Genomic DNA, 55,767 nt, shown 5'->3' on the forward strand with positions numbered 1-55,767 from the left:
GGCCTGGGCATCTACTCACTGGGCCGCAAGAGACTGCCGGCCGAAGCGCACCACGTGGCAAATCCCCTGCCGGCTGCGGACCGCAAGCGTTACGGCCTGATTTTCGTGGGAATCATCGCCGTCATCATGCTTCTTCTGGTCACGGGGATCGTCCATGCAGAGAACCTCGCCCGCACCATGGCTTATGCGGCAATCGGCGCCTCGGTCATCTACTTCACGCTGATCTTCCGCAGCCGGGAAGTAACCGCAGTGGAACGGAGCCGGGTGCTCGCCTTCATCCCCCTCTACATCGCCTCGGCGGGTTTCTGGGCACTGTTCCAGCAGCAGTTCACGTTCATCGCCGTGTACTCGGAGGAGAAGCTGGACCGGAACCTCTTCGGCTGGGAGATGCCGGCAGCATGGGTGCAGTCAATTAATCCGGTCTTCATCATTATCTTCGCCGGTGTCATGGCAGCCCTGTGGACCAAGCTGGGCCAGAAGCAGCCCAGCTCACCCGTTAAGTTCGCCGCAGGCCTGCTCGTGATGGGCCTGGCCTTCCTGGCGTTCATCCCACTGTCGGGGGCCGGAAAGACGCCGCTGCTGGCGCTGGTGGGAATCCTGTTCCTCTTTACGCTCGCGGAACTGTTCCTTTCGCCCATCGGCCTGTCGGTGAGCACGAAGCTTGCCCCCAAGGCCTTCCACACACAGATGGTGGCCTTGTTCTTCCTCTCGGTCTCCCTGGGCACCACGCTCGCCGGGATTCTGGCTGGCCTGTACAACCCTGACAACGAACTTCCGTATTTCCTTGGCATAGGCGGAGCGGCCGTGGTGCTCGCCGCTGCCTTGGCAGCCGGAGCACCGGCCATCCGGAAGCTCATGGCAGGAGTCCGCTAAGCCCAAAGCCCTCAGGTACCAGCCGCGCACCGCCGGCCGTCGGTCGTTGGTCGGTCGTCGACAGCTGCATGCTGGACCCGCGGACACGCTAGGCTTCCCCATGACCGATATCCACGACATGCCGGCCGTACGGCTAAGGGACGCGCTTCGGACGGGTGAGCTGTCCGCCCGCGAGGCAACAGCGCATTTCCTCACCCGGATCGATAAGCAGAATCCTCTGCTGGGTGCCTTCGTGACCGTTACGGCGGAGCAGGCGATGGCGGATGCTGCGGCAGCGGATGCCCGGCTTGCCAGGAGCGGCAGGGACGGCCTGCCGCTCCTGCACGGCATGCCGGTAGCCTTCAAGGATCTAACGGACGTCGCAGGAGTTGTAACCACTCACGGCAGCGCTGCGCTGGATCACAAACCCGCTCCTGCCGACGGGGCGCTGCCTGCAGCCCTGAAAGCCGCGGGGGTTCTCTCCCTTGGCAAAACCCAGGTTCCGGAGTTCGGACTGACTGCCTACAGCGAAAACCGGATAGCCCCGCCGTCGCGCAATCCCTATTCCCCTGCCCGCAGCTCCGGCGGTTCCTCAGGAGGCAGTGCTGCCGCCGTGGCTGCGGGACTCCTTCCGTTCGCACCCGGGACCGACGGCGGCGGGTCCATCCGCATTCCGGCTGCCGCCTGCGGGCTGGTGGGCCTGAAGCCAGGCCGGGGCGTGGTGGCAGCCGGCGAGAGTCCCGGCGACGCCGCCCGCCTGGTGGTGGCCGGTCCGTTGGCCCGGAGTGCAGCGGACGCCGCCTTGATGATGGGTGCGCTGGTGCTGTCCCGGCCGGGCAGCAACGGCAGTTTCCTGGACGCCGTGGACCACGGACCGGCACCACTGCGGATCGGGGTGACCCTGGACAGTCCGTGGGCCGGCTCGTTCCCGTTCGAGACCGGGCCGGAGGCGCTCGCCGCGCTCCGGAAGGGCAGCGAAATGCTCGAGCACGCCGGACACACAGTTACCGAAACCTCCATCCGCTATGACAACCGCTATCCGGATGCTTTCACCACGGCTTGGACCGCTGGCGTCGGAGATGCCCGGATCAGCCCGCACCGGGAGGCGCTGCTGACCCCGCTGACCCGGACCTTCCGGCGTCGTGCCCAGCAACGCAGCAGCGCCAAGCTCAATGAATCACTGGCGTTCCTGCGGAAGTTCGAGCGGGATACCGTCACGCAATACAACGCCTGGGATTTGATGCTGATGCCTTCCCTGGCCCAGACCCCGCGCCCGGTGGGCTGGTTCACCGGGGCAACACACAGCAGCGCTCCCTGGCCGGCCGCTGCGTGGCCCCACGACGCCGACGGCGACTACCGCAGGCAGTGCGAATTCGCGCCGTGGTCCTCCATGGTGAACGTCTGCGGCCTGCCGGCAATCACACTGCCGGTGTACTGGACCGGCGGCTCCCGCGGTGTTGGGCTGCCGATGGGAATCCAGCTTGTTGGACCGGCGGGATCGGAGTTGCTGCTGCTTCAGGTGGCATTCCAGCTCGGGTTTTAGGAACAAGCAGGGGGTGACGTCACAGGAGCGGGAATTGGTGCCGATCGTTTTTCCTCCGCGCCCGGTCTGGCATGCTGGTTCAATGGCTAGCCGAGCGGGCACAGTTGCCCAACCCCAGGACCTTGTTGACATCACTGCTCTTCTTGACGCGTACTACGACGTCAGCCCTGACCTGTCCGATCCCGGCCAGCGGGTGGTCTTCGGAACCTCCGGGCACCGCGGATCGAGCCTGAAGGCATCGTTCAACGAATTGCACATCCTCGCGATCACCCAGGCGATTGTGGAATACCGGGCGGGGCAGGGCATCACCGGGCCGCTGTTCCTGGCCAAGGACACCCACGCGCTCAGCGAGCCCGCGCAGAACTCCGCCCTGGAGGTCCTGGCGGCCAACAACGTCCAGGTACTCATCGACGCCCGGCACGGCTACACGCCCACGCCCGCCCTGAGCCACGCCATTCTCAGCTACAACAACAAGGCAGCCGCAGGAGCCCCGCAGGCTGACGGCATTGTGGTCACGCCCAGCCACAATCCGCCCGGCGATGGTGGCTTCAAGTACAACCCGCCGCACGGCGGCCCCGCCGATTCTGATGCCACCGGCTGGATCGCCAACCGCGCCAACGAGCTCCTGGAGAACGACCTCCGCGGTGTGAAGCGGGTTCCGGTTGCCGAGGCACTGAACGCGGACAGCACCGGAAAGTTCGATTTCCTCAGCAGCTATGTGGATGACCTGCCGTCCGTGCTGGACCTGGATGCCATCCGCGACGCCGGAGTACGGATCGGTGCCGATCCCATGGGCGGCGCCGCTGTGGATTACTGGGGTGAGATCGGTGAGCGCCACCACCTCAACCTGACGGTGGTCAACCCGGCTGTGGATCCGCAGTGGGCGTTCATGACCCTGGACTGGGACGAAAAAATCCGTATGGACTGCTCGTCACCGTCGGCGATGGCCTCACTGATCAACCGGATGGCTGCTTCGCCGGACGGACAGTCGGCGTTCGACATCGCCACCGGTAACGACGCAGACGCGGACCGCCATGGCATCGTCACCCCTGTCATTGATGGCGTGGGCGGGCTGATGAATCCGAACCACTACCTGGCCGTCGCCATCGACTACCTCTACCGGAACCGCAGCGGCTGGAACCCCGGGTCCGTGGTCGGCAAGACCCTGGTCTCCTCCTCGATGATCGACCGGGTGGCGGAGAGCCTGGGCCGCAAGCTTGTTGAAGTGCCTGTCGGTTTCAAGTGGTTCGTCCCGGGCCTGCTCTCCGGCGAAGGCGCATTCGGCGGCGAGGAATCCGCCGGCGCTTCCTTCAACAAGAAAGACGGCAGCGTCTGGACCACCGACAAGGACGGCATCCTGTTGGCCCTGCTGGCCTCGGAAATCACCGCTGTCACCGGCAAGTCGCCGTCCCAGCTGTACAAGGGCCTCACCGATCAGTTCGGCGCACCCGTCTATGCACGGATCGACGCTGCCGCGACGCGGGAGCAGAAGTCGGCACTCGGCAAGCTGTCGGCGTCGGATGTCACTGCCACTGAGCTGGCAGGCGAGGCGATCCTGGCGAAACTGACGGAAGCACCGGGCAACGGCGCGGCGATCGGCGGGCTCAAGGTGGTGACGGAGAACGCCTGGTTCGCGGCCCGGCCTTCCGGCACTGAAGACGTCTACAAGATCTACGCCGAGTCCTTCAAGGGCGAGGAGCACCTCAAGCAGGTCCAGGCGGAAGCCAAGAAGCTGGTGGACGGCGTGATCGGCTAGTCGTCTTCGGTTAGACGGTGCGCACAACGTCCTCGTAGGCGAACTTGGGCTTGGCCTCGCCGAAGGCGTCCGGGCCCGGCTGGCCGATGTTAACCACGAGGAAACTCTTCTGCTCGCCCGCAGGGAAGAAGGCTGCGTCGATGGCGGAGAAGTCCGCGCCGGTCATGGGGCCGGCGGCAAAGCCCAGCGAGCGCACGGCGAGGATGAAGTAGCCGGCCTGCAAATGGGCGTTGTTGTTGCCGGTCTGGGCGGCAACGTCGGGGGCGGCGTCGTACATGGCCTTGGGGGCGTTGTAGCCGGGGAGGAAAGTGTCCCACCGTTCGGTCCAGGCGGTGTCGTAACTGAGGATGGCAACCAGTGGAGCGGCAGCGGTCTTGGCCTTGTTGCCGGACATCATGGCGTCGACCAGCTTGGCCCGGGCTTCCTCAGACCGCACGTAAGTGATGCGCAGCGGCTGGGAGTTGAACGCGGTGGGGCCAAATTTGGTGAGCTCGTAGATGGCACGGGCCTGGTCCTCGGTCACCTCGCCGGTGAAGGAACTGGCAGTGCGGGCCTGGGCAAAGATTGCGTCTACGGCGGCGGAATCGATGATGGCTTCTTCGTGGGCAATGGTCATGAGGGTCCCTTTCGTGGGGCCGAGTATTGAGCTGGCCGGATGATTCGCTGTCCCCGGCTTCAACTCGGTATCACCGCCGCCGCTTCCCTTCCGCGCAGTGAGATTGAGCACACGCCACAGCACCGCGCCCACTGGCGGTAAAGTTGCACCGAAGCTAAAGCCCCTCGGCTGCACTCCCCACTTTGAAAGGCCTCCGCCCATGAGCATGCTCGGAACCACATGGAAGCTGCACGGCAACGGCAAATCCATCCGGCCCGGCCACGTGGTGGCACCCAATGAACGCCTCTCCTGGCCGCTGACCATCGGCGTCGGCATGCAGCACGTGGTGGCGATGTTCGGCGCGACGTTCCTGGTCCCCATCATCACCGGCATGCCGCCGGCCACCACCCTGCTGTTCTCCGGCATCGGCACCCTGCTGTTCCTGGTGATCACCCGCGGCCGGGTGCCCAGCTACCTGGGTTCCAGCTTCGCGTTCATCGCACCCATCGCGGCGTCCCAGCAGCAGTACGGCGTTGCCGGTGCGCTGGGCGGAGTGGTGCTTGCCGGCGTCGTACTGGCCCTGATTGGTGCGGTAGTGCACAAGTTCGGCGCCGGCTGGATTAACCGGCTGATGCCGCCAATCGTTACCGGTGCGATCGTGGCGCTGATCGGCCTCAACCTGGCGCCGGCCGCGAAGAACAATTTTGACCTGGCCCCTGTCACCGCCTTGGTCACGCTGGCTACGATCATCCTGGTGAGCGTCCTGTTCCGGGGAATTTTGGGCCGCCTGAGCATCCTGGTGGGCGTGGTGGTGGGCTACATTGTGGCCATGCTGCGCGGTGAAGTCAGCTACGAAAAGATGGACGCCGCCGCGTGGATCGGACTGCCGCAGTTTCAGACGCCGGAGTTCCATCTTGGCGTGGTGGGCCTCTTCGTGCCGGTGGTGCTGGTGCTGGTGGCTGAGAACATCGGACATGTGAAGTCGGTGGCGGCAATGACCGGTCAGAACCTCGACGACGTCTCCGGGCGCGCGCTGATGGCAGACGGCGCCGCCACCGTACTCGCAGGCTTCGGCGGCGGCTCAGGCACCACCACCTACGCGGAAAATATCGGCGTTATGGCTGCCACCAAGGTGTATTCAACGGCGGCCTACTGGGTTGCGGGCATCTTCGCCATCCTGCTGAGCTTCTCGCCCAAATTCGGCGAACTGATTGCTACCGTCCCGGCGGGCGTCCTGGGCGGTGCCGCCACCATGCTGTATGGCATGATCGGCATCCTTGGCGTGAAGATCTGGGTGCAGAACCGGGTGAACTTCGCCAACCCGATCAACCTTACGACGGCGGCAGTCGCCTTGATCATTGGCATTGCCGATTACACGTGGACCATGGGCGAGCTGACGTTCACCGGAATCGCCCTGGGTTCCGCGGCGGCCCTGGTGATCTACCACGGCATGAAGGCCATAGCGAAGGCGCGAGGAACCGTAGCCGAGCCGGAAACCGAAGCGGAATCCGGAACCAAGGGCCGTTCACCGGCGGTTGAGTCGGCCGTGAACGCAGCGGCCAAGCGGGCCGGGAAGAAGCGCTAGCAGCAGGCCGGCCGCTGTTTCGTCACCGCTAAGATAAACCTGTTTGAAGTGCGGCAATAGTCGGGGGAGCTATGGGCGAGTGGGTCTGGCCAGCGTACGTAGGCGTCGTTGGCGGAGCGATGCTGTTCCTTGCGTTTATGGTGCCGCTCGTTGCCATCCAGTACCGGATGTACGGCCGCTTCACCCTGCTTCGTTTCCTCGGCGCCGCAAGCCTCAGCATCTACGGGGTAGGGCTGGTTGCCTACACCCTGCTCCCGTTACCTGACCCGGCCTCATTGGTGTGCCCGCCGGGCGGCAGCGTGTTCCAAGGCGTTCCTTTCGCCTTTGTCGCGGACATCCGCCGGGAAACGGCGGGACTGGACGTCACCGGAACACTGACCAGCCACGCCACCTTGCAGGTGGCGTTCAACGTCATTTTGTTTATTCCTTGGGGCGTCATTGCCCGGCGGTACTTGTCATGGGGCATGCCGGTTTCAGTGCTCTCCGGCGCTGCTGCGTCCTTGGTGATCGAACTGACGCAGTACACCGGGCTGTGGGGCCTCTACGACTGCGCCTACCGGGTAGGCGACGTGGACGACCTCATGGCCAACACCCTCGGGGCGTTGATCGGCGCAGTGCTCGCACCATTCCTGCTCTGGTTCATGCCTCAGCGGAAAGAACTCCTCGTCACCCGGCGCCAGAGCCGGCCGGTCACAGTGTGGCGGCGGTGGCTGGGTATGGTGATCGATTACGCCGCGCTCAGCCTGCTGGGATTCACGTTTGTGGTGCTGTACCGCATAGCGCTGATCGTCTTGGGCTTGGAGCTTCCCGCCACAGAGGATCCAGCCACGCAGGTCCTCGCCCTCCTGGTTCCCGGGTTCCTGGTGTTCTACCTGCCCGCATTCTTTGCAACCGGAGCATCCTTGGGCCAGCGTGCGGTGTGGTTGACGCCTCAGTGGCAGGCGGGCACGCCACCCCGGCGGCTCCTCCGGGCAAGCGCCACTGGAGGTCTTTACACGCTGCTGGCGTTCCTCGCCGCGGTGCTCCCGCTGCCGGTCCTCGATACCCTCTCCGGGCTGGTGCTGTTTACCGCATTCGTTGCCGTTCCTTTGAGCAGGAAGCGTGGGCTCTCGGGCGTGGCCAGCGGGGCGCAGATGGTTGATGCCCGTGCGGTACGGGAACCGGCCCGGTCACAGGCTTAGTCCGGAACGGCACCCACCACACGCCAGCGATACTTGCAACAAAGTCGCTTGAGCATTAGCGCTGCTGTTACTTACCACGCGCCAGCCCATCCCAACGATGAGCGTTTTTGGCCAATGTGGTCCACGTCTCACGCGGCGCTCCGTGCGTGCTAACTTGATCATCGCGTGTGGTCCGGACGGGAACTCCCCGAGTACCCTGAAGGCCGGAATCCGGCATCAGCCAAGCGATTCCGCGCGCCCGATTTTTGCCCGACGTACCAACCTCACGGAGGATCCATGAGCGCTGCCCCGCTCCAAGAAGTAGACCCAATCGGCGGCTCGGCTCGTCCGCAGGAACCGGGTCTCCGGCGGTCCATGGAGGCCCGTCACCTGGTGATGATCGGACTTGGGGGCGTGATCGGTTCAGGCCTGTTCGTCAGCTCCGGATACACGATTTCCCAGGCAGGTCCGCTGGGCGCGGTGATCGCCTACCTGATTGGCGCCGTCGTGGTTTACCTGGTGATGTCCTGCCTCAGCGAGCTGGCCATCGCCTACCCCGTGTCGGGCGCTTTCCACATCTACGCGGCCCGCTCAATTGGCCCGGCCACCGGCTTCACCACGGCGTGGCTTTACTGGCTGACCTGGGTGGTTGCGCTGGGCTCGGAATTTACGGCCGCCGGCCTGCTGATGCAGCGCTGGTTCCCGGAGGTTCCCGTCTGGATCTGGTGCCTGCTCTTTGCCTCCGTGCTTTTCGGGATGAATGCCATTTCCTCACGCGTCTTCGGCGAAAGCGAATTCTGGTTCGCCATGATCAAGGTTGCCGCCGTCGTCGGCCTGATCATTCTGGGCGGCGCGGCCCTTCTCGGCTTCCACCCGATGGCAGAGAAGAACTACCCCCACCTGTTTGAGAACTTCACCACCAGCGAGGGGCTCTTCCCGAACGGATTCACCGGAGTGCTGGTCACGGTACTGGTGGTGTTCTTTGCGTTCTCCGGATCCGAGCTCATCGGCGTCGCCGCCGGCGAGACTACCGATCCGGCCAAGAATATCCCCAAGGCCATGAGGACCACAGTCCTGCGCCTGGTCATCTTTTTCATCGGCGCCATCACGGTTATCGCGGCCACCATCCCCTATGAGCAGGCCGGGCTCGATGAAAGCCCCTTTGTGACGGTCTTTTCCACCATCGGGGTCCCCTATGCGGCGGACATTATGAACTTCGTTGTCATCACGGCGCTGCTCTCCGCGGGCAACAGCGGCCTGTACTCCTGCGCAAGGATGCTCTTCTCGCTCTCCAGCGAAGGCCATGCGCCCAAGGCGTTCCGCAAGCTCACCAAACGCGGCATCCCCATGCTTGCCCTGGTCGTCAGCATCTTTGGCGGCCTTGCGTCGCTGATCAGCAGCGTGGTGGCGCCCACCACCGTGTACCTGATACTCACGTCGGTAGCCGGGTTCGCCACCGTGGCCGTGTGGATGTCCATCGTGGCGTCGCACTTCTTCCACCGCCGTGCCTTCGTCCGCAACGGCGGGGATCTCTCCGCCCTCCCCTACAAGGCGCCGCTTTTCCCGCTGGTCCCGATCCTGGCCTTCGTGGCCTGCCTGGGCTCGATGATCGGCATCGGCTTCGATCCCACCCAGGCCCCGGCGCTGTACTTCGGCGCCCTCTTCACCATTGCCTGCTACGTGTTCTTCCACTTCAGGTACGGCAAGGGACGCCGCGACCGCACGCCGGATGCACTGCCGGGCGCTGCGGCCGTGCCCGGCGAAGAAACGAAGTCCGGCGAAGAAGCAGAGAAGGTTCCCGTTTAGGGGTTAACCGATTCCTGGGTAGCCACTTCGATCAAAGCGAGGAGCCTCAGCACGGCTGGATTGGCCGTCTGCTCATTCCATGCCAGTTCTAGGTCTGCGCGATTCAGTTCCTTCATGCCGTGCCGTCCATCTATCTCATGGAACTCGACGCCCGGCGGAGCAAATGCCATGGCGGAGGCGGGCACCAGAGTCACGCCGAGTCCGGCCTGCACGAATGCGAGAAGAGCCGGCACCTGGCTTGCATATTGGGTGATATTTGCATGGGCGCCTGCCGTGGCAAACAACCGCAGCACGAGGTCGTGGAAGTACCGGGCCTCCTTGGTCGAATACATCAGCAACGGCCGCCTGTCCAAGGACCCCAAGGGCAGGGGCTCACCCGGCGGTACTCCCGTATTGCCCAGCATTGAACTGCCTTCAGGCAAGGCCACCACCAGCCGGTCCTGCATGAGGGGCCTGGACACCACGCCCGGCCGGGCCACAATTGGCCTCAGCAGGCCTATGTCAACCGTCCCTTTCACAAGCCCGTCCATCTGATCCGTGGTAACCAGTTCACGGAGGACGAAAGATACTCCAGGCATGCCCTCCGCAGCCTTTCGCAGCATGACCGGGAGGGCACTTTGCCCGGCAATGGCTGTATACCCCACAGTGATTGTTCCCGACTGGCCCGCCGAGACCTTCCGCACGTCCAGGTCCGTCTTGATGCACATGTCTAGGATCTGCCGGGCCCTGGGCAGCAACGTAGCCCCGGCAGCGGTGAGCTCCACCTTGCGGCTGGTCCTGCTGAAGAGCATAGTGTTGAGCTTCTTTTCCAGGATCTGGATCTGCCGGCTAAGGGGTGGCTGCGTCATATTGAGCCGCTCAGCGGCCGCGCCGAAGTGCAGTTCCTCGGCCACGGCTACAAAGGCCTCCAACTGGAGCAAAGAAAACATTCATACCCTAACTGGATAGTTGAGTGCACAAATTAGCTTGGACCTGCATGGACGACTTCCCCTATCGTCGGTGGTCAGGACCACTTAGGCAAGACCGACCACCCAGGAGCACAACGCCGTGACGAAGGAATATCTTCCGGACCATTACCTCAACCAGGCACAGATCACAGCGGTCTCTATCACCCCAGCGGCCCTCAAGGATCCGCCACTCCTTAATACTGTGGGCGTCCACGAGCCATTCGCCCTGCGGGCCATCGTTGAAGTCAAGACCGACTCAGGAATTTCGGGGTTGGGTGACACCGGCTACATGAAAAAAATTCACCCGTCCTGCGAGTTGCAGAGCCCGCGGTGGTAACGGCATCTTCGGCTGAGGGCCATACCGTGGAATCCCTTCGGATAGTAGTCACTGATGCCATCATCAGCCGATTTGAAGACAATTTGCGGACCGGCGGCGGCGCACACCATTGGGACATGGCCGCAGACTGGACTTCCCAGCGCCAGCTTGAAGCGCTGGCGAGTGCCGACGTCGTAGTTTGTTCCTCCCTCAACGCCGAGGAAGCGGAGGTGGCGCGCAACGCCCGCCTGGTCCACGTTACCGGGGCAGGCTACGACAAAATCTATCTGCAGGGCCTCGCTCCGGGAACTGAGGTTGCGAACACCTTTCATCACGCACGCCCTATCGCGGAGCATGTCGTCATGGTTACTTTGATGCTGTTGCGGAACGTGGCCGCAGCGGACCGTGCCGTACGGCGAGGACAATGGCGAACCATCGCCACCGCTGATGACGTGCCGTTCCATCCCGTCCTCACGGACCTGACAATGGGACTGGTAGGGCTGGGTTCCATCGGGGCGGAAACGGCCCGGCTGGCCGGAGCATTGGGGATGAAGGTGCAGACAGTGCGGCAAAACCCCCAAGCGCCTCTCCCGGCCGGGCTGCAGCTGGACTGGGTCGGAGGGGAACATGACCTCCACACGTTGCTGGCAACGTCCGACGTCGTGGTGGTGACAGTCCCGCTGAACGCCCGGACGGAGGGGATGATCGGAATAGCCGAACTGTCGGCGATGAAGACCAGTGCCCTGCTGATCAACGTGGCCCGAGGGCCTGTCGTCGAGCAGTCTGCCCTGTACACCGCGTTAAAGGAGCAGCGGATTGCAGGTGCGGGTGTTGACGTCTGGTGGGGCTCTCCAAAAGATGACGCAGCCCCTTCGTCGGCATTGCCGTTTGCATCACTTGATAACACGGTCCTTACCCCGCACCACTCCGGCCACGCACGGGTAACCATCGAACGCCGGGCAAACGACATTGCCACCAACATCGCACGGCTTGCCCGGGGCGCGAAGCTGATGAACGTGGTGGACCGTGACGTTCCAGCTATCAGGGAATCAAAGTCAGCTGAATAATCAGCAGGGCACTGCCCAGCGCCGAGGCCGAGAGAGCAAGCGCCTTCAGTCGTTTTGCCGTGAGGTGGCGGTTGGCAAAACGGGAAGCGATGTAGCCGGCCAGAACGGCGGGGACCATCCACATGGCCAGCGTCAGTATTTCTTCGGTCACCGCCCCTGCAATCCAGAGCATCACCATTGAAATGGATGAGCCAACCATGAAGAAGGCACTCATGGTTCCTCTTAGCCTGGGCCCGTTGTGCCCCTGCCACATCAGGGCCATGGGCGGACCGCCAATCGAAGTGGCTGTCCCCATAATGCCCGACGCTGCTCCCGCGACTACGAGGTTGACCGGGAGTGGACGGGGAGCCCAGCCCAGGCCCGCAAGCAGGAGGCCTGTCAGCACCACGGCGACAACCACCCATGCGAGCCCCTCCTTGGACATCGTCGCCACCAGCCACGCACCGAGGAAACTGCCCGGAACCCGGCCTGCCAGGGCCCACCCTGTGCCACGAAGGTCCAGGCTTTGGCGCTCCCGGACCGTCACTAAAATCGTCACGAGCAAGGCAAGGAGGATCAGCGAAGCCGGCAGCATAGCCGGATTCACCATTGCGATCACCGGTGCGGCCAGCATGCCCATGCCGAAGCCGCTGGATGCTTGCAGGCATGCGGCCAGGAAGATCACGCCCGCAATGACTGCGTACTCGCTGCCCGTCACAAGGCTGTGGCCGCGACGCCGGCAAGGCCCTTGATAGAACTAAGCGGGAAATGGCACTCGGCGCCGTGCCGCCTGCCGTCAGGGGCTGTGACGACGTGTGGTTCCGGCGCCGTGGTGGCGCAGATGTCCTGGGCCTGCCAGCACCGGGTGCGGAAGCGGCAGCCGGATGGCGGGTCCAGCGGTGAGGGGAGTTCGCCTTTGAGGACGATCCGGTCCCGCTTGGCCCTGCTGACATCGAGTTTCGGCGACGCTGACATCAGGGCTGCAGTATATGGGTGGCGGGGATGGTCAAAGACCTCCTCAGTTTCCCCTGTCTCGATGATCCTGCCCAGGTACATCACAGCCACTCTGTCGGCCACGTGCCGGACCACCGTCAGATCATGCGAAATGAAGATGTAGGAGACGTTCAGCTCCCGCTGCAGCTCGTTGAGCAGGTTGAGCACCTGCGCCTGGACCGAAAGGTCCAACGCGGACACAGGCTCGTCCAGGATGATAACGTCCGGGTTCAGGGCCAGGGCGCGGGCGATGCCGATGCGCTGGCGCTGACCGCCGGAGAACTCCTGCGGTGACTTTCGGGCGTCGGAGGGGCGTAGTCCCACCATATGCAGCAGTTCGCGGACACGGGCTTCCCGTTCCCGGGACGTCGGGTAAAGGCTGCGGTGGGTGGCCCAGGGCTCAGCGATGATGTCGCCTGCGTTCATGCGGGCGTTGAGGGAGGCGAAAGGATCCTGGAAAACCATCTGCACCCGCCGCCGCCAGTTCAACAGTTCCTTGCCGCGAAGCCCGAACGGGTTTGTTCCCTCAAAGGTGACAGTTCCGTCATCGGGCGTTTCCAGCATCATCAGGGTGCGCGCGAGGGTGGATTTGCCGCAGCCGGATTCACCTACCAGCCCGAGGGTTTCACCCCGGCCCACCGTGAGGCTGATACCGTCCAGCGCTTTGAGTCGCGTATTACCACTGGCGCTCTTGGCCACATGGAACGTTTTGGAGAGGCCATCGATCTTCAGGAGCGGCTCAGACATTGGTGATCTCCTCACTAAAGTGGCAGGCGGCGACTCGGGCGGGCTGCCCGTCACTCCCGGGAGGAACACTCGCGGGAATGCTGGTCTTGGGTGCGCCTTTGCCCGGTCCAACGACGGGACGCAGCACTGGCCGCTCAGCTCTGCAAATTTCCTGCGCCATGGGGCAGCGGGACTGGTACACGCAGCCGGCGGGAATGTCGTGAAGTTCCGGCGGGCTGCCCGGAATGGACTTCAGCTGGGCGCCACGTTCCAAATGCACGGGCACTGATTCAAGGAGCCCTTTGGTGTAGGGGTGGCGGGGATCCGCGAACACTTCCGCCACCGGCCCGCTTTCCACGACGTTTCCTGCGTACATTACGGCCACAGAATCTGCCTCCTCGGCCACCACCGCAAGGTCATGGGTGATGAGGATGACAGCCATCTGGCCCTCCTCACGGAGCGTCCTCAAGAGCTGCATGATCTGCGCCTGAACGGTGACGTCCAAGGCGGTGGTGGGCTCATCGGCGATCAAGAGGCGGGGGTTGAGCGCTACCGCCATTGCGATGAGGATGCGCTGGCGCATGCCACCGGAAAACTGGTGCGGATAAGAATTGATCCGTAATTCGGGTTCTGGAATGCCCACCCGTTTCATCAGGTCAATGGCCTCTGCCCGTGCCTGTTTGGCGTTCAGTCCCCGGTGGATCCGGAAGGCCTCACCAAGTTGTGTTCCGACTGTATAGACCGGGTTCAAAGCTGTGAGGGCGTCCTGGAAGACAATACCCAGCTCAGGGCCGGCGAACTTCAGCCGTTCCTTGGGACTGAGGGCCGCCAGGTCCGTGCCGTTGAGGACGATCCGGCCGCCGGCCAGGTCGCAGACGGGGTCCATAATGCCTGCCAACGCCTTCGCCGTCATGGATTTGCCACAACCCGATTCTCCAAGCAACGCCAGCGTCTCGCCGGCACGGGCCTCAAAACCCACGCTGTTCACGGCGCGAACGGTCCCCCGGTGGGTTCGGATATCCACCGCCAGGTCGCGGACCGTGAGGACCACGTCATGGGCTTTCGTTCGCAGGTGCGCTGCTCCTGCGTCGGTACGGGAACTTGCAGTGGGTGCTTGTTCGGCAGCTGCTTTCACGGCTGTGCCTCCTTGACTGGAATGCGGGCAATGAGCCGCTTGCGGGGAAGGGCAAGCCGCCAGCGCTGGGCAGGGTCCGTGGCGATACGGAGCCAGGCGGCGAGGACGTTGGCAGCAATTGTGGTGATCACAATGGCGACACCGGGGAAGATGGACAGCCACCAGGCCGTTTGGAGGTACTGCCTGCCCTGGGACACCATCAGCCCCCAACTGACGTCCGGGGGCTGGATGCCGATGCCCAGGAAGCTCAATGACGACTCTGCAAGCATGACGTAGCAGAACTCAAGAGTGGCCAGCGTCAACAGAGTGGGCAGCACCACAGGAATGACGTGCCGGACAATGATTGCGTTCGGCTTGGCGCCGAATGTACGGGCAGCATCCACGAACGTCCTGCTTTGCAATTCGGACGACTCCGCCCGCGCAGTGCGCAAGTAGATTGGTATGCGGGTGAGTGCCAGAATCAAAACGATGTTCGCGGCGCTGGGACTGAACACGTAGAGGACCACTACGGCCAGCAGCAGCGACGGGAAGCTCATGATGACATCCGCGATGCGCATGGAGACGTTCTCCCGCCAGCCGCGGTGGTATCCGGCCCAGACGCCCCACAGGGAACCTACCAGGAGTGCAACCGCCACAGCGGGCAAGGCGACTGCAAGGGTAGTCCGGCTGGCAACCACCAGCCGGGCAAGCATGCTGCGGCCCAGTGAATCGCTGCCCAGGAAATACTCCCAGCCATGCGCCAGAGTGAACGGTGCCTTGTTCGCGAACAGCAGGTTCTGTTTGGTGGCCAGGTCACCGACAACCGCAGGCCCGATGAGGGCGGTCATGCCGACGAGGATCAGGACCAAAGCAGAAGCAGTAGCAAAGCGGTCCTTGAGCAGGAGCCGGAAGAGGCTGAGCTTCCCGTCTTCAGTGCCCTTCCCCTCAGTGCCGGCAGGGATCTGCTCCGGAAGCACGTTTTCAGTGAATGCACTTTTCATAACTGCTCCTAAGCCTTGGCAGTGACGGGCCGGACACGAGCATCCAGCAGGGCGTAGCCCATGTCGATGAGGATGTTCAGGGCGAAAATCGCGACGGCGGTTAGCAGCACTGCCGCCTGCAGCACGGCAAAGTCCCGCTGCAGGATCGAATCAATCATGAGCTTGCCAATGCCGGGCCAACCAAAGATGGTCTCCACCACCACAGCGCCGTTGACCAGGCCCACGGTCAGGTCACCGGCAACAGTCAAGGCCGGGGCGGCCGCGTTACGCAACGCATGGTGCGTGACCACCCGGAGTTCCCCTGCCCCACGGCTGCGGGCCAGTTTGATGTAAGGCTCAGAGAGTGCCGAGACCATCGAACCCCGGACAATCTGAACCAGCACACCGAAAGGCCGCAGAAGAAGCGTGGCGATGGGCAGCACCCAGGCACCGGCTCCCGACACACCTGATGTCGGGAGCCAGCCCAAGGTGATGGCGAAGACCCAAATTCCCACAATGGCCAGCCAGAAGTCCGGGATGGAAGCTGCAGCCATGGAGACAAAACTTGAGATCCGGTCCGCGATTCCGTTTGGCTTCAGCGCCGCCCAACAGCCAACTACCAAGGCCAGCAGCACGGCCAGCACCATGGTCATGGCCGCCAACTGGAGGGTTGCCGGGAAGGCCCGCAGGGCCATGGCAGCCGCATCCTGCCCGGTGCGTAGTGACTGCCCGAAATCGAGCTGAAGCACTCCGCCGAAGTAATCTGCCATCTGGACCAGCAAAGGCTGGTCCAGACCGTTACGTGCAGTGAACTCATCGCGCATCTGCTGGGTGGCATTCAGCGGCAGGTACAGGCTGGCGGGATTTCCTGTCATCCTGGCGAGTGCGAACACTCCCACGATGACAACCACCAGCGGCAATGCGCTGGAGACAATGCGCTTTCTCAAGTAGATCAGCATGGCTGCCCTTCTTTCCGGGGGTCCCGGTTAGCTTGCCGGCGTCATTTCCGAAACACGCAGCTCATCGCCTGTGGATGAGTTGGGCGAGTAATTCACGGACTTGGACTTGCCGAGGATGCCGGTCTGGTGGGAAATGTGGGCGAACTGAGTGATTTTGTCGTTCTGGTAGACGAAAATCTCCTCAAACTTGCTCTTGCGGTCCTCGCCCGAGGCTGCGTCTGCTTCCTTGATCATCGCGTCAAATTCAGGGGTGCCGAAGTAGCTTTGCGCTCCATTCGAGAGCATGTACTGGTCCACGGTGAATGCTGCGTCACCGGCCTGGTTGCCATGCTGGGTCATCATCGCCACTGCGCCTTCGTCCTCAGCGAACGGGCGGACCTGATAGGTCAGGTGCTGGCTCGTTTCGAGCATTTTCAACTTCACGTTCAGTCCGGCCTGGCTGAGCTGCTCCTGAAGGACCTGACCGAGTTCGGTGATTTTAGGGAACTGGGCGCTGCGGACTACCAGTGAGATTTGTGCGGACGTGTCCACCCCATCGGCCTTAGCGTCAGCAACGAGCGACTTGGCTTTGTCCAGGTCAAAGGGCCAGCCTTTCAGCTCGGCGTTGTGACCCACTACGCCCTCAGGAACCAGTTGGGCCGCCACTTGGTGCTTGCCCTGGTATAGGGAGTTGACAATGCCTTCCTTGTCGATGGCGAAGTTGATGGCCTGGCGGATGCGGATGTCATTGAGCGGCGCCTCGTTGGCATCCAGGCGCAGGGCGACAGTCTCATTGTTGGGGAAGTCCACTCCGAGGTCACCGATGTTGTCATCGGGGCTGAGGCTCATGGCCACGTCTGCTTCGCCACTCGTGACCATGGCGGCACGGACCGAACTCTCGGAGCGCCACTGGTATTCGGCCTTGGAGTAAGCGGGTTTGTCTCCCCAGTATCCGTCCCAGCTGGACAACGTAATTTTCTGGCCTGCGTCCCACTGTTCAATCTTGTACGGACCGGTACCGATCGGTTCCCGGACCTTCTCCGTTGTGCTGGTGGACGTCGGCACGACTTCCAGGAAGGAAAGGCGCAGCGGAAGGATGGGATCCGGCTCCGGCGACGTTACCGTGAGGGACGTTGCATCATTTACCTTCACCGCGAGGTCGGCGTCGCCGAAAACATAGCCCTCCACATTGCAGCCAAGTTTGGAGTTGACCGCCCTTTCGATGGTGAAGGCGGCAGCCTCAGCGTTGAACGGCGTGCCGTCCTGGAAGGTCACGCCTTCACGCAACGTGATCGTCCACTCCTTTTCACCGGTAGCTTCCCATTCGGTGGCAAGCTTCGGTTCGAGCTCCCCCGTCTGGGGGTTTCGCTCGATCAACGGCTCGGTAACGTTCGAGCGCACCACCACCCCGGTGGACGTGAGGTTGGATTCGCAAGCTTCAAGGGTGGGCGGTTCCTGGGCAAGAACGATCCGGACAGCATCGGAAGTCTCTGCTCCGGCCTCGGAATTAGCGACGGAGCAGCCGCTCAGTCCCAGCACCGCTACAGATGCCAGGGCTGGCCATTTGAAGACAGCAGCCGGGAACGGGAGCTTTGAAGAAGACGTCATTGGGTTCCTCCGAAATTGACACATAAGGCAGAAGGTTGTTCCTGCGCTTGGCATTCGACGCTTTCGCGCGGGGCTGGACTCAAGCTAAATGAGGTGTGAGCCGCCCCACAAGAACGTTGGGCCCCCGAACACCCCCAACCAGCGCCCGCCGATCGTCGATCGGAAGAGTCAACGGGCTGCGTCGGTCCGGGATCCGCGTAAATACGGGCATTCGGAGCATCGATTCAGTACGGGTATAGATCCATGTCATTTACGTGTTGGACCTGGATGTACGGGAATCCTAGTGTGCAGATATGAAGAACATCGCCGTCCTGCAGGTTGGGCCCCTCATGCCACTCGTACAGGATTCCCTCCTCAGCGACTTCCGGGCAGTGAAGCTACCTGATACCGCCACCGAACGGGAAGAGTTCCTGCAGAAGAACGCCCACTCGTTCGAGATCGCCGTGACATCCGGGAAAGTAGGTGTAGGGACTGAATTGATGCGCTCCCTGCCCAATCTTCGCGCGGTCATCAATTTCGGCGTCGGTTACGACACCACAGATGTAGCTCAGGCTTTCCAGCGGGGAATTGCAGTGAGTAATACCCCCGACGTTCTCAACGACTGCGTGGCCGACACCGCCATCGCCCTTTACCTGGATGTTCTGCGCCGGGTCACCGCTGCGGACCGGTTCCTTCGACGTGGCGACTGGCTGAGCAAAGGCAACTTCCCCTTGGCCACCAAGGCCAGCGGCAGGAGTGTCGGCATTTTAGGCCTGGGCAGGATTGGCCGTGTGATCGCGAAGCGCTTGGAGGGCTTCGACTGTGACATCAGTTACCACAGCCGCAAGGAGGTGCCCGGCATCAGCTATCGATATGCCCCGTCAGCTCTGGAACTTGCCAGGGGGTGCGAGGTCCTTATTGTTGCCGCCGCGGGAGGCCCGGATTCGGCCAGGCTGGTGGATGCAGACGTCATCGAGGCCATTGGTCCTGAAGGTTATCTGATCAACATCGCCCGCGGCTCGGTGGTGGACGAGCAGGCGCTGGTTGCGGCCTTGCTGGCAGGAAGAATTGCGGGAGCAGGCCTGGATGTCTTCGCCGACGAACCGAAGGTACCGGAGGACCTGCTCACACTGGAGAACGTGGTCCTCTTGCCCCACTTGGGCAGTGGCACCCACGAGACGAGGACAGCAATGGCCGAGCTGACACTGGCGAATTTACACTCCTTCGTGCACACCGGTTCACTTCTGACAGCCGTGCAGCCATGAGCGTTGCAGTGGGATATGTAGCCACCCAGGAGGGACGGGCCGCGCTGAGTGCCGCCGTCGCAGAAGCCGCTCTCCGAAGGACCTCCCTGCAGATTCTGGGCCCCGCGGCGGCAAATGGTTCTTCGGAAGCGGATCTGGATATACAGGCAGCTCTTGCGGCCGCAGCAGCGTCAGGAGTTGAGGCCTCACTGCTGCCCGGTGAGGGCATAGACGCCGCAGACTGGATCATCGACGCCTCTTACGAGGAGGAAGTAGAACTGGTCGTCATCGGTGTGCGGCGCCGGTCCCCCGTGGGAAAACTTTTTCTCGGCAGCACTGCGCAGCGAGTCATTCTCGAAGCGGGGTGCCCTGTCACTGCTGTGAAGGCAAGCATCGGTCCACGCGGCTGACACAGCCGTCCATCGATCACCGATCACAACGGATATAGGGCACCGCGCACAGCCACCACCGCGGCAGCGGAAGCCTACCCCTCCTTCTCCACCCTCGACCCGGACACCCATGCCGGTTTCCTGGACGCCATCGCGGACAACATCGAGGCCATCGGTGAGGAACTCATCACCCGGGCCACCCAGGAACCGGCCTCCCCGCAGAGGTCAGCGCATGAGCAACCAGCCAACCATCGCCCGGGTAGAAGTAATACCCGCCGCCGGCACGACAGCATCGGAATGCAGTATTACATCGAGGGCTGGTCTTTCGACCCCAAGCGTCGCTGCCTCGTCCGGTTGGTTCAAGCTCAAGGAACCGAGGTCCAAGACTTTTTCCAGGAACACTCTGGAGCCGACCGTTAGCGGACGGTCGGCTCCTCGGAATCCAAAAACGCCTCAAAGGCTGCGGTCACCCGTTCCTGGTCACCCGTAATCAGCAGGTCGGCCATCAACCCCCGCATCACGGCGAGGATGATGGTAGCCGAGGTCATCGACTCAGACTTCGAGCGGCCCGTGCTTTCGATGGCACCGGCAATGAGCTCCGTGCGCCTCCTGATGGAACGCTCGACGGCGCCCGCGAACAAGGGTGATCCGTACAGGCTCCTCCCTGTGATGGCGATGAAAAGGCGCACGTGTCGCCGTCCCTCAGGGGCCACCGCGCGCTGCCAGATAGCGCGTAGCGGGTGCTCGTCGCCAACGACGAGGTCGGGAGAGGAAAAAGACTCCGTGAGCACCCGCTCCACGATCTCGGCGATGAGTTGGTCACGGGACTCGAAATGATGGACGAGCGTCGCGTGGCTCACCCCAACGGCGTCGGCAATCTTGCGCAAAGACAGGTCGCTCAGACCGCACTCGAGAGCGTGCTCGGTAGCCGCGCTCAACAGCTCCGCGCGGCGGTGTGCATACCGCAACCGCCGGCCATCGATTGATTCGTTCACCGAAATGACATTAGACCTCACCCAACCAAGATGACAGTTCGGCTTCTGCTCGCAAAAAATAGCTTGACCAGTTGGTAGAGCATCTGTAGCGTGCACAGTGACCGTCAAAAACTGGCATCGCAGCCCCTGCGCCGAGCTCACATGCGGAGGAATACAGGCACGTGCCCGATTCTCTTAAGGACAGTGAATGTTGAAAAACACGGGTAAGCACCACGTGAGATTGACCGCGATTGCGGTGGTTATTGCTGCGACCTTCGGCATCCAAGCACCCGCGCATGCTTCAACGAACCCCTACGAGCGCGGTCCGGCGCCCACCACGGCGAGCATCGAAGCCACCCGTGGGTCGTTTGCCATCGCTGAGACCACCGTTTCCCGCTATGCCGTGAGCGGGTTTGGAGGCGGCACCATCTACTACCCCACGACCACCAGCGCGGGCACCTTCGGGGCAGTCGCGATCTCGCCGGGATACACCGCACGCCAGTCCAGTATTTCCTGGCTGGGGCCGCGCCTGGCGTCGCAGGGCTTTGTTGTGTTTACCATCGACACCATTTCCACCTCCGACCAACCGAGTTCACGCGGTGATCAACTTCGGGCCGCCCTGAGCTACCTCACCACCAGCAGTTCGGTGCGCAATCGGATAGACCCGGCACGGTTGGGTGTGATGGGCCACTCGATGGGAGGCGGCGGATCACTTGAGGCCGCGAAGGACGACCCCACCCTGCAGGCAGTAATCCCGCTCGCTCCGTACAACTCGGACAAGACCTGGCCCGAAGTAGTAGCACCTACGTTGATCATCGGCGCGGAGGACGATCAGACAGCACCCGTCAGATTGCACTCTGAGCCGTTCTACGAGTCGCTCACGGCAGCGCCCGAAAAGGCATATCTGGAGTTGCGTGGCGCCAGCCATTTCGCTCCCAACAGCTCCAACTCCACCATCGCGAAGCACAGCATTTCGTGGCTGAAGCGCTTTATCGACGACGACCTGCGCTACGAGCAGTTCATCTGCCCGCCGCCTGCCATAAGCCTGCAGATCAGCGAGTACCGCAGTACCTGCTGATCAGGGGTGCGGGAATCCCGGTTACCGCGCCGCAAGTAACTGTGTAACTGGGCTCGCTTTGACGGGCGGGATGCAATGCCTCTAGGGTGGTCCCCAAGCCGCTGACCTGCGCACCGGCACCTGGATCAGCAGACAGGTTCACTGAGCTGGCAAGAACACCGCCAACCTCAGAGCAAGGAACCCCATGCACCAGAATTCCGCCTCCCGTCTTTGGATCAGGAACCCGCAGGCCGCCTTCACCGCCAATCAGCTGGACGCTTCCGGCGGGCTGGTGGTGTGTGATGGAACAATCGCCGAAGTCCTGGCTGCCGGGCAACAGCCTTCGGCCCCTTGCGACGCGACGTTCGACGCCGGCAACCACGTCCTGCTCCCGGGGCTGATCAACACCCATCACCACTTTTACCAAACCCTCACGCGGGCGTGGGGCCCGGTCGCCAACGCCGCGCTGTTCCCTTGGCTGCAGAACCTCTACCCGGTGTGGGCCAGGCTCACGCCCCGGGACCTTGAGCTGGCGAGCACGGTGGCGCTGGCTGAACTTCTCCGCTCCGGCTGCACCACCGCCGCGGACCACCACTATCTGTTTCCGGATGGCCTCGAAAACGCCATCGATGTGGAAGTTGAGGTAGTCCGCCGGCTGGGTATGCGGGCCACCCTCACCCGGGGTTCGATGACCCTGGGAGCGGACGACGGCGGCCTGCCGCCGCAGTCGACAGTGCAGGCTCCGGAAGTGGTTCTCGAGGACAGTGAACGTCTGGTGGGCCGGTACCACGAACGGGGACCGGGGGCGATGATCCACATCGCTTTGGCGCCGTGCTCGCCCTTCTCCGTTACGAAAGAAATTATGACCGAGAGCGCCCTCCTGGCCGAACGGCTGGATGTGCGCCTCCACACCCACCTCGCCGAAACCCTGGACGAGGAGGAGTTCTGCCGGAAGATGTTCGGGCTTCGCACGGTGGATTATCTGGACAGTGTGGGCTGGCTGACCGATCGCACCTGGCTGGGCCACGGCATCCACTTCACGGATGCAGAGATCCGCCGACTGGGAGCGGCGGGCACCGGCGTCGCGCATTGCCCCACCTCCAACATGCGGTTGGCCTCGGGGACGGCGCGCGTCCTGGAACTGGAGGACGCGGGAGTGCCGGTTGGGCTCGGAGTGGACGGATCGGCGTCGAACGATGCTTCCAACATGATCCTGGAGGCACGGCAGGCACTGTACCTGCAGCGCTTGCGCTACGGCGCAGAGGTCCCGGTGGAACGCGCCCTGGGCTGGGCCACGCGGGGATCGGCAGCGGCTCTTGGGCGCCCGGACCTGGGACAGCTCGCACCCGGGATGCAGGCAGACCTGGCGCTGTTCCGGCTCGATGACCTGCGCTTCTCAGGCAGCCACGATCCTCTCGCCGCGCTTCTGCTCTGTGGCGCCGACCGGGCGGACCGGGTGATGGTGGCAGGTCAGTGGCGGGTGCTGGATGGCCAGATCCCCGGACTGGACATTCCCGAACTCATCGCCAGGCACTCCGCCTCTGCGCACCGGCTGGTGAACGGCTAGGCCTGTGGAGCCTTACGTGGACCTGCCCGCAGATGGCAATCCGGATCAACTGATACGCGGCTCCGGTCACAATCGGATTCTTCACATAGTGATGGGCTTCACTGTCACCGTGAGCTACGTTGGTAGCTAAATCGTGGCGTACGTCACGGCACCTGGATCAGCAGACAGGTTCACTGAGCTGGCGCCAATGGGTGCCGGCTCTTTTTACAGCCACACCCAGTAACAAACACTGTTAGCCAGACCCCGTCGGCCGGACAATGACGTCTGCCCTGAACCAAGAAAGTCTGCCATGAACATCATGAAGAAAGCGGCCGCGGCCGGCAAAGACCAGCAGTCGACCCGCCCGGAGGATCAACGGCTCCCCCTCGGAAGCACGTTCGCCTATGGTTTCCAGCACGTCCTCACCATGTACGGCGGGATCATTGCACCACCCCTTATTGTGGGCGCGGCGGCCGGCATGTCTTCGCAGGACATTGGTCTGCTGATTGCCGCGTGCCTTTTCGTCGGCGGCCTGGCAACGATCCTGCAGACCATCGGCATTCCGTTCTTTGGATCCAAGCTGCCCCTGGTACAGGGAGTCTCCTTCGCCGGCGTCTCCACCATGGTGGCCATCGTCCATGGCGGCGGCGGCATCCAGGCCGTCTTTGGATCCGTCATTGCGGCGTCGTTGATCGGGCTGTTGATCACGCCGCTCTTCTCCAGAATCATCCGGTTCTTTCCACCGGTAGTCACCGGAGTGGTCATCACCACGATCGGCCTGACCCTGATGCCTGTAGCGGCCAACTGGGCCATGGGTGGCAACAGCACTGCTCCCAATTACGGCAGCACGGCGAACATCGGGCTGGCCGCCGCCACCATGGTGATCGTCCTGCTGCTGAGCAAGGTGGGCAGCGCCGCGATCTCGCGCTTGTCGATTCTCCTGGCGATGGTCCTGGGCACCCTCATCGCCTTCGCTTTCGGCATGGCTGATTTCTCCAAAGTTGGCCAGGGCGACATCGTCGCGTTCCCCACCCCGTTCGCCTTCGGCGCCCCGGTGTTCGAGATCGCGTCGATTATTTCCATGCTCATCGTCATCCTGGTAACCCTCACCGAAACTTCGGCGGACATCATTGCCGTGGGCGAGATCGTGGACACCAAAGTGGATTCCAAACGCATTGGCGACGGGCTCCGGGCAGACATGCTTTCCAGTGCCATCTCCCCGCTGTTCAACTCCTTCACCCAGAGCGCCTTCGCCCAGAACGTGGGCCTGGTGGCCATCACGGGCGTCAAGAGCCGCTTCGTGGTCAGCGCCGGCGGCCTGATCCTGGTGATCCTGGGTTTGCTGCCCGTTCTTGGCCGGGTGGTCGCGGCGGTGCCCACTCCCGTCCTGGGCGGCGCCGGCGTCATACTCTTTGGGACGGTTGCGGCCAGCGGTATCCGCACGCTCTCCAAGGTGGAGTACAAGAACAACATGAACCTGATCATCGTGGCGGCGTCCATCGGCTTTGGCATGATCCCCATCGCCGCCCCGAGCTTCTACGACCAGTTCCCGTCCTGGTTCGGCACCATCTTCCACTCCGGCATCAGCTCAGCCGCCGTGATGGCCATCCTGCTGAACCTGCTCTTCAACCACCTGAAGGCCGGCAACTCAGAGAACCAGTCGGTCTTCGTGGCTGGCACCGAGCGCGTTCTCCGGGAAGAAGACCTTGAATGCCTTGCCGACGGCGACCGCTACGAAAACGGCAAGCTGATCGACCGCGACGGCAAGGAAGTCCCGGTCGAATCCACCAAACCGGAGCACTGACTGCCCCCCGGAATATTCACGAACTGAACAGGAACTAAAAGGCCCGACGGCGGCACTGTGGCAAGTGCCGCCGTCGGACCTTTTTCTGCCAGTCGCCCTGGCCGCATGCTGTTCCCTACGGCGCACAGAGGCGGATGCTACTCGGCCGATTCCTCCGTGGGCTCCGATGTAAAGGGAGCTCCTGGCGGGCGTTCCTCGGTGTTGCCCTCGTCCATTTCGGCATCGGAAGAGGGCAGGATGACGTCCTCGTCCTCAACGTCTTCCCCGCTGTCCTCGGGTTCCCCGGCTTCCACCCCTGCATCGCCAAATCCCTGCCGGCCTGTTGCCTGGTCCGCCGCAGATTCCTGCTGCGCCGGCTCAAAGCCGGGCTCTTCCGCGTCCAGTTCCGCGTGGCTTTGGTCATCGGTCCCGCCAAAGCGGCCGGCTCCCGGTTCACCCGAGCTGTCCTGTTCCTCCGGATCAAAATGGCTCAGCGTCGGCGCGGCAGTGGGGTACCGCTCGCCGTCGGATGTGTCCTGGTTCAAGCCTGCGGCGTCAAAGTCTTCTTCTTCGCGTGGCTGGGCAAATTGCTGGCCGCCCGCCTCCTGCTCTGCGGTGGGAGTGCCGTAGCCGCCGACTTCTTCTTCGGGTTCCTGCTGCTGGTTCTCGCTCATAATTCCTCCTGTAGCGTTCACATGATTCGCCATTCCCTTGACGCTAACGCAGCCCCCGGCACGCGTCCATGCTTTCCATCAATTTAGTCAGTAAACTTACCAAATCATTGAAAGCGCTGCAGCTTCGGCCTAGGTTTGGAGCACCGAAGACGGGCTGAAATGTCACAACGGGCTGCGAAGGAGCGGTGATGTCGAACCTGCAGGCAAACGCGGAGAGTGGCCGGAACGAGACGCGCGAAGAACGGATGGACCGTAACTGGGGCGAACTCCTCCAGGAACTGCGCGTACTCCAGACAGGTGTCCAGATCCTCGCCGGCCTGTTGCTGACCCTCCCCTTCCAGGAACGGTTCACCACCCTGGACGACTTCCAGATTCGGCTTTACCTCACCAACGTAGTGATCGCCTCCCTGACCACGGCATGCATCCTGGTCCCGGTCAGCATCCACCGACGGTTGTTCCGCAAGCGGCTCAAGGAAAAGCTGGTGACCAGCGCGAACATCCTCACCAAGGTAGCCCTTGCCGGCGTCGGCCTGCTGAGCACGGGGACGGCAGCGCTGGTCTTTGACGTTGTTGCCGGGCGGACGGCCGGACTCATCGCCGGAGGAACCCTGCTGGCCGTGCTGCTGGTCATGATGGTATATGTGCCCAGCAGGCTCAGCAGGGGCGCCGTGACCACCATCGATGGTTCACCGACACACCGGGGAGGGACTGACGATGAGTAAGTGGGTCAAGGAACACGGCCTGAGACGCTCCGTGGGACGGCGTGTCAGGCTCCTTCGAGGACCTGCGTGGTCGCCCGGGTGAGATAACCGGCAGCATTTGCGACGGCGTCATCCGGGCTTGCCGCGATGTCCAGCAGTTGCGCGGCGGCCTCGATCCCGTGGCCCGCCAGCTCCTCCAAGGTCACCAGGATGCGGCCCGCCACCACGATCACCGGGATGCCGTGCTCGCGCGCAGCGTGCGCCAGCGCAATGGGCGCCTTTCCGGTCAGCGACTGCGAATCCATGGACCCTTCGCCGGTGATCACCAGATCGGCCTGCTCCAGCTGCTCCGCCAGCCCCGTGAGGCCGGCCACCAGTGCAAAGCCGCCTTCCAGCCGGGCATTGGTGAAGGCCAGGAACGACGCCGGGAATCCGCCTGCCGCGCCGGCTCCTGGGACGTTGACGTCACGGCCGGTCGCTTCACGCAGGACCGATGCCCAGTTGCGCAGGCCTGCGTCGAGCTGTTCGACGGCGTCCTGGTCGGCTCCCTTCTGCGGTCCGAAGACATGCGCCGCGCCATCCGGTCCATACAGCGGGTTCCGGACATCCACCGCAATCCGGAAGGTCACGGCGGCAAGGCGCGGATCCAGTCCGGAGACGTCGAGGCTCACGACGTCGGCAAGGAACCCGCCACCCAGGGGCACCACATTGCCGGCCGCGTCCAGCGGTTTCAGGCCGAGCGCGCGGAGAGCACCGCTGCCGCCGTCGGTCATTGCCGAACCACCCAGGCCCAGCACGATTTCCGTGGCACCGGCATCCAGCGCGGCCGCAATGAGCTGGCCGCAGCCGTAGCTGTGGGCCCGGAGCGCGTTTTCGCGGGTGGGTTCAACGTGCGCCAGCCCGGAGGCCTGCGCGGTTTCGATAACGGCAGTGGCGCCGGCCCGGGCAGCACCGGAGTCGTTCTTCCGGAGTGCCCAGGCTGCTCCGACAGGCGCCAGAACCGGGCCGACCACTGCGTTCAGCCGCTCTTCGTAGCCCGCCGCGACGGCCGCCTCCAATGTTCCTTCGCCGCCGTCGGCAATCGGGAACTGGGTGGCAACGGCATCCGGGTACACCCGCAGGGCACCCTCGGCGATGGCACTGGCAGCTTCGGCAGCGGTAAGCGAGCCCTTGAACTTATCCGGGGCAATAAGAATGCGCATGGGTCCATCCTGCCAGCTGCCTCGGGGAAAGCGTTTGCCCCGGCGAATGGTGCCCCAATATTTCGTCACCTTGCTCGGCAGGGAGTCGATTCGGTGCGGAGATCATCGCGGCAAATTCCCTACCGCTATGGAATAATCGTAAGCCTACTGATTATCCTGGTGATGGCCACCCCGGTGCCAGGATAGTGGCTCTTACGGAGAAGGAGTACGCAAATGGGAATCGGAGACAGCATCGGCAAGGCCGCCGAAAACGCGATGGAGGACCTGGCCGGAACCTCCACCCCGACGGAGGAGGCAGCAAAGAGCGGGAACAATGCCGGCAAGGAAGGAAACGTCCCGGAACCGGCGGACCCCAACGACGACGTCGAGGTTCACTCCTCGCTCAGCGAAGGCTCCAACGCCATGGACAAGGAGCGGCAGCAGGAAGGCGCACCGGACACTTCGGCCCCGGGATCACTGCATAACGACGGCGGGTAGTCCGCCTAGGCTCGAGCCCACTCACCGCGCTCCCGCAGCACATCCCTGAGCAGGTCGGCCCGGTCCGTGACCAGCCCGTCCACGCCTAGGTCCAGGAGCCGGCGCATCTCCGCAGGATCGTTGACGGTCCAGACGTGGACCTGCTGGCCGGCTTCGTGCGCGCGGCGGACCATACCGGCGGTAACCACCGGCACAAACCACTGCCGCACGGGCACCTGCAGCGCATGGACATTCCGCAGCAACCGTGACATGAGCGGGCGCCTCAGGCCCGCCGGAAGCAGCGGCCCCAGCAGCACAAACACGGCATTCGTCACCACTCCGGCGGAGGAAGCTACCGGACGGCTGAGCCGCCGCAGGACGGCCCGGCGTCGGCGGTCCGAAAAACTGGCCACCAGGACGCGGTCATGCAGGCCCAGTTCCTCAATGGCCTGCGCCAGCGGCCCGACTGAATTCCAGTCCTTGACGTCCAGATTCAGCAACACGTCAGGAAACTCCGCCGCCAACTGGACGAGTGTGGGCACCGGCTCACGGCCGGCAATCCTGGCCTCTCCCACCTCAGCGCTGGATAATTCCGCGATCTTTCCGGACATACCGGTGACACGGTCAAGGGTACTGTCGTGGAAAAGCAGCACCACGCCGTCGGACGTGGTGTGGACATCCGTTTCGAGGTACTGATACCCGAGTTCGACGGCGGCACGGAACGCGCCCAGCGAATTCTCCAGTCCCTCCTGCGAAAACCCCCGATGCGCCATGGCAATGGTTCCCGGCGGGTGGAAGAACGGCAGCGGATCAGTCACATTCTGAAGCGTACTCCGCGCAGCTCAGCCGTGCGGCAGAATGTCCACGCCGTCGCTGCAGTGCAGCAAGGTGCGGCCGCGGCCCTCATCCAGATGGACCCAGACGGTGCTGTGATCCTGCGTCATGTCTTCCACCAGGCCACCGGTTTCAAACCCGGGAGCGAGGAGGACCTTGACGCGGTCGCCCGGCCGGAGGTTCTTCCAGTGCGAGGCCGGCTGGGCCAGGTGTTCTGGTGCGTCCAGCAGTTTTCGGCTTGTTTTACGTCCCATGATTTCCCCGGAATCTTCGTCGTCGCGCTTGAACTGAGGCTCAGCGTAGTTCCCTTAGGTGAACGCGAGGTGATACCCAGGTGTCAGTTACGAACGGTGGAGATGCCCAGCGCCGCGAGCCTGGCTTCAAGCACCTGGGCCACACCGTCGTCGTCAAAAGCGGGCGCCAGCTGCCCTGCCGCCCGGATGGCTTCCGGGTGCCCGCTGGCCATGGCATAACCGTGGCCGGCCCAGCGGAGCATCTCGATATCGTTGGGCATGTCTCCGAACGCCACCACGTCGGCGGCGTCGATGCCCAGGGACTCCGCATACTTTGCCAGGGCAACGGCCTTATTGACGCCGGACACACAGATCTCAAGCATGGCCACGTTTGGCGCCGAATGCGTCACTGCAGCCAGATGCCCGACGGCGGGAGCCACCTTTGCGAGAAATTCATCCGCGCTGCCCTCCCGGACTACCGCCAGGAACTTCACGACGCCGTCATCAGCAGTAAGCGTTTGGGCCAGGGGTGCCGGGGTGAACTGGGCCAGCAGCTCACTGGAGTCGTTTTCGATGAAGCCGGGCTCCAGGTGGAAGCCGGTCAAGGTTTCGGCTGCGAACAGGGCTGACGGGTGAAGCGTTTTGATGACGCGGCGTATCTCCATGACGTCGTCCAGGGCCATCAGCTCCGCCGAGATGACGCGCTCCGCATCGAAGTCCCAGACCACTGCCCCATTGGAGCAGATGACCGTACCGGTATGCCCCATTTGCTCCTCGAGCGGCTTGAGCCAACGCGGCGGCCGCCCGGTGACGAACACCAGCTGGATCCCCGCCCTCCGGCAAGCATGGAAGGCACGAATGGTTCGGCTGCTGATTCTGCCGTCGTGCCCCAGAATCGTTCCGTCCATGTCACTCGCTACCAACCGCATCCCGCCAGTCTACGATGGACCGCATCGTGGCGCAGTTGACGCAGGACATACCGAGTCCAGTAACATTACGGTATTCGGAATTTTAATTCCGCTATATGAAATACTCTGCTGGAGATGTCCCGAAGAAGGGTGCCCGATGTTGCTCGCCGAATTCAACCAGGCCGACCGCGCCGCCGCGGAATCCGTCCTGCGTCCCTGCCTCGATATCCAGCGTTGGATAGACGAGGTGGTGGACGCCCGGCCGTTTGGCACTGTGGCCGATCTCCGCTCGGCCGCCGCGGATGCCGCCCTGCCCTTCACGCTTGACGAGGTCGAATCAGCACTGGCCCACCACCCCCGCATCGGTGAAAAAGTAGCCGGCAGCAGCGCCGAAGCCAAGTTCTCCCAGAAGGAACAGCAGAGCCTGGGTGAGGCGAGCGCCGAAACCATGGCCGCCCTCGCTGCCGGCAATGCTGAGTACGAAAAGAAGTTCGGGCAGGTTTTCCTGATCCGCGCGGCCGGACGCAGCAAGCCTGAAATCCTGGAGGCCCTGCAGGAACGGCTGGGGCACACGCCCGCCGAGGAAGAACCCATTATCCAGGAGCAGCTACGGCAAATTGCCCTGCTCCGGTTGGAAGGAGTTATCAGCGAATGAGCGTTTCATTCATCACCACCCACATCCTGGATACCACCACCGGGAAGCCCGCAACAGGAGTCCCCGTGGCCCTGCTGGCCAGGAATTCAGCGGGCTGGGAGACCATCGGCACATCGGTGACCGATGCCGATGGCCGGGTTAAAGACCTCGGCCCGGAAGCGCTCGAAACCGGCACGTACCGCCTGGAGTTCCAGACGGCGTCGTACTTTGAGGCGCTCGGAACAGAAACCTTCTTTCCGGAAGTGGTGCTGACGTTCGCCGTGCGGACCGAGGAAGCGCATTACCACGTACCGCTGCTGCTCAGCCCGTTCTCGTTCTCCAGCTACCGCGGCAGCTGAGGAACGGACGCCGGCGGCAGCTCCTTGGCCATGACCAGCCGTGGCCAAATGTGCAGGCCGTGGGCAATCTCGGCCTCAACGACGCGCCGGATTTGGTCCGTCCAATCCGTTTCCGGAATCTCACTGAAACCGAGCCGCGCGTAGTACGGGGCATTCCAGGGGACGAACCTGAAAGTGGTCAACGTCAGCCGCCGGGCGCCGGAATTCCTTGCCCACTGCTCACAATGCTCGATGAGGCCCCGGCCAATCCCCTGCCTGGCAGATGAGGGGAGTACCGTCACCTGCTCGATGTGCACGTCGCCCTCCATGACGTCGGCGAGGAGATAGCCGACGGGGTGGCCAGCACTGCCTTCAGCAACCCAAGCGTGTCCTGCACTGGCATAGGACCGAAGCACGCTCAAGGCGGGCGGATCGTCGTCAGCTACCGGATCCATCCCGAGGGCACGGAACAGCTCCCCCGCAGCGACCTCGATGTCCCGGAGGTGCTCCAAATCATTGCTCTCAGCAAGTCGTATCATTGGCCCATTCCATCACGGCTCCTCAAGACTGACGGGCGGCTCCGATGCATAAGCTTCGTGCAGGAGGTCAGTCAGCTCACGGGCCTCGGCAAGCTTATGGTCAGCCACGCGTTCAATAGGGATGCCCGGACTCCACGAATTCATCACTGCGGCAGCAAGTCCTTCGCTCAGGTCCGCAGTGCGGATCGGGCGGGTGACTTGCTCAACGGTGCGGGCGGACAATTGGCGCTTCAGGATCTGCATGGTGATCCCGGGCAGCACATCGGCTTGAGGCCAGATCACTGACCGCCCGTCCCAAAACGCGAGGTTCCATATCGTTGCCTCACTGAGGTAGCCAGAGGCATCTGCGAACATGGCGTCGTCGAAGCCGCGCTGATTGGCCTGGCGAAGAAACTGGGTCTTCGCTACTTCCCCTACATGCTTGACGTGCGGAAGGTGCCGTGAATGAGACACGACATCAAGGGATAGCGGGGCCGTGGACGGCGTGACGGGATCCGTGACTTTTATGAGCACGTCGAGCTCCGCCTTCCCATGACTTCGCATGAACTCGCCAGGCCGTGAACTGACAAAGACGGTCACTGAGACGTCGGGCGGCGTGGACCTGACGGCGGATGAAAGGAGTTCGCGGATGTGCTCGTCCGGCAGGTGCCGTCCGAAGAGCTCTTCGCTGGCGGTGCGCAGGCGGTCGAAGTGGAGATCAAGTCCCGGGACTGCCCGATTGCGCACCTGCATGGCGGTGAAGTGCGCATACCCCGCGAACGCCAGTGGGGCAAGGTCGTCAATGGTGGCAGGCTTACCGTTGAAGTACGTTTTGGAGATCATGCATACAACGTAGGAGTTGACACTAGTGGCAAAGGCAAGCGCCGACGGTTTGCTCCGGGTGGGAGAGCTCTCAGCCCGCACCGGGGTCAGCGCCAGGCTGCTGCGCTACTACGAAAATCAAGGCATTCTTCCGGCACAACGGTCCTCGACCGGGCAGAGGCTGTTCGAAACCAGCGCCGTCGAACAGGTCCTGCACATCCGTGAACTGCTTGGTGTGGGGCTGCCCATCCGGGTCATCCGTGACCTGATGGACTGCATCCATGAGCCTGGCCGCCTGGACCCCTGCGCTGTCCCCGTCCTTGTGGAGCACCTCAACGACTATGACGCTCGAATCGCCTCGCTCGCCAGCACTCGAAAGTCGCTCCAGGGACTCATTGACGCCTCAGGCGCTCCGGATTGAACTGGACCGCTGAATGATGCGCTCAGCCTGGCCACCGCCTACCCAGGGACGCTGCAGCCTTCCGGGGCCCGGCTCATTGAATAGACCGTCGGCCCGTCCGGGATCACAGTCGTAGCAGTGACAACAAAGCCCAAGCGCGCGTAGAGGCGCACGTTGCGCTTTTCCGAGGTTTCAAGCACAACGGTGCCTGCCTCTCGATCTATAAGGGAAAGGCCTGCCGAAATTACTGCCTTCCCTAGCCCTTTGCCCTGATGGGTGGGGTCTACTCCCACGGTGGCCAGGTTCCACGCCGGCGCTACGGGCTGGGGCAATGTGAGGTCAGCCATCGCTGTTGCGCGGGAGCCCAGAAGCTCCATCACCTCGTTCTGCACATCGCCTGCAGGTTCGGGGGCACCAGGTGGAAGGAACGCAGCGACGGCCAGAAGTTGCTGATCGATTAATACCACTCCATGCGTAAGCGCATGCCCAAGATAGAGATACTGCAGCTGTTCAAGCCGCTCACCATAATTGTCTGCAGGGACCGACCATCGCGTCCAGGGGTATGTTTCGAAGGCAACCGCAAGTACCCGTGCCGCAACCCCCAGGTCACTTGCAGTTGCTTGGCGAACCATATGCGGCATGGGAAAAGCTCCTTACGGTAACGGGGCTGCGGGACCAACCCGCCAGCGACAACCCTTCCATGCTGCCGAATAAAGTCCACGTGATAAAACTGACCCCAATAATGGTGGACACGTCGACCGGAGTTCTCGTGACTGTCGGCTAGGAACGTCGAGCGCTGATTGTCGCTTGGGGGCCGCTGGCCTTTGGTCTTCCTGACGTCGGTATCGACCACGTCAAAAACCGACCGAGGTTAGTTCGTTACTGAGGTCGCTCAGCGGCCACTGGCATGCCGGGGCCACCGAGTGAGGGAACCTTTCGACACGGGGCCCTCGAAGAAGCCGATGAGCAGCGTACCGCCTGGTCTTAGCCCGCGACTGAACTCCAATGGTGAACGAGCGAGTACCAGGAAAGGATCCTGCCTACCGTTCCTGTCATACGGCGGAGTCCAGGCACACTTCGGGTACGCGCATGCTCGGCTCCCTCGAAGGCTCCGCCCTGGGACTGGGCTGCCAGAACTTCGCCGGATGTATGGCCCACCGACGGACTATCAGGAGGCAATCCGAATCATCCGTGCAGCCTACGACCGGGCATCACGTTCTTCGATGTCGCCGAAGTCTACGGGCCGTTCCTGGGCGAGGAGATGGTCGGCAAAGCACTAGCCGCTCGCTCCTTTCAGATCAGCGGTTAGAGCATGCAAATTGTCGGCGTATCCACCCGACTCGAACGGGCCCGGCCCATCGCCCCAGGGGCGAACTAGGCCGTCTCCCTGATATCGGGGGATTAGGTGTACATGAAAATGGGATACGTCCTGCCACGCTGCGGCGCCGTTGCTCTGAAACAGAGTCAGGCCTTCGGGATTTAACCGTCGTCTGAGCAGGTTGGCAACGTGCCAGGCGCCTCTCATAGCGGCTGAGAATTGCTCTCCGCGGGCACGCGTCCCAGTCCTGTACACATGGGGGTATGACACCAGAGGCTCCAGAATCCACCGCTAAGGGCGTGCTCACTGCCGGGCAGGTGGAGCCCTCCGCACAGCTCACAGCTGTTCCCCACCGGGTACAACCCGCGGCACCTTTCTCTGGACGTGCCATCCAGCAGAATGACTACCGTCAGAGGCAGGGAGTACACTGATCTAATCGAACATATATTCGAATAAGGGTGTGTTGTGGGCGTTGTTGTCGGTCCCCGTGTGATAGATGCGGGTACTTCTTTGCTGTCGGTGTTGATCTCACCGGTGCTGGTCGCCGCGGGCTACCCTTCGCCGGCCCAGGACTACTTTGACGGCCGGATCGACCTGAACCAGCACCTCATTCAGGACATCACCAGCACCTACGTGGTGAGGGTGTCCGGGGATTCAATGGAGGGCGCCGGCATCAGCGACGGCGACGAATTGATCGTCAACCGCGCACTTGAACCCAAGGACGGCTGCGTGGTCATCGCCGTCCTGGACGGCGAGCTGACGGTCAAACGGCTACGGATGACAGCTGCCGGCATTGTCCTGCAGGCCGAAAACCCGGCGTACCCGGATATCCGGGTCCCGGCCCTGTCTGACCTGGTCATCTGGGGCGTGGCCACCAGGTGCCTGCACCATGTCTAAGCCGGCGCTGATGCGGCACATGCCGCAGATCGCGCACGTGGATGTGAACTGTTTCTACGCCTCGGCTGAACGGGCCTTCGACCCTTCGTTGGAGGGCAGGCCGGTCATCGTGCTTTCCAACAATGACGGGTGCGCGGTCACCCGCTCCCCGGAAGCGAAAGCCCTGGGCATCCCGATGGGTGAGCCCTGGTTCAAGCTCGCTCCCAGGGCAAAGGAATGGGGCCTGATCGCGAAATCGAGCAACTACGAACTTTACGGAGACATCAGCGCCCGGGTCATGGAGCTGCTGGGCCGGTACTCGGCCTGGCTGGAGGTCTACAGCATCGACGAGGCCTTCCTCGGCGTCAAAGGCAGCCCCGATGAACTGCTGGCCCTGGGCCGGACTATGAAAGCGACAGTACGGCGGAACGTTGGTGTCCCGGTTTGCGTCGGAATCGCCCCAACGAAAACACTGGCGAAGCTTTCCAACAAGTGGGCGAAGAACAACCCGGCGTTCAATGGAGTGTGTCATTGGGAGTCGGTGCCGGCCGGGCAACGGGAGAAGCTAATGGCCTCCCTGTCCGTCATCGAAATTTGGGGCGTTGCCACCAGGCTGACAAAACGGCTTAATGCTTTGGGCATCCACTCGATCCTGGACCTGTCCCGGGCGGATCCAGTGATGATCCGGGACCGGTTCTCCATCGTCATGATGCGCACCGTGCTCGAGCTGCAGGGAACGCCCTGTATTCCGATGGAGGAAGAGCGCGTGGGCCGGGAACAACTGATTTTCTCCCGCTCCTTTGCCAAACCCATCACCTCAGCAGCGGATATGCGGCAAGTACTAAGCGTCTACGGCCAACAGGCCTCAGCGAGGCTCGGCAAGCACGGACAGCAAGCCAAAGTCCTTACCGCGTTCGCCGGCACCTCCCACTTCAACCCGCGGGACACCTCATTTCCCTCGGTATGCATCCCGCTGCCCATGCCTACCGCTGATCCCGTCATCCTGACCAAGGCAGCCCACGCGCTGCTGCCGCTCATCAACGACGGCGTCCGGTACGCACGGGCCGGGATCATCGTCACAGACCTGCGCCCTTCCGGGAACCAATCCCCGCTATCTCTGTTCGAGAACCCGCACGAGGAACGCCGCGTCGGGGCCCTCCTGGAAGACGTCACCAAACGTTACGGCCGCGGCTCCATAGGTTTGGGCCAGGGCGGGATCCGGGGTGGCCCGGACTGGACCATGAAACGGGACATGCTCTCCCCCAGATACACCACCCACTGGGACGAACTCCCCCTCGTCAAAGCCGCCTGAGAAATACTGCAGCACCAACGAAAGAACCCTGGACATGACTCCCACCCCCGAAGCCCCCACACAACGCCCGAACCCGGTGCGGCGCCATGCCGATCAACCCTGCGCAGCATCACCGGAACCAACAAACCCGGATGTCCCGGTGCATGTCCGGTTCACCGGTAACGGCACTCCCCTCGCCGTCCGGTACGACGGCCGGGTGTGGCCTGTCGCCGGTGAGCCTGTGCACTGGTTCGGCGGGCGCGCCTCGTCGTCCGAGTGCCGCCGTGCACCCTTCGGTTGCGGTGACCTGGTCAGCGTGGAGCACTGGCGGGTGCAGGTTCATGCCGGGTCCGCGTCTTCACCGTTGAGGATCTTCGAACTGCGCCGCGATCCCCGGTCTGAGCATTGGCTTCTGGAATCAATCTCCGACCTGCCTTAAGCAAGTGAACCCCCCGGCTTCCTGGTGTTTGCGTGGCAGGATGTGCGTATGCCGCTAAACCTTGTGCTGGTTGCCGACACGCATGTGCCCAAGCGCGCCAGGGAGTTACCCCCGCAGGTGTGGAACGCCGTCGAAAGTGCCGATGTGGTGTTCCACGCGGGCGACTGGGTAACGGAGGAACTGCTGGACGCGTTCCTGCAGCGCAGCCGCAGCCTGGTGGGTGTTCACGGCAATAATGACGGTCTTGGCCTCCGCGGCCGGCTGCCGGCGACGGCGGTCGCCACGTTGGAGGGCGTCCGGTTTGCCATGGTGCACGAGACAGGAGCAGCCAAGGGGCGGGAAGCGCGGTGCGAAGCGCTCTACCCCGATGCCGACGTGCTGGTTTTCGGACACAGCCATATACCTTGGGACAGCACGTCTCCACGCGGGCTGCGGTTACTGAATCCCGGTTCCCCGACTGACCGGCGGCGGCAGCCTGCATGCACCTTCATGACTGCGGTGGTGGATGGAGGAGCGCTGAGCAGGGTCACGCTCGTGACGGTGCACCGCGATTGAGCACAAATTGGTGGGACGCTCCCGGGCTGCGGTTCCGCCCGGATCGCACAACTGTCTGGACCAACGGCGTGGCTTTCCACCATTGCAACTGGGAAACAGCAAATCTCCATTGAAACGTGATCATGAGGAGTCATATCTAATGAGCAAACAGCGAAACTGGCTGAGACTATCTCTTATTGGTGCCATCGCCAGCGGAGCCTTGGCGCTGCTACTCGCTGGCCTTACTTCGATCCTTGCTCAGGAGATTGAGAGCAGAGGAGACGTAACCAACGCGCAAGATTTTGCCTGGCGTGCCGTCGCGCTTGCAGTTTTGTCCGTCGCGCTTTGCACAGTATTTTTCGTCGGCCGCAGCGCACAGCGTCGGAAGCTCAATATGACGCAGCACGAAATGAATCAGTAAAACGGATCGTCCTCTTTAATAGGTACCGGCATCTGCAAAACCCAGCACTGCCGGTACCTACTTTGCTTTTTCAGCGACTTCGGCGACCTAGCCCGGTGCGCTGGGCTTGAACTTGTACGCCCTCTCCCTTCGTCTTCCGGGCCTTCGGAACATTCGGTGCAATCAGCTCCTGAAGAGACAAGTGTCCCAGTTCCTTAGAAGCGGGACACCCCTCTTGGGACACCCCCCGCCGATCCAGATCCGCATAAACACGCCTAACCTGGCTGTCACAGATGTCGTCCCAAAACTCCCGCCACGAACGACCGTCACGGTGACAACTTTCGGTAGGGTTCACGGATGGACTTTGGGATCCACACGTATCAACCACGAGGAGGACCTCACCCGGCAGTTGGACGCCCTGGCGGCCGCCGGGATCGACAGTGGCCACATACTCTGTGTGGGCAACCGGCCCCCGTGACTTTGAGCTTCCTGCTAACTCGGCAGCGTCACCGGCCAGCGCAACTTCAAGCGCCGGTCAGAGCCTAGCCCCGCCCCACAAACGGCATGCCCGCGGCCGTCACCACTAGTGAGCCGACGCTCGCGGTGGCCGGCATTCCAGCCATCAGCAGCACAGCCCTGGCGGCGTCGGCAACAGGAAAGGTGGGCTCCACCTTGCGGCTGCCGTCCGCCTGCAACGCCCCCTCGCCCACGCCGATGGTGTCCATGATGTCCGTGGCGGTGTTGCCAATGTCGATCTGGCCGCACGTGATCCCGAAGCCGCGGCCGTCCAGTTCGATGCTCTTGGTCAGGCCTGTCATCGCATGCTTCGTCACCGCGTAGGCTACGGTGCGGGGCCGCGGCGAATGGGCGGAAATGGAGCCGTTGTTGATGATCCTGCCGCCCTGCGGCGTCTGGGCCTTCATGGCCCGGACGGCAGCGGCGGCGCACAGCATGGACCCGGTCAAATTCACTGCCACCACGGCGTTCCAGTCGGCCAGGCTGATCTCGTCCACGGAACCTGCCGGCCCAAACACGCCTGCGTTGTTGAAGAGCACGTCCACCCTCCCCCAGCGCGAGGTGGCGGCGGCGAACAGGCGCTCGACGTCGTCGGGTTGCGTCACATCGCTGGGCACCACCAGCGCCTCCGGGTGCACCACGGGCCCCGCCATCCGTGCCGTCTCCAGTAGCGCCTCTTCACGGCGGCCGGCCAGCACCACACGGTAACCTTCCGCCAGCATCAGCTGGGCCACGGCCCTGCCGATCCCGGAACCCGCGCCGGTCACCACGGCGACGACCCGCGGTGTCTCTGATCCAGTGACGACGCCGGCAGCTTCACTCATGCATTTTTCCTCCAGTTCAGGCGGGGCCCTGGCAGCCAGATCCCAGCATCGTTCTCACCTGGCCCCGACGGCCACCACTCCAGCAGCCTTCAGCCCCAGGTAAATACGGTCCCGCGAAATCGGCAACTCGCTGAACCGAACCCCGGTTGCGTCCCGGATGGCGTTGGCCAGCGCCGGAGCCACCGGGTTAAACGGGCTCTCACTCATCGATTTTGCCCCCATCGGGCCTAATGAGTCGGATGTGACCGCAAAATAGACCTCGCTGCGTGGTACGTCCGCGAACGTGGGAATGTGGTACTGCCGCAGGATGTCCGTGGTGACCTTGCCGGAACCGTCCACCACCACTTCCTCGTACAGCGCGGCACCGAGCGCCTGTGCGATGCCGCCTTCGATCTGCCCGCGGCACTGCCGGGGGTTCACCACCACACCCGCGTCGGCCGCCTGCACACTCTGCAGGATGCGCAACTCGCCGGTGGCGCGGTTCACGGCCACGCGGAAACCATGCACGTTGAACGCCACGGACCGCGGAGTACCGCCCCAGCGCCCCTCTGCAGCAAGTTCGATGCCGGCGTCCGCCGCCGCCTGCGCCAGTTCCGCCAGCGGTACCCGCGTTCCCTCACACACCACCGCGTCCGGCTCCAGAACGCAACCGGAGGCCTGGACCTGCCGGATACCGGCAGCGAAAGCCTTGATCCGGACGGCCAGTTCCTCCGCAGCGCCGAGCGTCGCCTTCCCGGCCACCACCGTTCCGGCTGAGCCGAACGCACCGGTGTCGTGCTCCACCAGGTCCGTGTCCGACTGGCGCACCTGCACCCGGTCCGCCGTGGTGCTGAGCGCCGAGGCGGCCAGTTGGGCGTGCACTGTGGTGGTGCCGTTGCCGAATTCGGCCGTTCCGACGTCGGCCACGTACGTTCCGTCCGGCAGGAGCCTGACGTGCGAGTGGGAAAAGTGCCCGCGCGGCGGAACAGTGTCGATCATCGACAGTGCCGTTCCTACTCCGATCGCCCAGTCGGGGCTTAGGTTGTCCAGGCCGGCCTGGCGGTAGCGTTCCGCCCCGCGGTCCAGCGCGTCCTGCACCAGGCGGATGCACTGGTCCAGCCCGTAGCTGCCGTAATGGACATCCTCTTCCGGCTCCGCGTGCGTCGAGAGCATGTCATCGCCCTCACGGACCATGTTGCGGCGCCGGAATTCCAGCGGGTCCATGCCGATTTCCGCCGCCAGCTCGTCCATGCCGGACTCGATCGCGAAGATCATCTGGCTCAGGCCGTAGCCGCGGAACGCTCCGGACGGAATCGTGTTGGTGTACACCGCCTTGCCGTCAGCCTTCTTGTTGGCGCACTTGTACACGGCCAGCGATTCGCTGCAGCCATGGAACATCACCCCCGGGGCGTGGTTGCCGTAGGCGCCGGTGTTGGTCAGCACATCCACGTGCATCGCCGTGAGCAGGCCGTCCCGGGTGGCGCCCATCTTGAGTTTGATGGTGAACGGATGCCGGACCGTCGAGGCCACCAGCTGCTCGGTCCGGGTGAACTCCAGCTGCACGGGCCGTCCCAGTTTGAGGGCCGCGAGCGCCACGATGTCCTCCGTGAGCACTTCCTGCTTACCGCCAAAACCGCCGCCCACCCGGCCGGCCACTACCCGCACCTGGTCTTCCGGCAGCCCGAATACCCGGCAGATGGTGCGGCGGACCAGGAAGGGAACCTGGCTGGAGGTGCGGATTTGCAGCCGCCCGGCCTCGTCCAGGTGGGCAATCGCGGCGTGCGTTTCCAGCGCCGTATGCTGCACCCGCTGCGTCTGGTACGTCTGTTCATGCACGACGTCGGCACTGGCGAATCCTGCCTCCACGTCGCCCAGGTGCGAATGCAGTTCCGCAACCACGTTGCCGGCCGGGTTGATGATCCGGCTGGCCGCCGGGTCCTTGTCACCGTGGAGGGCAGGAGCCCCGGGGGCGATTGCTTCCTGGGGTGAGAAGACGGCGTCGAGCGTTTGGTACTGGACCTTGATGGCCCGGACTCCCGCTTCGGCCGCCTGCACCGACTCCGCCACCACGGCGGCCACCCGCTGCCCCCTGAACCGGACCACGGAATCCAGCACGCGGGTGTCGTCCGGGTCGTCGGTGAACAGCTCATGCTGGGCGGTGGAGAAAAGCTGGTCCGGCGCGTCCTCGTGGGTGAACACGGCCACCACGCCCGGGATTTCCAGGGCTGCCTGGGTATCGATGCTGATGATCCTGGCGTGCGCGTGCGGTGAGCGGACCAGCTTCAGGTGCAGAAGGCCCGGCAGTTCCTCCGCCGGCACGTCCAGGGTATAGCGGGCCTTGCCGGTCACGATGGCGCGGCTGGCCGGTGCCGGAACGTCATCGCCGGCCTGGCCGTGGATGGGTGCGCCTGCTGAGGTCCCCTGCCGCGTTGGGTTGGCCTGGTCCCTTTGGCCAACCTGGTCCGCCGCACTGTCCTTGCTTGCGGCGTGGCCGCCGTGCCCGCAGACTGCATCCTCGATAGCCCGGTAGCCGGTGCAGCGGCAAAGGTTTCCTTTGAGGTTCCGCGGCAGGTTGGCGAGTTGGCCGTCGTCGAACGTTGCCGCCGTCATGATCATCCCGGCGGTGCAGAACCCGCACTGGAAGCCCTGGCGTTCCATAAACTGCTGCTGCATCGGGTGCAGGCTATCTGCGCCTGAATTGTCCGGCGACCCGGGCTGCGCCTCCGGAAGACCCTCGATCGTGGTGACGGATCGGCCCTCCGCACGGACCGCGGGATAAATACAGCTGTGGACGGGTTTGCCGTCCACGTGGACGGTGCAGGCTCCGCAATCGCCGCCGTCGCAGCCCTTCTTGACGCCCAGGTTGCCCTCTTCGCGCAGGAAGGTCCGCAGGCACTGGCCCGGGCGCGGCCGGGAATCAGTGCTGGCTCCGTTGATTTCGATGCCCATGATCAGGCCTTTCCTTTTGTAACAGCCCGGATAACTGCCGGCGAAGCTGCGGGTGGCCAGAAGTCACCGGACACGGGCACCCCGGCGTCGATGCCATAAGCAGCGGGGGTGCCCAGTTCCCTGCGGATCTCCTCCGCCAGCCGGTACGTCATGTCCTTGCGCCACTGCGGGTGGCCGTGAATGTCGTCGTGATAAAGGTCCTCGGGAATGGCGTCCGCGAGCGCCTCAGCCAACTCGTCTGCGGTGGGCAGGGCAGCAAACCGCAGCTGCACGGGCCGCTTAGTCGCTGCGGTCACGGTCAGGACGGTCCCGGTGGTGCCTTCGTTGGTATCCGCGAGCCTGCCGATCAGCAGCACTCCGGACCGGCCATAGTTGCTCAGCGAGAGCCGGCGGAAAGCTACCCGCCCAGCCAGTGCCGACGCCGGGAGGTGGATGCTGCGCAGGAGCTCGCCGGGTGCCAGGGAGTTCCGGGCATCTCCGGTAACAAACTCCGCCACCGGAATTGTCCGGCTGGACCCACCCGGACCGACTATCAGGGCCGTCCCGTCCAGCGCGGCGCAGAGCGAGATCATGGGCCCGGCCGGCAGCGACGTGCAAAGGTTCCCGCCCACGGTGGACATATTCCAGACCTTGAAAGACGCCACGAAAGAGTCGCAGCAGGGCCGGAACAGGTCAAGGGCGGGCCAGCTGCGGACAGCCAAACCCGAGGATGCGCCCAAGGATTCAGGCAGGGCATACAACTCGGCGATGGTGCAGGTGGCGGCGAGCTCGATGCCGCCGTCACTGACGGTCACGGCCTGCCAGCCGGAATCGCCAAGGTCCAGCAGGCGGCGCAACGGCTTGGCCCCAAAGGCGTAGCTGCCGTAGGAAAAAAGTACGGTGCCACCGGCCAGCCAGGCATCGCCGTCCTGGAAGTCGGCAGGATTTGTGGTGCGGAGCACGGCCTCGATGGTGTTCATGTCCATGGTTGCTCCCCGGCGTGAATTGATGCGTGGATGGGACCGTGGCCGTCCTTGAGCGAGTCGGCTCCCGCCAAAGTGGCACCGGCCCGGGACGCCAGGATCTCCGCGGTAATGGAGACGGCGACCTCTGCAGGCGTCACCGCGCCCAGGTCCAGGCCGATCGGCGAATGCAACTTTTCCAGCTGCCCTGGCGCCACACCTGCATCGAGCAGTTCGGAGACCCGCTGCAAATGGCTGCGCCGCGATCCCATGGCACCCACATAGGCCAGGTCCAGGGCAAGCGCGGCGGACAACAGCGGGATGTCGAACTTGGGATCGTGGGTCAGGACGCACACCACGGAGCGCGGATCGAGCCGTCCGGCCGCGGCCTCAGCAGCCAGGTAGCGGTGCGGCCAGTCGCTGACCAGGGCATCCGCCGTCGCAAATCTTTCCTGCCCGGTGAAGGCAGGCCGGGCATCGCACAGTGTGACGTGGTAGCCCAGGAGTTGAGCGGCCGGCAGCAGTGCTGCGCCGAAGTCGTTGGCGCCGAAAATCAGGAAGCGCGGCGCCGGGCGACGGCTCTCCACCAGCAGCTCCACCGGTTCTTCCACACGTTCCCCCGCCTTGCCGGCCTGCTTGCGGCACGCATCGCTCGCCAGGCGCACCAGCCCCGCTCCCCCGCTGCGCAGCAATGGACCGAGCTGGGCCGCCGCAGAACGGATCAGGGCCGCATCGCCGTTCAGCAACACGGCGAGTTCGGGCGAACCGTCGGGAATGAACGTTCCAGGATCAGGCACGACGACGGCGCCCTGGCCGCCGCTGTCCACCCTCCGGATCAGTGCCAGGCCGTTCGCCGTGGCTGGCCGGGGTCCCCCGGCGGCCAGTGGGGAAAGGGTCAATGGCTCGATATGGATTTCCAGTTCGCCTCCGCAGGTGAGTCCCGCTGCGAAGGCATCCGCAGCGCTGTAGCCGAAGAAGCTGCGGCGCGTGACGCCGTCGTCAATTGCCTCCAGTGCCGCCTCCACCACGGCGCCTTCCACGCAACCGCCGGAGAGGCTGCCCAGCGTCTCGCCGGCCTCTGATACCAGCATGGAGGTGCCCACAGGCCGGGGAACCGAGCCACCTGCTGCCACCACGGTGGCCACGGCGCATCGCTGGCCCCGGACAACGGGCTGCCACCCGCCCAGGGACGGCATCAAATCAAGCATTGCTGCACTCCTTTTTCTCGGCCGGCGAATGCGCTGCGCATCCGGACATCCGCAACCGGGATTACCGGTGCGGATGTCCGAAAGCGTCGCGCTTGCGGCAGCAGCGGTATCAGGCGCCAAGCAGCACGTTGATCGGACCGCGGGCAAAGTAGATCAGGAAGCCAACAGAGACCACCCACATCAGCAGATGCACCTTCCGGGCCCGGCCGGATGCCGCGCTGATCACTGTCCAGGCGATGAAGCCGACGCCGATTCCGTTGGCGATCGAGTACGTCAGCGGCATCGTGACGATGCACAGGAACGCGGGCAGAGCAACGGAGAACCGGCTGAACTTGATCTCGCGGATTTGCGCCATCATCATGGCTCCCACTACTACCAGCGCAGAGGCCGCAACCTCCAGCGGAACCACACTGGTGAGCGGGGTCAGGAACATGGATCCGAGGAACAGCACGCCCGTCACCACCGACGCCAGGCCGGTGCGCGCACCTTCGCCGATTCCCGCCGCGGAGTCGATGTAGACGGTGTTGGAGGACCCCGACGTCGCACCGCCGGCCACTGCGCCGATGCCTTCCACAATGAAGGCGGACTTCAGGCGTGGAAACGTGCCGTCCTTGTGGGCAAGTCCGGCGCTCTTGGCGAGTCCGGTCATGGTGCCCATGGCGTCGAAGAAGTTGGTGAACACCAGGGTGAAGACCAGCATGGTGGCGGCCAGCGCCCCGATCCTGCCGAACGAGCCGAACATATCGAACTGGCCCACCAGCGACAGGTCCGGGATGGACACCAACTGGTTGGCCAGCACGGGAGTGTTCAGGTGCCAGCCACCCGGGTTATCCGGTCCGCCGGGACCGACCTTGAAGACCGCCTCGACGACGACCGCCAGCACGGTGGAGGCGACGATTCCGATCAGCAGCCCGCCCGGGACCTTCCGGGCCACCAGGATGCCCATGACCAGAAGCCCGAGCACAAAGACCAGCGTGGGCAGCGTGGTGATGGAGCCATCGGTGCCCAGCTGAACGGGTGGACCACCCGCCGTCGGACGGACAAAGCCGGAATCCACGAAGCCGATGAACGCAATGAACAGGCCGATTCCCACCGTGATGGCGGCCTTGAGTTCCTTGGGAACTGCGCGGAAGATCGCGGTCCGTGCGCCGGTGACACCGAACAGGACAATCAGCAGGCCGTTGATCACCACCAGTCCCATGGCCTCGGGCCACGTGACATCCTGGATCACCGAAACAGCAAGGAAGGAGTTGATGCCGAGGCCGGCGGCCAGGCCGAAAGGAAGGTTGGCCACCAGTCCGAACACAATGGTCATCACCCCGGCGGTGAGGCCGGTGACGGCTCCTACCTGCGCTGCGGACAACCAGCCGCCGGCCACGTCAGTGGGTGCGTTGTCCGGGCCGAAGCCGCCCAGGATCAGCGGGTTGAGGATGACGATGTACGCCATGGTGAAAAAGGTCACCAAGCCGCCGCGGAACTCCCTGGCAAGGGTGGAGCCACGGGCGGTGATGGAGAAAAAGCTGTCCAGGAACGAGCTGGACGGAGGGGTGGATCCGGGTGCGGGCTCAACTGCTGCCGGATCAGGCTTCAGGAGTGTCATCCCTGCCACCTCCCCTAGTAATCGATCCTGGAGTCGAGCGAGTTCCAGGTGTTGAAGGGTTCCAGGATTTCCGGCGCATCCTGCGCCGTAAGGTGCAACCGGCCAACCGGCATGAGGGCGTCGCGGTTGCTGTTTTCGAAGTACTCGTAGAACACGGCGTCGTCGAAGCCGACCGACGCGGCGTCATGCCGGTCTGCCGCGAAGACCACGCGCTCCACCCGCGCCCAGAGGGCCGAGGACAGGCACATGGGGCACGGTTCGCAGCTGGTGTAGAGCGTCGCTCCACTGAGGTCGAAGGTGCCCAGTTCCCTGCATGCTGTGCGGATGGCGGTAACTTCGGCATGCGCGGTGGGGTCATTGCTGGCAGTGACCCGGTTGACGCCGTCGAACGCCCTGCCGTCCGCGGTGACGATGACGGCACCGAACGGTCCGCCGCTGTTGTGGACGTTGGCGGTGGCGAGTTGGATAGCCCTTGCGAGATACTGCTGGGCCTCTTGGGTTTCCGGCAGTGTGGTTTGCTGGGACGGAATGTGTTGATCCGTGGCGGTCATGATGCGACTCCCTTGAATGGCGGAAGCTCAGCAAAACCGGACAGGGGCTCACGGAGGAGAACAAGCGGTACGGCGTTTACCAGGCTTCAGCATGTGCATTTGAAGGTTCAGTTGCGCCTGGTAGATAGCTTCCCGGAGATCCGGGCGCCCGCCTTGGCAATCTCGACATTAGCACTTCAATGTGAGCTGCGCCATAGTTTTTGGAAGTTTAATTTCGTGATGTGAAATTCCTGCCTCGCTGACTCAAGGTGGGCCGCGGTGCCGGAAATGGGCCAGCTCTTGGTGGCTGTGATGAGACTCACTCGCAACAAACCGTTTCCAGCTTGAAGCGGCGGCAACGCGCTGGGCACCATGGATTCAGGCGGTTCCGCATAGGCGCGGGACCCTATTTTCATGAATGGAAAAAACGATGACGTTTGAAACTGAAGCCGTGACCCTCAAGATCTGGGACCGGTCAACCATGAACCACACCATCGACTCCCTGGTGAGCGAGCTCTCCGCCCGTCACAACACCAGCAAAGGCAACATCGCCGTCACCTGCAGCGGCCCGAACACCTACACCTTCAGCCTCAACGGCGCACCGAAGTCCGCTTCGCTGGAGTCGGTCAACAGCTGACCTTGTAGCCAGCCGCCGGGTTGGCCAAAAGGGCTGGACTTACCGGGCGTGGCGGTGTCAGGATCGCCCAAGGTCCGTCGAGTCCATCATCGAGTAGCCAGGCGGAAAACCGACGCCCAGCCCGTCGCGGCGCCCGTTCTGGCCGCGGCAGCACCACGCCAGTTGTCAACGACTCAGTGGTTTTCCGGTGCCGTTGTGACGAGGTCCGGGGGCGACGAATGATGGTTCACTGGACTATGACCATGGGCGAACTGCGCACCGCGATGACCGAGGACCTCGAGATTGCGTATTACGACGGCGGCCCGGCTGACGGACCGGCCGCCGTGCTCCTCCACGGGTTCCCTTACGACGTTCTCAGCTTCGAGTCCGTTGTCCCCTTGTTGGCAAAGCGCGGGATCCGCTCCGTAACTCCGTACCTACGCGGTTACGGTCGGACCCGGTTCCGCGAGGCTGCGACGCTTCGGTCCGGCCAGCAGGCGGCCGTCGGACAAGATGTGCTGGATCTCATCGATGCCCTCGAATTGAAGCGACCAGTGGTGGCCGGCTATGACTGGGGCGGCCGGGCGGCCTGCATCGCGGCAGCCGTGCGCCCCCAGGGCCTGGCCGGTCTGGTAACTGTCGGAGGTTACGCAATCCAGGACATCGCAGCGTCGGTCGAGCCGGCGGCCCCTATAGACGAGTATCGGGACTGGTATCAGTGGTACTTGAACACCGATCGCGGACGCGCCGGACTCCAAACAAACCGCGATGAATTGTGCCGCCTGCTCTGGCAACTGTGGTCACCGGAATGGGCCGGGGCCAACGATGCCTACACCTCCACCAGCCCCAGCCTGCACAACCCCGACTTCGTTGATGTTGCGGTGCATTCCTACCGTCATCGACATGGTGCCGTGGCTGGCGACGATCGCTTCGACGGGCTCGAGGCATTTCTCGCAACGTCGCCGCCCATTTCGGTGCCGACCATTTCACTTGATGCTCTGGCCGACGGGTTCGGGCCCGATGACTCTGAGCGGGATCGGCAGCATTTCGCCGGGCCTTTCGAAATCCGCAGGCTGCCGGGAATAGGCCACAATGTGCCCCAGGAGGCGCCTGATGCGTTCAGCAACGCCGTCGCTGATATTCTCCTCGCTAGCTCCTCCCCGTAAACCGGCTCCCATCGCCGCCGGACTCGTCTGCTGATCGAAGGCTTCTGACCCGTGGATGGACAGGCATCCCAGACCTTGGGAGTCGGCCGCGCACCTGGGAGCGATCACAGTGTTCTAGCCGCCTGAGCTTGCAACTCAGTCAGTTTTTGGCTCTATTCAGCCGATTATTTATGTGCTAGAACTGGGAGCGCACACGGCCTAGCTTGCTTCAAGGCGGCGGCCTTCCCCGATTTATTCCGTCAAGGAGGACGACATGACAAAGTACGACTCGATGATGCACCGCCCAAGGGGGCCCAGGCGACGATCAACAGTGGTAGCAGCCTCGCTCCTCGCGGTGGTGTTATTGCCCGCAGGAATTGTTTCCGCCGCCGCGGAAGGCTCCCGCGCTCAGCCGGTGGGCGCCGTCGTCAATGGTGATTTCACCCAGGGATTGGCGGGTTGGAAGGTCACCGGAAACCTTGCCTCGTCCAACACCGCGGTTGAGGCCGGCAACGCACAACTCAGCCAGCGACTTGACGCTACGGGCACGGTGGGCCTGCGTCAGAAAACCGGCAGCCTTTCTGAGGGCTGGTGGACGGTTTCGGCGCGGGTCAAAGCGGAAGGGACACTTGGCGCTTCACGGATCGGACTGAAGAACTGCGGGGTGGACGGCGAGACGGTCCTTCCGTCCACGGCGCAGGACGGTGCGTGGCTGCAGATCTCGGCCGATGCCTATGTGACGAAGGGCGCGTGCGAGATTGTCATCGAGACCCGGGGGCAAGCCGGCGATTGGGCAGCCGTCGACGACGTCACGCTCACCCCAGGGTCGGTCCAGCGCGCAATTCGCGGCGCCGACCTCTCCAACTTGGTCAAGAACGAGGACAACGGAGCGGTCTACTTTGACGCGAAGGGCCGGCAAGTGGACGCCGTTGAGGCATTCGCGCACGCAGGTGCCAACGTGGTACGGCTGAAGGTATGGGTGAACCCTGCCGACGGCTACAACACCACCGACGAGGTGGTGGCAACCGCCAAGCGCGCCAAGGCCGCAGGGATGAAGGTCTTGGTTGACTTCCACTACAGCGATCGCTGGACGGACCCCGGTGCTCAGGGAATGCCCGCCGCTTGGGTTGGCCTGACCCCGCAGCAAGTGGCGGATGCGGTGTATGCGCACACCTTTGAAGTACTGACTGCCTTGCGGGACGCCGGGGCGACGGCGGATTCGGTCCAGGTGGGCAACGAAATCAACCCGGGCATGCTCTGGCCCCTGGGCCAGACTTGGGACGTAGATCCGGCGGACAATGTAAAGGGCGCGCAGTGGGACAACCTGGCGTTGTTCCTCACGGCCGGATCCCGCGCTGCGAAGGACGTCAGCCCTCAGACAGATGTCATCCTGCACCTGACCAACATCAACAACGGAATCGGCGGCCTCACCTGGTGGTATGACGAGGTCACGAAACGGGGCGTACAGTTCGACACGATCGGGCTGTCCTACTACGGATTCTGGCATGGCTCCATGGCTGACCTGCAGCAAGCCATTACTACCTTGTCTGCCCGCTATGACCGGGACGTGATCGTCGTCGAGAACTCCTACCCGTTCACACTGGCGGATAATCCCGTTGACCCGTGGGAAAACGTCATAGCTTTGGATAACCAGCTCATTCCCGGCTACCCGGCGACCCCTGAGGGACAGGCGGCCAACTTCCGGGCGGTGCAGGACGTGGTTGCGTCCGCACCAGGCGGACGCGGCCTTGGCGTCGTGTCATGGGAGCCGGCCTGGACGGCAGTTCCGGGCAACGGCTGGGACCCTGCAGACCCCACCAGCGGCAATGCATGGGAAAACCAGGCCATGTTTGATTTCGACGGGCGCGCTCTTCCGGCGCTCCAGGAATTCGCCGCGGATCCAGTCGTGTTGCGCTGAGTTGCCGCCGGGCCGCGCCTGTCCTTAACGGCAGGCGCGGCCTCCTGCAGGTGCGGTTAACCGATTCTCCGATGTCACACGCACTGTCCACCCGGAAACCCGACGGTTTCAGCAATCGCTTAGGACACGTCCTGAACCTGTTCCTTGGTGGTGTTTTGGATAACCCGCACAGTCCCGGCCAAAACGTCGGCCGTGCCGGTAACGGCCTCGCCGCTGAGGAGGTCGCGGCCGGTAGCGGGGTATTCGGCGTCAGCTTCCGAGTGGTTGATGAGAAAGGTGAAGGTGTCCGTCCCGTTACTCCGGGAGGCGACTTCCAGTCCGGCCGGCGGCCGTAGTGCCGTTCTGATGCCGGCGGTTTCGACGGCGTCGAGCACCACGGCGGCGAGGTCGCCGCCGTCGAGCTTGGTGGAGACGTACCAGGCGGTTCCGCTACCGAAGGTGTTGCGGGTGAGAGCGGGACGTGAAGCGGCCGGGCCGTCCAAGTATCGACTGAGGACGGTCGCGGTGCCGGGGTGAATCTCCTCGGCCCACACGCTCCCCGCGGCGCCGCTGCTGAGGGTGACTGTCTCATTCTCGCGGAGCGGTAGAAACTCGTGAATCTCCAGTCCCAGCACGTCGCGGAAGGCGCCAGGTGATGCGCCGGCCGGAACAGTGTCATTGGCATCCACGATGCCCGAGAAGTAGGACACCAGCAGGTTGCCGCCGCCGCGGACGTAATCCTTGATATTCGCTGCCGCTTTCTCCGTCACGAGGTAGAGGGCAGGTGCCAGTACCAGGTCGTATCCGGAAAGGTCCGCTTCAGGGTGGGCGAAGTCGGTGCTGATGCCTTCCTGCCAGAGGGCGGTGTAGTACGCCTCGATCCGCTCGCGGTGGTTGAGGTCGCTGCTGGGACGCCATTCCAGGTCCTGCGCCCAGAATGACTCAACGTCCCAAAGGATGGCCACCCTGGACTCCACAACGGACCCCTTGGCGGCAGCGAGCTTCTTCAGGTCATCGCCCAGGTCCAGCACTTCGCGCCAGATCCGCGTCCCAGTACCGGCGTGCGGAAGCATGGCCGAGTGGAACTTCTCCGCGCCGAACCGGGACGCCCGGAACTGGAAGAACATGACTGCATCCGCACCGCGGGCCAGGTGCGATAGGCTGTTGCGCGCCAGCTCACCGGGACGCTTCGCCACGTTCCGCCCCTGCCAGTTCACCGAACCGGTGGAATGTTCCATCAACATCCAGGGCCTGTTGCCCGCCAGTGACCGGGTAAGGTCCGCGTCCATGGCGAGCAGGATGTGGTTGTCGGTCCGTTCGGCCACGAGGTAGTGATCGTTGGCCACGATGTCCACCTCCCTGCTCCATTTCCAGTAGTCCGCCGCGAGGCAGTTCGTGGCCATGAAGTTCGTGGTAACGGGAACGTCCGGGGTATACCGCCGGATGACATCTCGCTCATTGATGTAGCACTCAAGGAGCGCGTCGGAGGTAAAGCGCCGGAAATCCAGGCGCTGGGCCTGGTTGCTGACGCTGGCGGAGAGCCGCGGGGCATCGATCTCGTCCCATTCGCCATACTTCTGGCCCCAAAAAAGGGTGCCCCAGGCCCTGTTAAGTTCTTCCAACGTGCCATACCGGGCACGCAGCCACTTCCGGAACGCGGTAACGGAGCAGTCATCGTAGGACTCGCTGACCGGCGCGCCGTACTCGTTGTGCACATGCCACAGGACCAGCGCAGGGTGGGCGGCGTAGCGGCGGGCCAGCTGTTCGGTGATGTTGGCCGCGGCACGGCGGTACTCGGGTGAGCTTGGGCTGGTCATTCCGCGGGACCCGTTGCCCAGGGTGACGCCTTCGCGCGTGACGGGGCGGGCCTGCGGATACTTCTTCCAGAACCATGCCGGAGGAGCCGCCGTGGGCGTGCCCAGGTCCACGCTGATCCCGGCTTCGTGCAGGAGGTCCATGAGGTGGTCGAGCCATTCGAAGTCATACTCGCCTTCGCGCGGTTCCAGCAACACCCAGGAGAAGATGCCGATGCTGACCAGGTTGATGCCGGCCTCCTTCATCAGCGCAATGTCCTCCGACCAAACCTCGCGGGACCACTGCTCGGGGTTGTAGTCCCCGCCGTAGCAGAGGCCCGCAGGCCGCTGGACCCAGGGCGCAATCGATCGCTCTGGTGCCGCGGCGGTCTGCGTCACCGCGCGGTGAAGGACGTCTGTCATGGGAGATCTCCTTAGGAACTGTGTGCGGTCCCAGTTCTATCACAGGGTGACGAACCGGTACTACCCCCAAGTTACTGTTGACAGAGCCCACATTTCCGTGAACTACTGGAACCGCTCACAGTCATGCGGCGTTGGTTCGGATGAGCGGTGACGTCAGACAGACCCATTCAGCTTTTCGACAAGGAGGACGAAATGCGCAAGTCATTTCGTGCAGGCGCCGTCGCCATGCTCGCCGCGGCCGCTATGCTCACTGCAGGATGCTCCGGTACTTCAGGTACCGACGCCGGCTCAGCGAATGATCCCAACCAGAAGGTGGAACTGACCTACTGGGCCTGGGCCCCCAACCTGGACAAGGTGGTTGAGGTTTGGAACGAGAAGAACCCCAACATCCACGTCACCGTCAACAAGCAGGACGGCGGCGATCCCGCCGTCACCAAGCTGCTCACCGCTGTCAAGGCCGGCAGCGGGGCCCCGGACCTCATTCAGGCCGAATACCAGAAGATCCCTACCCTGGTCGCAGCCGACGCACTCGCTGACCTCTCCGGTACTGAAGCCAACGAGACCAAAAGCCACTTCCCTGAAGGGGTCTGGAACGACGTAACCCTCGGCGGCGACGCACTCTACGCTGTTCCGCAGGACACCGGCCCCATGGTCTTCTACTACCGCGCCGATATCTTCGAGAAACTCGGCCTTTCCGTTCCCACCACCTGGGAGGAGTACGCTCAGGCCGCCAAGGCCGTCCATGCCGCTGACCCCGAGGCCTATCTGGGCACCTTTTCCTCCAACGACGCCGGCTGGTTCACCGGCATGGCCCAGCAGGCCGGCGCTTCCTGGTGGGGTGTCGACGGCGACGCCTGGAGCGTCAACATCGACGAGGACCCCACACGGAAGGTTGCCGAGTATTGGGGCGGCCTCGTGGAAGAGGGCATCATCGACAACAAGCCGATGTACACCCCGGAATGGAACACCGCCCTTAACACTGGCAAGCAGGTTGGCTGGCTGAGCGCAGCCTGGGGTCCGGGCGTTCTCTCCGGCAACGCCGGCGCCACCGCCGGACAGTGGAAGGTGGCACCCATGCCGCAGTGGGATGCCGCCAAACCCTCTACCGGCAACTGGGGCGGATCCTCCACCGCAGTGACCACGCAGTCCAAAAATGTCGAAGCCGCCGCGAAGTTCGCCACCTGGCTGAACACCGACCCCGAAGCAGTCCAGGCCCTGGTCCAGGAAACGGGCGTCTACCCCGCCGACAACGCAGGCGCCAAGTCCGCGTTGACTGCTGCACCGGAGTTCTTCTCCAACCAGCCCGACTTTTATGACGTGGTGGGCGACGCCGCGCAGAACGTGGGTTCCTTCAGCTACGGACCGAACGTCAACGTTGCCTTCAACGCCTACAACGACCAGTTCGCCAAGGCTGCCCAGGCCAAGCAGAAGAGCGCCTTTATCGACGCAGTGAAATCCATGCAGCAAGTCACCATTGAGGATTTGAAGCAAACCGGCTTCACCGTCAAGTAATTCAGGCAAGCAGCAGCAGGCTCCGGTTCCGGGAAGGGGCATCCGCCAGGCCCTTCCCGGACCCGGCACCACTTGAACCAGACAAGCTCGAATCCAGGCAAGCTCCAAATCCACAAGGAAGTGCACCCGTGGCAATGACCGAGACCAAACCCGGTGCGGCTGTAGACACCGCAGCCGGCCCCGCAAGGCGGGCGAAGAATTTCAAATCCCGGGTGCTCGTCCCCTATGCGATGCTCGCCCCGGGCATCATCCTTTTCCTCGTCTTTATGGCCGCCCCCATCGTCTACACGCTGGTGCTGAGCTTTCAGAAGAAGAAGGTCAGCGGACTGGGCCTCGGCAAAGGCGCCCAAAGCCAGGTTTTCGCCGGCTTCGAGAACTATGCCGGCGCCCTGACGGATCCGGAGTTCCTGGGCAGCGTGCTTCGCGTGCTGCTCTACGGCCTGATCTTGATTCCCCTGATGCTCGGCTTCGCCCTGCTGTTCGCACTCCTGCTGGACTCCCGGCGGACCCGAGCCGGCAGCTTCTCCCGCACCGCCATCTTTCTCCCCTACGCCGTGCCCGCCGTCATCAGTTCACTGTTGTGGGGCTTCCTTTACCTGCCCGGCGTAAGCCCCTTCCATTTCCTGGCCCGCCAGTTCGGCATTGCGCTCCCCTCGCTGCTGGACCCAAACCTCGTCACCTTCGCTATCTGCAACATCGCGCTCTGGGGAGGCGTGGGTTTCAACATGATTGTGATGTACACGTCGCTGAAGGCAGTGCCCAGCGAAATCTACGAAGCCGCAAAGCTGGACGGCTGCTCCGAAATCCAGACGGCCCTGCGGATTAAGATCCCCATTATCGCTCCGTCCCTGGTGATGACCGCACTGTTCTCGATGATCGCCACACTCCAGGTTTTCGCCGAGCCCACCACGTTGCGCCCCCTGGCTAACAGCCTGTCCACGAGCTGGTCCCCGCTCATGCTGGTCTACCGCGACGCGTTCACCCGCAACGACGCCTACTCAGCAGCCGCCACCAGCATCGTGATCGCCGCGGCCACCTTCATCATTTCCTTCCTGTTCCTGCGCGTAGTGCAGAAGCGGGCCTTCGGACAGGAGAACTAAACCATGACAGCCCTCGTCCCCGGACCAGCCACCAATGCAAAAATCCCGCGCACCGCCGCGCGTGCATACTCCGTCCGGGAAAAGCCCAGCTACCTGTCCACTGGAATCCTGATCCTGGGCGCTCTCTACTGCCTGTTCCCGGTGATCTGGGTGCTGGCCGCCGCCAGCAAAGACGGCAACGAGCTGTTCTCCACCTTCACGCTCGCACCCAGCACGCACCTGTGGGACAACATCGTTGCCCTCACCGAATACCGTGACGGGCTGTTCTGGCGCTGGATGGCCAACACGGCTCTTTACGCCGGCGTGGGCGCCATCGTCTCCACCTGGGTCTCCGCGCTATCCGGTTACGTGCTTGCGAAGTTTGACTTCCCGGGCAAGACGGGGATTTTCAAGGTGCTGCTCATGGGTGTGCTGGTGCCTGGCGTCATCCTTGCCATCCCGCAGTACCTGATGCTCGCCCAGGCCGGGCTGACCAACACGTACTGGTCTGTGCTCTTGCCTCAGATCATTAGCCCCTACGGCATCTATCTTGCCCGGATCTATGCCGCGGCATCGGTACCAGGCGATGTGATCGAAGCCGCCCGCACCGAAGGTGCCAGGGAAATGTACATCTTCAACCGGATCGCGGCCCCCATGATGCTGCCTGGCCTGGTAACCATCTTCCTGTTCCAATTTGTGGCCATCTGGAACAACTTCATGCTGCCGTACATCATGCTCGGGGACGACCACCTGTTCCCGATCACGGTGGGACTCAACGGGCTGCTCAACCAGGGGGCATCAGCGCCTGCCCTGTACACCTTGGTCCTGGCCGGCGCACTGGTGTCGATCGTTCCGCTGGTCATCTTGTTCCTGCTCCTGCAGCGCTACTGGCGGGTCGACCTCGCCGCCGGTGCAGTCAAGGCCTAGTCCTAGATAGGCTTTGCACCATGACTCAACCGACCTCCAGGCCGAGGCCAAAGATCGACGACGTAGCCAAAGAGGCCGGCGTCTCGCGCGGCACAGTCTCCCGAGTGCTCAACGGCGGGCACTGGGTCAGCCCGTCAGCGTTGGAAGCCGTCAACGCCGCCATCAAAAAGACTGGGTACCGCGTCAACCCTCACGCCAGAAACCTGGCCACCAACCGGGCGAACTCGGTGGCGTTCCTGCTGACCGAAACACATGACCGCCTGTTCGAGGACCCCAACTTTGCGGTCCTCATGCGCGGCGCGGCGGATGCGCT

The 55,767-nt window shown here is 63.5% G+C and carries 55 protein-coding genes and 1 pseudogene (2 of these 56 only partly in view); 31 read left to right on the forward strand and 25 right to left on the reverse strand.

Annotated elements, in window-relative coordinates; genetic code table 11:
• The 3 genes from AC50X5_RS08300 to pgm all read left to right on the forward strand — a co-directional run.
• On the forward strand, positions 1-873 hold the 3' portion of the coding sequence (locus AC50X5_RS08300; RefSeq protein ID WP_494975616.1) for a peptide MFS transporter. Its footprint begins 597 nt before the window's first position; 873 of the gene's 1,470 nt are visible here — the last part of the coding sequence; its start codon lies off the left edge, out of view; the stop codon is at positions 871-873.
• Positions 874-973: 100 nt separating this feature from the next.
• Positions 974-2,395 carry an amidase gene (locus AC50X5_RS08305; RefSeq protein ID WP_494975617.1) on the forward strand — a complete coding sequence of 474 codons (1,422 nt, stop codon included), beginning with the start codon at positions 974-976 and terminating at the stop codon, positions 2,393-2,395.
• Between the two features lie 82 nt (positions 2,396-2,477).
• Positions 2,478-4,151 carry a phosphoglucomutase (alpha-D-glucose-1,6-bisphosphate-dependent) gene (gene pgm, locus AC50X5_RS08310; RefSeq protein ID WP_494975618.1) on the forward strand — a complete coding sequence of 558 codons (1,674 nt, stop codon included), beginning with the start codon at positions 2,478-2,480 and terminating at the stop codon, positions 4,149-4,151.
• A gap of 10 nt (positions 4,152-4,161) precedes the next feature.
• On the opposite strand, the gene AC50X5_RS08315 is transcribed toward pgm, so the two are convergent.
• Complete coding sequence (locus tag AC50X5_RS08315; RefSeq protein WP_494975619.1) at positions 4,162-4,767, reverse strand: malonic semialdehyde reductase; 606 nt, start codon at positions 4,765-4,767, stop codon at positions 4,162-4,164.
• Positions 4,768-4,966: 199 nt separating this feature from the next.
• Here AC50X5_RS08315 and AC50X5_RS08320 point away from each other — a divergent pair, with 199 nt between their 5' ends.
• The 3 genes from AC50X5_RS08320 to AC50X5_RS08330 all read left to right on the forward strand — a co-directional run bounded on the left by AC50X5_RS08320 (position 4,967) and on the right by AC50X5_RS08330 (position 9,297).
• Positions 4,967-6,331, forward strand: a complete 1,365-nt coding sequence (locus AC50X5_RS08320; protein ID WP_494975620.1) for a uracil-xanthine permease family protein — start codon at positions 4,967-4,969, stop codon at positions 6,329-6,331.
• Positions 6,332-6,402: 71 nt separating this feature from the next.
• Complete coding sequence (locus tag AC50X5_RS08325; protein ID WP_494975621.1) at positions 6,403-7,512, forward strand: VanZ family protein; 1,110 nt, start codon at positions 6,403-6,405, stop codon at positions 7,510-7,512.
• 276 nt (positions 7,513-7,788) lie between these two features.
• The gene (locus AC50X5_RS08330) at positions 7,789-9,297 is read left to right on the forward strand and encodes an amino acid permease (protein ID WP_494975622.1); all 1,509 of its coding nucleotides are present in this window, start codon (positions 7,789-7,791) and stop codon (positions 9,295-9,297) included.
• On the opposite strand, the gene AC50X5_RS08335 is transcribed toward AC50X5_RS08330, so the two are convergent.
• Positions 9,294-10,226 carry a LysR family transcriptional regulator gene (locus AC50X5_RS08335; protein WP_494975623.1) on the reverse strand — a complete coding sequence of 311 codons (933 nt, stop codon included), beginning with the start codon at positions 10,224-10,226 and terminating at the stop codon, positions 9,294-9,296. The genes AC50X5_RS08330 and AC50X5_RS08335 overlap by 4 nt on opposite strands.
• Positions 10,227-10,344: 118 nt before the next feature.
• On the opposite strand from AC50X5_RS08335, the gene AC50X5_RS08340 reads away from it, so the two are divergent.
• Positions 10,345-10,581 (forward strand): hypothetical protein, encoded by a 237-nt coding sequence (locus tag AC50X5_RS08340; protein WP_494975624.1) that lies wholly within the window; start codon positions 10,345-10,347, stop codon positions 10,579-10,581.
• A 26-nt stretch (positions 10,582-10,607) separates the two neighbouring features.
• Positions 10,608-11,627, forward strand: a complete 1,020-nt coding sequence (locus AC50X5_RS08345) for a 2-hydroxyacid dehydrogenase (protein ID WP_494975625.1) — start codon at positions 10,608-10,610, stop codon at positions 11,625-11,627.
• On the opposite strand, the gene AC50X5_RS08350 is transcribed toward AC50X5_RS08345, so the two are convergent.
• Genes AC50X5_RS08350 through AC50X5_RS08375 form a run of 6 tightly spaced genes read right to left on the reverse strand, consistent with a single transcriptional unit; the run spans position 11,602 to position 17,965 of the window.
• Positions 11,602-12,324 carry a sulfite exporter TauE/SafE family protein gene (locus tag AC50X5_RS08350; RefSeq protein WP_494975626.1) on the reverse strand — a complete coding sequence of 241 codons (723 nt, stop codon included), beginning with the start codon at positions 12,322-12,324 and terminating at the stop codon, positions 11,602-11,604. The two genes, AC50X5_RS08345 and AC50X5_RS08350, sit on opposite strands and share 26 nt — an antisense overlap.
• Positions 12,321-13,346, reverse strand: a complete 1,026-nt coding sequence (locus AC50X5_RS08355; RefSeq protein ID WP_494975627.1) for an ABC transporter ATP-binding protein — start codon at positions 13,344-13,346, stop codon at positions 12,321-12,323. The genes AC50X5_RS08350 and AC50X5_RS08355 overlap by 4 nt, the downstream gene beginning before the upstream one ends.
• Positions 13,339-14,460, reverse strand: a complete 1,122-nt coding sequence (locus tag AC50X5_RS08360; protein WP_494975628.1) for an ABC transporter ATP-binding protein — start codon at positions 14,458-14,460, stop codon at positions 13,339-13,341. The genes AC50X5_RS08355 and AC50X5_RS08360 overlap by 8 nt, the downstream gene beginning before the upstream one ends.
• Positions 14,457-15,440: an ABC transporter permease gene (locus AC50X5_RS08365; protein ID WP_494975629.1), complete on the reverse strand. Its 984-nt coding sequence runs from the start codon at positions 15,438-15,440 to the stop codon at positions 14,457-14,459. The genes AC50X5_RS08360 and AC50X5_RS08365 overlap by 4 nt, the downstream gene beginning before the upstream one ends.
• Before the next feature lie 8 nt (positions 15,441-15,448).
• Entirely contained in the window at positions 15,449-16,378 is a 930-nt protein-coding gene (locus tag AC50X5_RS08370; RefSeq protein WP_494975630.1) for an ABC transporter permease, read from the reverse strand.
• Between the two features lie 27 nt (positions 16,379-16,405).
• A complete protein-coding gene (locus AC50X5_RS08375) occupies positions 16,406-17,965 on the reverse strand; it encodes an ABC transporter substrate-binding protein (RefSeq protein ID WP_494975631.1) in 1,560 nt (519 codons plus the stop codon).
• 293 nt (positions 17,966-18,258) lie between these two features.
• Between AC50X5_RS08375 and AC50X5_RS08380 the strand changes: the two genes are divergently transcribed.
• The 3 genes and pseudogenes from AC50X5_RS08380 to AC50X5_RS08390 form a co-directional block, all read left to right on the forward strand.
• Complete coding sequence (locus tag AC50X5_RS08380) at positions 18,259-19,209, forward strand: 2-hydroxyacid dehydrogenase (RefSeq protein ID WP_494975632.1); 951 nt, start codon at positions 18,259-18,261, stop codon at positions 19,207-19,209.
• A complete protein-coding gene (locus AC50X5_RS08385; RefSeq protein WP_494975633.1) occupies positions 19,206-19,598 on the forward strand; it encodes a universal stress protein in 393 nt (130 codons plus the stop codon). The genes AC50X5_RS08380 and AC50X5_RS08385 overlap by 4 nt, the downstream gene beginning before the upstream one ends.
• Before the next feature lie 258 nt (positions 19,599-19,856).
• A pseudogene (locus tag AC50X5_RS08390) lies at positions 19,857-19,931 on the forward strand (enolase C-terminal domain-like protein); the annotation flags it as partial.
• Between the two features lie 62 nt (positions 19,932-19,993).
• On the opposite strand, the gene AC50X5_RS08395 reads toward AC50X5_RS08390, so the two are convergent.
• Positions 19,994-20,572: a TetR/AcrR family transcriptional regulator gene (locus tag AC50X5_RS08395; protein ID WP_494975634.1), complete on the reverse strand. Its 579-nt coding sequence runs from the start codon at positions 20,570-20,572 to the stop codon at positions 19,994-19,996.
• 187 nt (positions 20,573-20,759) lie between these two features.
• On the opposite strand from AC50X5_RS08395, the gene AC50X5_RS08400 reads away from it, so the two are divergent.
• From AC50X5_RS08400 to AC50X5_RS08410, 3 genes are all read left to right on the forward strand, one after another.
• Positions 20,760-21,629: a poly(ethylene terephthalate) hydrolase family protein gene (locus AC50X5_RS08400; RefSeq protein WP_494975635.1), complete on the forward strand. Its 870-nt coding sequence runs from the start codon at positions 20,760-20,762 to the stop codon at positions 21,627-21,629.
• A 184-nt stretch (positions 21,630-21,813) separates the two neighbouring features.
• Positions 21,814-23,175, forward strand: a complete 1,362-nt coding sequence (locus AC50X5_RS08405; protein ID WP_494975636.1) for an 8-oxoguanine deaminase — start codon at positions 21,814-21,816, stop codon at positions 23,173-23,175.
• Between the two features lie 289 nt (positions 23,176-23,464).
• Positions 23,465-24,958: a nucleobase:cation symporter-2 family protein gene (locus tag AC50X5_RS08410; protein WP_494975637.1), complete on the forward strand. Its 1,494-nt coding sequence runs from the start codon at positions 23,465-23,467 to the stop codon at positions 24,956-24,958.
• Positions 24,959-25,095: 137 nt separating this feature from the next.
• Here the strand turns inward: AC50X5_RS08410 and AC50X5_RS08415 are convergent, their stop codons facing one another.
• Positions 25,096-25,611, reverse strand: coding sequence for a hypothetical protein (locus tag AC50X5_RS08415; RefSeq protein ID WP_494975638.1), 516 nt, complete (start codon positions 25,609-25,611; stop codon positions 25,096-25,098).
• 188 nt (positions 25,612-25,799) lie between these two features.
• Between AC50X5_RS08415 and AC50X5_RS08420 the strand changes: the two genes are divergently transcribed.
• Positions 25,800-26,333 (forward strand): DUF6328 family protein, encoded by a 534-nt coding sequence (locus tag AC50X5_RS08420; protein ID WP_494975639.1) that lies wholly within the window; start codon positions 25,800-25,802, stop codon positions 26,331-26,333.
• Between the two features lie 44 nt (positions 26,334-26,377).
• On the opposite strand, the gene AC50X5_RS08425 is transcribed toward AC50X5_RS08420, so the two are convergent.
• The gene (locus tag AC50X5_RS08425) at positions 26,378-27,514 is read right to left on the reverse strand and encodes a glycerate kinase (protein ID WP_494975640.1); all 1,137 of its coding nucleotides are present in this window, start codon (positions 27,512-27,514) and stop codon (positions 26,378-26,380) included.
• A gap of 213 nt (positions 27,515-27,727) precedes the next feature.
• Between AC50X5_RS08425 and AC50X5_RS08430 the strand changes: the two genes are divergently transcribed.
• Entirely contained in the window at positions 27,728-27,991 is a 264-nt protein-coding gene (locus tag AC50X5_RS08430; protein ID WP_494975641.1) for a hypothetical protein, read from the forward strand.
• Positions 27,992-27,996: 5 nt separating this feature from the next.
• Here the strand turns inward: AC50X5_RS08430 and AC50X5_RS08435 are convergent, their stop codons facing one another.
• The 3 genes from AC50X5_RS08435 to AC50X5_RS08445 all read right to left on the reverse strand — a co-directional run bounded on the left by AC50X5_RS08435 (position 27,997) and on the right by AC50X5_RS08445 (position 29,966).
• On the reverse strand, positions 27,997-28,743 hold the full coding sequence (locus AC50X5_RS08435; protein ID WP_494976073.1) for a glycerophosphodiester phosphodiesterase family protein: 747 nt from the start codon (positions 28,741-28,743) through the stop codon (positions 27,997-27,999).
• 69 nt (positions 28,744-28,812) lie between these two features.
• Positions 28,813-29,058, reverse strand: coding sequence for a hypothetical protein (locus AC50X5_RS08440; RefSeq protein ID WP_493983544.1), 246 nt, complete (start codon positions 29,056-29,058; stop codon positions 28,813-28,815).
• Between the two features lie 83 nt (positions 29,059-29,141).
• Positions 29,142-29,966 (reverse strand): Cof-type HAD-IIB family hydrolase, encoded by an 825-nt coding sequence (locus tag AC50X5_RS08445; RefSeq protein WP_494975642.1) that lies wholly within the window; start codon positions 29,964-29,966, stop codon positions 29,142-29,144.
• 136 nt (positions 29,967-30,102) lie between these two features.
• Between AC50X5_RS08445 and uraD the strand changes: the two genes are divergently transcribed.
• Complete coding sequence (uraD, locus tag AC50X5_RS08450; protein WP_494975643.1) at positions 30,103-30,600, forward strand: 2-oxo-4-hydroxy-4-carboxy-5-ureidoimidazoline decarboxylase; 498 nt, start codon at positions 30,103-30,105, stop codon at positions 30,598-30,600.
• Positions 30,597-30,938, forward strand: coding sequence for a hydroxyisourate hydrolase (gene uraH / locus AC50X5_RS08455; protein ID WP_494975644.1), 342 nt, complete (start codon positions 30,597-30,599; stop codon positions 30,936-30,938). The genes uraD and uraH overlap by 4 nt, the downstream gene beginning before the upstream one ends.
• Here uraH and AC50X5_RS08460 read toward each other — a convergent pair.
• Both AC50X5_RS08460 and AC50X5_RS08465 read right to left on the reverse strand, forming a co-directional pair.
• Entirely contained in the window at positions 30,923-31,456 is a 534-nt protein-coding gene (locus tag AC50X5_RS08460) for a GNAT family N-acetyltransferase (RefSeq protein WP_494975645.1), read from the reverse strand. The genes uraH and AC50X5_RS08460 overlap by 16 nt on opposite strands.
• A 12-nt stretch (positions 31,457-31,468) precedes the next feature.
• Positions 31,469-32,278 (reverse strand): aminotransferase class IV family protein, encoded by an 810-nt coding sequence (locus tag AC50X5_RS08465; RefSeq protein ID WP_494975646.1) that lies wholly within the window; start codon positions 32,276-32,278, stop codon positions 31,469-31,471.
• Positions 32,279-32,303: 25 nt separating this feature from the next.
• Between AC50X5_RS08465 and AC50X5_RS08470 the strand changes: the two genes are divergently transcribed.
• Positions 32,304-32,678, forward strand: coding sequence for a MerR family transcriptional regulator (locus AC50X5_RS08470; RefSeq protein ID WP_494975647.1), 375 nt, complete (start codon positions 32,304-32,306; stop codon positions 32,676-32,678).
• Positions 32,679-32,716: 38 nt separating this feature from the next.
• On the opposite strand, the gene AC50X5_RS08475 is transcribed toward AC50X5_RS08470, so the two are convergent.
• Together AC50X5_RS08475 and AC50X5_RS08480 are read right to left on the reverse strand one after the other, a co-directional pair.
• Positions 32,717-33,124 carry a GNAT family N-acetyltransferase gene (locus tag AC50X5_RS08475; protein ID WP_494975648.1) on the reverse strand — a complete coding sequence of 136 codons (408 nt, stop codon included), beginning with the start codon at positions 33,122-33,124 and terminating at the stop codon, positions 32,717-32,719.
• A gap of 809 nt (positions 33,125-33,933) precedes the next feature.
• Complete coding sequence (locus AC50X5_RS08480; RefSeq protein WP_494975649.1) at positions 33,934-34,245, reverse strand: HIT family protein; 312 nt, start codon at positions 34,243-34,245, stop codon at positions 33,934-33,936.
• Positions 34,246-34,440: 195 nt separating this feature from the next.
• On the opposite strand from AC50X5_RS08480, the gene AC50X5_RS08485 reads away from it, so the two are divergent.
• The 5 genes from AC50X5_RS08485 (at position 34,441) to AC50X5_RS08505 (ending at position 37,536) form a co-directional block, all read left to right on the forward strand.
• Positions 34,441-34,872: a LexA family protein gene (locus AC50X5_RS08485; RefSeq protein WP_494975650.1), complete on the forward strand. Its 432-nt coding sequence runs from the start codon at positions 34,441-34,443 to the stop codon at positions 34,870-34,872.
• Entirely contained in the window at positions 34,865-36,163 is a 1,299-nt protein-coding gene (locus AC50X5_RS08490; protein ID WP_494975651.1) for a Y-family DNA polymerase, read from the forward strand. Before AC50X5_RS08485 ends, AC50X5_RS08490 begins: the two co-directional genes overlap by 8 nt.
• 34 nt (positions 36,164-36,197) lie before the next feature.
• Positions 36,198-36,581 (forward strand): hypothetical protein, encoded by a 384-nt coding sequence (locus AC50X5_RS08495; RefSeq protein WP_494975652.1) that lies wholly within the window; start codon positions 36,198-36,200, stop codon positions 36,579-36,581.
• 48 nt (positions 36,582-36,629) lie between these two features.
• A complete protein-coding gene (locus AC50X5_RS08500; RefSeq protein ID WP_494975653.1) occupies positions 36,630-37,136 on the forward strand; it encodes a metallophosphoesterase family protein in 507 nt (168 codons plus the stop codon).
• Between the two features lie 139 nt (positions 37,137-37,275).
• A complete protein-coding gene (locus tag AC50X5_RS08505) occupies positions 37,276-37,536 on the forward strand; it encodes a hypothetical protein (RefSeq protein ID WP_494975654.1) in 261 nt (86 codons plus the stop codon).
• A 521-nt stretch (positions 37,537-38,057) separates the two neighbouring features.
• Here AC50X5_RS08505 and AC50X5_RS08510 read toward each other — a convergent pair.
• The 6 genes from AC50X5_RS08510 to AC50X5_RS08535 all read right to left on the reverse strand — a co-directional run bounded on the left by AC50X5_RS08510 (position 38,058) and on the right by AC50X5_RS08535 (position 46,083).
• Positions 38,058-38,855 (reverse strand): SDR family oxidoreductase, encoded by a 798-nt coding sequence (locus AC50X5_RS08510; protein ID WP_494975655.1) that lies wholly within the window; start codon positions 38,853-38,855, stop codon positions 38,058-38,060.
• A 54-nt stretch (positions 38,856-38,909) separates the two neighbouring features.
• Positions 38,910-41,783: a molybdopterin-dependent oxidoreductase gene (locus AC50X5_RS08515; protein ID WP_494975656.1), complete on the reverse strand. Its 2,874-nt coding sequence runs from the start codon at positions 41,781-41,783 to the stop codon at positions 38,910-38,912.
• 2 nt (positions 41,784-41,785) lie between these two features.
• Positions 41,786-42,748: an FAD binding domain-containing protein gene (locus tag AC50X5_RS08520; protein ID WP_494975657.1), complete on the reverse strand. Its 963-nt coding sequence runs from the start codon at positions 42,746-42,748 to the stop codon at positions 41,786-41,788.
• Positions 42,739-43,932, reverse strand: coding sequence for an XdhC family protein (locus AC50X5_RS08525; RefSeq protein ID WP_494975658.1), 1,194 nt, complete (start codon positions 43,930-43,932; stop codon positions 42,739-42,741). The genes AC50X5_RS08520 and AC50X5_RS08525 overlap by 10 nt, the downstream gene beginning before the upstream one ends.
• Before the next feature lie 109 nt (positions 43,933-44,041).
• On the reverse strand, positions 44,042-45,532 hold the full coding sequence (locus AC50X5_RS08530) for an NCS2 family permease (RefSeq protein WP_494975659.1): 1,491 nt from the start codon (positions 45,530-45,532) through the stop codon (positions 44,042-44,044).
• A gap of 14 nt (positions 45,533-45,546) precedes the next feature.
• Entirely contained in the window at positions 45,547-46,083 is a 537-nt protein-coding gene (locus AC50X5_RS08535) for a nucleoside deaminase (RefSeq protein WP_494975660.1), read from the reverse strand.
• Positions 46,084-46,492: 409 nt separating this feature from the next.
• On the opposite strand from AC50X5_RS08535, the gene AC50X5_RS08540 reads away from it, so the two are divergent.
• From AC50X5_RS08540 to AC50X5_RS08550, 3 genes are all read left to right on the forward strand, one after another.
• The gene (locus AC50X5_RS08540; protein WP_494975661.1) at positions 46,493-46,699 is read left to right on the forward strand and encodes a hypothetical protein; all 207 of its coding nucleotides are present in this window, start codon (positions 46,493-46,495) and stop codon (positions 46,697-46,699) included.
• A gap of 242 nt (positions 46,700-46,941) precedes the next feature.
• Complete coding sequence (locus tag AC50X5_RS08545) at positions 46,942-47,844, forward strand: alpha/beta fold hydrolase (RefSeq protein ID WP_494975662.1); 903 nt, start codon at positions 46,942-46,944, stop codon at positions 47,842-47,844.
• Positions 47,845-48,097: 253 nt separating this feature from the next.
• Entirely contained in the window at positions 48,098-49,741 is a 1,644-nt protein-coding gene (locus AC50X5_RS08550; RefSeq protein WP_494975663.1) for a glycoside hydrolase family 53 protein, read from the forward strand.
• A 119-nt stretch (positions 49,742-49,860) separates the two neighbouring features.
• On the opposite strand, the gene AC50X5_RS08555 is transcribed toward AC50X5_RS08550, so the two are convergent.
• Positions 49,861-51,936 carry a beta-galactosidase gene (locus tag AC50X5_RS08555; protein ID WP_494975664.1) on the reverse strand — a complete coding sequence of 692 codons (2,076 nt, stop codon included), beginning with the start codon at positions 51,934-51,936 and terminating at the stop codon, positions 49,861-49,863.
• A gap of 192 nt (positions 51,937-52,128) precedes the next feature.
• Between AC50X5_RS08555 and AC50X5_RS08560 the strand changes: the two genes are divergently transcribed.
• From AC50X5_RS08560 to AC50X5_RS08575, 4 genes are all read left to right on the forward strand, one after another.
• Positions 52,129-53,448 carry an ABC transporter substrate-binding protein gene (locus AC50X5_RS08560; protein WP_494975665.1) on the forward strand — a complete coding sequence of 440 codons (1,320 nt, stop codon included), beginning with the start codon at positions 52,129-52,131 and terminating at the stop codon, positions 53,446-53,448.
• A gap of 134 nt (positions 53,449-53,582) precedes the next feature.
• A complete protein-coding gene (locus AC50X5_RS08565) occupies positions 53,583-54,548 on the forward strand; it encodes a carbohydrate ABC transporter permease (RefSeq protein ID WP_494976074.1) in 966 nt (321 codons plus the stop codon).
• Positions 54,549-54,551: 3 nt separating this feature from the next.
• Entirely contained in the window at positions 54,552-55,454 is a 903-nt protein-coding gene (locus tag AC50X5_RS08570) for a carbohydrate ABC transporter permease (RefSeq protein ID WP_494975666.1), read from the forward strand.
• Positions 55,455-55,474: 20 nt separating this feature from the next.
• Positions 55,475-55,767, forward strand: partial view of a LacI family DNA-binding transcriptional regulator gene (locus AC50X5_RS08575; RefSeq protein ID WP_494975667.1) — the 5' portion only. It continues 724 nt past the right edge of the window; 293 of the gene's 1,017 nt are visible here — the first part of the coding sequence; the start codon lies at positions 55,475-55,477; its stop codon lies off the right edge, out of view.

This window comes from Pseudarthrobacter sp. MDT1-40-2 (assembly GCF_059383595.1).

What these genes read in the sequence shown, in the direction of transcription:
- AC50X5_RS08425 (WP_494975640.1), bottom strand. Translation starts at nt 27,514, where the DNA reads ATGCGCATTCTTATTGCCCCGGATAAGTTCAAGGGCTCGCTTACCGCT.
- AC50X5_RS08430 (WP_494975641.1), top strand. Translation starts at nt 27,728, where the DNA reads ATGGGAATCGGAGACAGCATCGGCAAGGCCGCCGAAAACGCGATGGAG.
- AC50X5_RS08520 (WP_494975657.1), bottom strand. Translation starts at nt 42,748, where the DNA reads ATGGACATGAACACCATCGAGGCCGTGCTCCGCACCACAAATCCTGCC.
- AC50X5_RS08365 (WP_494975629.1), bottom strand. Translation starts at nt 15,440, where the DNA reads ATGAAAAGTGCATTCACTGAAAACGTGCTTCCGGAGCAGATCCCTGCC.
- AC50X5_RS08440 (WP_493983544.1), bottom strand. Translation starts at nt 29,058, where the DNA reads ATGGGACGTAAAACAAGCCGAAAACTGCTGGACGCACCAGAACACCTG.
- AC50X5_RS08535 (WP_494975660.1), bottom strand. Translation starts at nt 46,083, where the DNA reads ATGACCGCCACGGATCAACACATTCCGTCCCAGCAAACCACACTGCCG.
- AC50X5_RS08335 (WP_494975623.1), bottom strand. Translation starts at nt 10,226, where the DNA reads ATGTTTTCTTTGCTCCAGTTGGAGGCCTTTGTAGCCGTGGCCGAGGAA.
- AC50X5_RS08495 (WP_494975652.1), top strand. Translation starts at nt 36,198, where the DNA reads ATGACTCCCACCCCCGAAGCCCCCACACAACGCCCGAACCCGGTGCGG.
- AC50X5_RS08375 (WP_494975631.1), bottom strand. Translation starts at nt 17,965, where the DNA reads ATGACGTCTTCTTCAAAGCTCCCGTTCCCGGCTGCTGTCTTCAAATGG.
- AC50X5_RS08420 (WP_494975639.1), top strand. Translation starts at nt 25,800, where the DNA reads ATGTCGAACCTGCAGGCAAACGCGGAGAGTGGCCGGAACGAGACGCGC.
- pgm (WP_494975618.1), top strand. Translation starts at nt 2,478, where the DNA reads ATGGCTAGCCGAGCGGGCACAGTTGCCCAACCCCAGGACCTTGTTGAC.
- AC50X5_RS08305 (WP_494975617.1), top strand. Translation starts at nt 974, where the DNA reads ATGACCGATATCCACGACATGCCGGCCGTACGGCTAAGGGACGCGCTT.
- AC50X5_RS08460 (WP_494975645.1), bottom strand. Translation starts at nt 31,456, where the DNA reads ATGATACGACTTGCTGAGAGCAATGATTTGGAGCACCTCCGGGACATC.
- AC50X5_RS08505 (WP_494975654.1), top strand. Translation starts at nt 37,276, where the DNA reads ATGAGCAAACAGCGAAACTGGCTGAGACTATCTCTTATTGGTGCCATC.
- AC50X5_RS08545 (WP_494975662.1), top strand. Translation starts at nt 46,942, where the DNA reads ATGGGCGAACTGCGCACCGCGATGACCGAGGACCTCGAGATTGCGTAT.
- AC50X5_RS08570 (WP_494975666.1), top strand. Translation starts at nt 54,552, where the DNA reads ATGACAGCCCTCGTCCCCGGACCAGCCACCAATGCAAAAATCCCGCGC.
- uraH (WP_494975644.1), top strand. Translation starts at nt 30,597, where the DNA reads ATGAGCGTTTCATTCATCACCACCCACATCCTGGATACCACCACCGGG.
- AC50X5_RS08555 (WP_494975664.1), bottom strand. Translation starts at nt 51,936, where the DNA reads ATGACAGACGTCCTTCACCGCGCGGTGACGCAGACCGCCGCGGCACCA.
- AC50X5_RS08325 (WP_494975621.1), top strand. Translation starts at nt 6,403, where the DNA reads ATGGGCGAGTGGGTCTGGCCAGCGTACGTAGGCGTCGTTGGCGGAGCG.
- AC50X5_RS08550 (WP_494975663.1), top strand. Translation starts at nt 48,098, where the DNA reads ATGACAAAGTACGACTCGATGATGCACCGCCCAAGGGGGCCCAGGCGA.
- AC50X5_RS08315 (WP_494975619.1), bottom strand. Translation starts at nt 4,767, where the DNA reads ATGACCATTGCCCACGAAGAAGCCATCATCGATTCCGCCGCCGTAGAC.
- AC50X5_RS08560 (WP_494975665.1), top strand. Translation starts at nt 52,129, where the DNA reads ATGCGCAAGTCATTTCGTGCAGGCGCCGTCGCCATGCTCGCCGCGGCC.
- AC50X5_RS08355 (WP_494975627.1), bottom strand. Translation starts at nt 13,346, where the DNA reads ATGTCTGAGCCGCTCCTGAAGATCGATGGCCTCTCCAAAACGTTCCAT.
- AC50X5_RS08515 (WP_494975656.1), bottom strand. Translation starts at nt 41,783, where the DNA reads ATGGGCATCGAAATCAACGGAGCCAGCACTGATTCCCGGCCGCGCCCG.
- uraD (WP_494975643.1), top strand. Translation starts at nt 30,103, where the DNA reads ATGTTGCTCGCCGAATTCAACCAGGCCGACCGCGCCGCCGCGGAATCC.
- AC50X5_RS08405 (WP_494975636.1), top strand. Translation starts at nt 21,814, where the DNA reads ATGCACCAGAATTCCGCCTCCCGTCTTTGGATCAGGAACCCGCAGGCC.
- AC50X5_RS08510 (WP_494975655.1), bottom strand. Translation starts at nt 38,855, where the DNA reads ATGAGTGAAGCTGCCGGCGTCGTCACTGGATCAGAGACACCGCGGGTC.
- AC50X5_RS08320 (WP_494975620.1), top strand. Translation starts at nt 4,967, where the DNA reads ATGAGCATGCTCGGAACCACATGGAAGCTGCACGGCAACGGCAAATCC.
- AC50X5_RS08370 (WP_494975630.1), bottom strand. Translation starts at nt 16,378, where the DNA reads ATGCTGATCTACTTGAGAAAGCGCATTGTCTCCAGCGCATTGCCGCTG.
- AC50X5_RS08500 (WP_494975653.1), top strand. Translation starts at nt 36,630, where the DNA reads ATGCCGCTAAACCTTGTGCTGGTTGCCGACACGCATGTGCCCAAGCGC.
- AC50X5_RS08415 (WP_494975638.1), bottom strand. Translation starts at nt 25,611, where the DNA reads ATGAGCGAGAACCAGCAGCAGGAACCCGAAGAAGAAGTCGGCGGCTAC.
- AC50X5_RS08400 (WP_494975635.1), top strand. Translation starts at nt 20,760, where the DNA reads ATGTTGAAAAACACGGGTAAGCACCACGTGAGATTGACCGCGATTGCG.
- AC50X5_RS08565 (WP_494976074.1), top strand. Translation starts at nt 53,583, where the DNA reads ATGACCGAGACCAAACCCGGTGCGGCTGTAGACACCGCAGCCGGCCCC.
- AC50X5_RS08330 (WP_494975622.1), top strand. Translation starts at nt 7,789, where the DNA reads ATGAGCGCTGCCCCGCTCCAAGAAGTAGACCCAATCGGCGGCTCGGCT.
- AC50X5_RS08540 (WP_494975661.1), top strand. Translation starts at nt 46,493, where the DNA reads ATGACGTTTGAAACTGAAGCCGTGACCCTCAAGATCTGGGACCGGTCA.
- AC50X5_RS08465 (WP_494975646.1), bottom strand. Translation starts at nt 32,278, where the DNA reads ATGATCTCCAAAACGTACTTCAACGGTAAGCCTGCCACCATTGACGAC.
- AC50X5_RS08410 (WP_494975637.1), top strand. Translation starts at nt 23,465, where the DNA reads ATGAACATCATGAAGAAAGCGGCCGCGGCCGGCAAAGACCAGCAGTCG.
- AC50X5_RS08445 (WP_494975642.1), bottom strand. Translation starts at nt 29,966, where the DNA reads ATGCGGTTGGTAGCGAGTGACATGGACGGAACGATTCTGGGGCACGAC.
- AC50X5_RS08525 (WP_494975658.1), bottom strand. Translation starts at nt 43,932, where the DNA reads ATGCTTGATTTGATGCCGTCCCTGGGCGGGTGGCAGCCCGTTGTCCGG.
- AC50X5_RS08435 (WP_494976073.1), bottom strand. Translation starts at nt 28,743, where the DNA reads ATGGCGCATCGGGGGTTTTCGCAGGAGGGACTGGAGAATTCGCTGGGC.
- AC50X5_RS08380 (WP_494975632.1), top strand. Translation starts at nt 18,259, where the DNA reads ATGAAGAACATCGCCGTCCTGCAGGTTGGGCCCCTCATGCCACTCGTA.
- AC50X5_RS08385 (WP_494975633.1), top strand. Translation starts at nt 19,206, where the DNA reads ATGAGCGTTGCAGTGGGATATGTAGCCACCCAGGAGGGACGGGCCGCG.
- AC50X5_RS08490 (WP_494975651.1), top strand. Translation starts at nt 34,865, where the DNA reads ATGTCTAAGCCGGCGCTGATGCGGCACATGCCGCAGATCGCGCACGTG.
- AC50X5_RS08530 (WP_494975659.1), bottom strand. Translation starts at nt 45,532, where the DNA reads ATGACACTCCTGAAGCCTGATCCGGCAGCAGTTGAGCCCGCACCCGGA.